51 protein-coding genes and 1 pseudogene (2 of these 52 running past the window's edge) are annotated in these 56389 nt (G+C 65.1%); 26 read left to right on the plus strand and 26 right to left on the minus strand.

Annotated elements, in window-relative coordinates; genetic code table 11:
• Together AAFG16_RS14955 and AAFG16_RS14960 are read right to left on the minus strand one after the other, a co-directional pair.
• Positions 1 to 333, minus strand: the 5' portion of a protein-coding gene (locus AAFG16_RS14955) for a TonB-dependent receptor (RefSeq protein WP_342740906.1). Its footprint begins 1680 nt before the window's first position; the window shows 333 of its 2013 coding nt (coding positions 1-333); the start codon lies at positions 331 to 333; its stop codon lies off the left edge, out of view.
• A 308-nt stretch (positions 334 to 641) separates the two neighbouring features.
• Positions 642 to 809: a hypothetical protein gene (locus tag AAFG16_RS14960; RefSeq protein WP_283085241.1), complete on the minus strand. Its 168-nt coding sequence runs from the start codon at positions 807 to 809 to the stop codon at positions 642 to 644.
• Between the two features lie 68 nt (positions 810 to 877).
• Here AAFG16_RS14960 and AAFG16_RS14965 point away from each other — a divergent pair, with 68 nt between their 5' ends.
• A complete protein-coding gene (locus AAFG16_RS14965; RefSeq protein WP_342739607.1) occupies positions 878 to 1543 on the plus strand; it encodes a hypothetical protein in 666 nt (221 codons plus the stop codon).
• Between the two features lie 49 nt (positions 1544 to 1592).
• Here AAFG16_RS14965 and AAFG16_RS14970 read toward each other — a convergent pair whose 3' ends face one another.
• Entirely contained in the window at positions 1593 to 1943 is a 351-nt protein-coding gene (locus AAFG16_RS14970; protein ID WP_283085243.1) for a RidA family protein, read from the minus strand.
• 320 nt (positions 1944 to 2263) lie between these two features.
• Here AAFG16_RS14970 and AAFG16_RS14975 point away from each other — a divergent pair, with 320 nt between their 5' ends.
• Entirely contained in the window at positions 2264 to 4588 is a 2325-nt protein-coding gene (locus AAFG16_RS14975; protein ID WP_342739608.1) for a molybdopterin guanine dinucleotide-containing S/N-oxide reductase, read from the plus strand.
• Positions 4589 to 4814: 226 nt separating this feature from the next.
• Here AAFG16_RS14975 and AAFG16_RS14980 read toward each other — a convergent pair whose 3' ends face one another.
• From AAFG16_RS14980 to AAFG16_RS14995, 4 genes are all read right to left on the minus strand, one after another.
• A complete protein-coding gene (locus AAFG16_RS14980) occupies positions 4815 to 5801 on the minus strand; it encodes an AraC family transcriptional regulator (RefSeq protein WP_342739609.1) in 987 nt (328 codons plus the stop codon).
• Between the two features lie 181 nt (positions 5802 to 5982).
• Positions 5983 to 6174, minus strand: a complete 192-nt coding sequence (locus AAFG16_RS14985) for a hypothetical protein (RefSeq protein ID WP_342739610.1) — start codon at positions 6172 to 6174, stop codon at positions 5983 to 5985.
• A gap of 10 nt (positions 6175 to 6184) precedes the next feature.
• Entirely contained in the window at positions 6185 to 6892 is a 708-nt protein-coding gene (locus tag AAFG16_RS14990) for a hypothetical protein (RefSeq protein WP_342739611.1), read from the minus strand.
• 118 nt (positions 6893 to 7010) lie between these two features.
• Entirely contained in the window at positions 7011 to 9845 is a 2835-nt protein-coding gene (locus AAFG16_RS14995) for a winged helix-turn-helix domain-containing protein (RefSeq protein ID WP_342739612.1), read from the minus strand.
• 318 nt (positions 9846 to 10163) lie between these two features.
• Here AAFG16_RS14995 and AAFG16_RS15000 point away from each other — a divergent pair, with 318 nt between their 5' ends.
• The 4 genes from AAFG16_RS15000 (at position 10164) to msrA (ending at position 12803) form a co-directional block, all read left to right on the plus strand.
• Positions 10164 to 10829: a sensor histidine kinase gene (locus AAFG16_RS15000; RefSeq protein ID WP_342739613.1), complete on the plus strand. Its 666-nt coding sequence runs from the start codon at positions 10164 to 10166 to the stop codon at positions 10827 to 10829.
• A gap of 48 nt (positions 10830 to 10877) precedes the next feature.
• The gene (locus tag AAFG16_RS15005) at positions 10878 to 11567 is read left to right on the plus strand and encodes a VOC family protein (RefSeq protein ID WP_342739614.1); all 690 of its coding nucleotides are present in this window, start codon (positions 10878 to 10880) and stop codon (positions 11565 to 11567) included.
• A 171-nt stretch (positions 11568 to 11738) separates the two neighbouring features.
• A complete protein-coding gene (locus AAFG16_RS15010; RefSeq protein WP_235544734.1) occupies positions 11739 to 12161 on the plus strand; it encodes an OsmC family protein in 423 nt (140 codons plus the stop codon).
• A 126-nt stretch (positions 12162 to 12287) separates the two neighbouring features.
• On the plus strand, positions 12288 to 12803 hold the full coding sequence (msrA, locus tag AAFG16_RS15015; RefSeq protein ID WP_283085251.1) for a peptide-methionine (S)-S-oxide reductase MsrA: 516 nt from the start codon (positions 12288 to 12290) through the stop codon (positions 12801 to 12803).
• 105 nt (positions 12804 to 12908) lie between these two features.
• On the opposite strand, the gene AAFG16_RS15020 is transcribed toward msrA, so the two are convergent.
• Together AAFG16_RS15020 and AAFG16_RS15025 are read right to left on the minus strand one after the other, a co-directional pair.
• Complete coding sequence (locus tag AAFG16_RS15020) at positions 12909 to 13595, minus strand: L-2-amino-thiazoline-4-carboxylic acid hydrolase (protein ID WP_342739615.1); 687 nt, start codon at positions 13593 to 13595, stop codon at positions 12909 to 12911.
• Between the two features lie 47 nt (positions 13596 to 13642).
• Positions 13643 to 14035 (minus strand): RidA family protein, encoded by a 393-nt coding sequence (locus tag AAFG16_RS15025; protein WP_342739616.1) that lies wholly within the window; start codon positions 14033 to 14035, stop codon positions 13643 to 13645.
• 129 nt (positions 14036 to 14164) lie between these two features.
• Between AAFG16_RS15025 and AAFG16_RS15030 the strand changes: the two genes are divergently transcribed.
• Complete coding sequence (locus AAFG16_RS15030) at positions 14165 to 14791, plus strand: LysR family transcriptional regulator (RefSeq protein WP_342739617.1); 627 nt, start codon at positions 14165 to 14167, stop codon at positions 14789 to 14791.
• Positions 14792 to 14814: 23 nt separating this feature from the next.
• On the opposite strand, the gene AAFG16_RS15035 is transcribed toward AAFG16_RS15030, so the two are convergent.
• Entirely contained in the window at positions 14815 to 17652 is a 2838-nt protein-coding gene (locus AAFG16_RS15035; protein WP_342739618.1) for a winged helix-turn-helix domain-containing protein, read from the minus strand.
• A gap of 296 nt (positions 17653 to 17948) precedes the next feature.
• Between AAFG16_RS15035 and AAFG16_RS15040 the strand changes: the two genes are divergently transcribed.
• Complete coding sequence (locus tag AAFG16_RS15040; RefSeq protein ID WP_342739619.1) at positions 17949 to 18938, plus strand: tripartite tricarboxylate transporter substrate binding protein; 990 nt, start codon at positions 17949 to 17951, stop codon at positions 18936 to 18938.
• A 6-nt stretch (positions 18939 to 18944) separates the two neighbouring features.
• Here AAFG16_RS15040 and AAFG16_RS15045 read toward each other — a convergent pair whose 3' ends face one another.
• Positions 18945 to 20084: an MFS transporter gene (locus tag AAFG16_RS15045; protein ID WP_342739620.1), complete on the minus strand. Its 1140-nt coding sequence runs from the start codon at positions 20082 to 20084 to the stop codon at positions 18945 to 18947.
• Between the two features lie 1562 nt (positions 20085 to 21646).
• On the opposite strand from AAFG16_RS15045, the gene AAFG16_RS15050 reads away from it, so the two are divergent.
• The 4 genes from AAFG16_RS15050 to AAFG16_RS15065 all read left to right on the plus strand — a co-directional run bounded on the left by AAFG16_RS15050 (position 21647) and on the right by AAFG16_RS15065 (position 25164).
• The gene (locus AAFG16_RS15050; RefSeq protein ID WP_342739621.1) at positions 21647 to 21841 is read left to right on the plus strand and encodes a hypothetical protein; all 195 of its coding nucleotides are present in this window, start codon (positions 21647 to 21649) and stop codon (positions 21839 to 21841) included.
• A gap of 175 nt (positions 21842 to 22016) precedes the next feature.
• Complete coding sequence (locus tag AAFG16_RS15055; RefSeq protein ID WP_283085258.1) at positions 22017 to 22190, plus strand: hypothetical protein; 174 nt, start codon at positions 22017 to 22019, stop codon at positions 22188 to 22190.
• A 998-nt stretch (positions 22191 to 23188) separates the two neighbouring features.
• Positions 23189 to 23968, plus strand: coding sequence for a BA14K family protein (locus AAFG16_RS15060; protein ID WP_342739622.1), 780 nt, complete (start codon positions 23189 to 23191; stop codon positions 23966 to 23968).
• 263 nt (positions 23969 to 24231) lie between these two features.
• Positions 24232 to 25164: an AraC family transcriptional regulator gene (locus AAFG16_RS15065; protein WP_342739623.1), complete on the plus strand. Its 933-nt coding sequence runs from the start codon at positions 24232 to 24234 to the stop codon at positions 25162 to 25164.
• 20 nt (positions 25165 to 25184) lie between these two features.
• Here the strand turns inward: AAFG16_RS15065 and AAFG16_RS15070 are convergent, their stop codons facing one another.
• From AAFG16_RS15070 to AAFG16_RS15100, 7 genes are all read right to left on the minus strand, one after another.
• Positions 25185 to 26105 (minus strand): catalase family peroxidase, encoded by a 921-nt coding sequence (locus AAFG16_RS15070; RefSeq protein ID WP_342739624.1) that lies wholly within the window; start codon positions 26103 to 26105, stop codon positions 25185 to 25187.
• 154 nt (positions 26106 to 26259) lie between these two features.
• Positions 26260 to 27492, minus strand: a complete 1233-nt coding sequence (locus AAFG16_RS15075) for a Zn-dependent hydrolase (protein WP_342739625.1) — start codon at positions 27490 to 27492, stop codon at positions 26260 to 26262.
• Positions 27485 to 28270, minus strand: a complete 786-nt coding sequence (locus tag AAFG16_RS15080; protein WP_283085263.1) for an ABC transporter ATP-binding protein — start codon at positions 28268 to 28270, stop codon at positions 27485 to 27487. The genes AAFG16_RS15075 and AAFG16_RS15080 overlap by 8 nt, the downstream gene beginning before the upstream one ends.
• Positions 28267 to 29040 (minus strand): ABC transporter permease, encoded by a 774-nt coding sequence (locus tag AAFG16_RS15085; protein ID WP_342739626.1) that lies wholly within the window; start codon positions 29038 to 29040, stop codon positions 28267 to 28269. Before AAFG16_RS15085 ends, AAFG16_RS15080 begins: the two co-directional genes overlap by 4 nt.
• Positions 29041 to 29111: 71 nt before the next feature.
• Complete coding sequence (locus AAFG16_RS15090; protein WP_283085265.1) at positions 29112 to 30056, minus strand: ABC transporter substrate-binding protein; 945 nt, start codon at positions 30054 to 30056, stop codon at positions 29112 to 29114.
• A gap of 106 nt (positions 30057 to 30162) precedes the next feature.
• Positions 30163 to 30891, minus strand: coding sequence for a histidine utilization repressor (gene hutC / locus AAFG16_RS15095; RefSeq protein WP_342739627.1), 729 nt, complete (start codon positions 30889 to 30891; stop codon positions 30163 to 30165).
• A complete protein-coding gene (locus AAFG16_RS15100; RefSeq protein WP_342739628.1) occupies positions 30888 to 32246 on the minus strand; it encodes a formimidoylglutamate deiminase in 1359 nt (452 codons plus the stop codon). The genes hutC and AAFG16_RS15100 overlap by 4 nt, the downstream gene beginning before the upstream one ends.
• Before the next feature lie 103 nt (positions 32247 to 32349).
• On the opposite strand from AAFG16_RS15100, the gene hutI reads away from it, so the two are divergent.
• From hutI to hutU, 3 genes are read left to right on the plus strand one after another with little or no spacing between them, the layout of a single operon-like run.
• The gene (gene hutI, locus AAFG16_RS15105; protein WP_283085268.1) at positions 32350 to 33564 is read left to right on the plus strand and encodes an imidazolonepropionase; all 1215 of its coding nucleotides are present in this window, start codon (positions 32350 to 32352) and stop codon (positions 33562 to 33564) included.
• Entirely contained in the window at positions 33561 to 35120 is a 1560-nt protein-coding gene (hutH, locus tag AAFG16_RS15110; protein WP_342739629.1) for a histidine ammonia-lyase, read from the plus strand. The genes hutI and hutH overlap by 4 nt, the downstream gene beginning before the upstream one ends.
• Before the next feature lie 27 nt (positions 35121 to 35147).
• Positions 35148 to 36815, plus strand: coding sequence for a urocanate hydratase (gene hutU / locus AAFG16_RS15115; RefSeq protein ID WP_342739630.1), 1668 nt, complete (start codon positions 35148 to 35150; stop codon positions 36813 to 36815).
• 154 nt (positions 36816 to 36969) lie between these two features.
• Here hutU and AAFG16_RS15120 read toward each other — a convergent pair whose 3' ends face one another.
• The gene (locus tag AAFG16_RS15120) at positions 36970 to 37605 is read right to left on the minus strand and encodes a TetR/AcrR family transcriptional regulator (protein ID WP_342739631.1); all 636 of its coding nucleotides are present in this window, start codon (positions 37603 to 37605) and stop codon (positions 36970 to 36972) included.
• Between the two features lie 253 nt (positions 37606 to 37858).
• Here AAFG16_RS15120 and AAFG16_RS15125 point away from each other — a divergent pair, with 253 nt between their 5' ends.
• From AAFG16_RS15125 to AAFG16_RS15160, 8 genes are read left to right on the plus strand one after another with little or no spacing between them, the layout of a single operon-like run.
• The gene (locus AAFG16_RS15125; RefSeq protein ID WP_283085272.1) at positions 37859 to 38719 is read left to right on the plus strand and encodes a xanthine dehydrogenase family protein subunit M; all 861 of its coding nucleotides are present in this window, start codon (positions 37859 to 37861) and stop codon (positions 38717 to 38719) included.
• Positions 38716 to 39240 carry a (2Fe-2S)-binding protein gene (locus AAFG16_RS15130; protein ID WP_342739632.1) on the plus strand — a complete coding sequence of 175 codons (525 nt, stop codon included), beginning with the start codon at positions 38716 to 38718 and terminating at the stop codon, positions 39238 to 39240. Before AAFG16_RS15125 ends, AAFG16_RS15130 begins: the two co-directional genes overlap by 4 nt.
• A complete protein-coding gene (locus AAFG16_RS15135; RefSeq protein ID WP_342739633.1) occupies positions 39237 to 41612 on the plus strand; it encodes a xanthine dehydrogenase family protein molybdopterin-binding subunit in 2376 nt (791 codons plus the stop codon). Before AAFG16_RS15130 ends, AAFG16_RS15135 begins: the two co-directional genes overlap by 4 nt.
• A gap of 23 nt (positions 41613 to 41635) precedes the next feature.
• Positions 41636 to 42877 carry an ABC transporter substrate-binding protein gene (locus AAFG16_RS15140; protein ID WP_342739634.1) on the plus strand — a complete coding sequence of 414 codons (1242 nt, stop codon included), beginning with the start codon at positions 41636 to 41638 and terminating at the stop codon, positions 42875 to 42877.
• 11 nt (positions 42878 to 42888) lie between these two features.
• The gene (locus AAFG16_RS15145; RefSeq protein WP_027564099.1) at positions 42889 to 43764 is read left to right on the plus strand and encodes a branched-chain amino acid ABC transporter permease; all 876 of its coding nucleotides are present in this window, start codon (positions 42889 to 42891) and stop codon (positions 43762 to 43764) included.
• Entirely contained in the window at positions 43761 to 44759 is a 999-nt protein-coding gene (locus AAFG16_RS15150) for a branched-chain amino acid ABC transporter permease (RefSeq protein WP_342739635.1), read from the plus strand. The genes AAFG16_RS15145 and AAFG16_RS15150 overlap by 4 nt, the downstream gene beginning before the upstream one ends.
• Complete coding sequence (locus tag AAFG16_RS15155) at positions 44756 to 45511, plus strand: ABC transporter ATP-binding protein (protein WP_342739636.1); 756 nt, start codon at positions 44756 to 44758, stop codon at positions 45509 to 45511. The genes AAFG16_RS15150 and AAFG16_RS15155 overlap by 4 nt, the downstream gene beginning before the upstream one ends.
• Entirely contained in the window at positions 45504 to 46220 is a 717-nt protein-coding gene (locus AAFG16_RS15160; RefSeq protein ID WP_342739637.1) for an ABC transporter ATP-binding protein, read from the plus strand. The genes AAFG16_RS15155 and AAFG16_RS15160 overlap by 8 nt, the downstream gene beginning before the upstream one ends.
• A gap of 6 nt (positions 46221 to 46226) precedes the next feature.
• Here the strand turns inward: AAFG16_RS15160 and AAFG16_RS15165 are convergent, their stop codons facing one another.
• Positions 46227 to 48236 carry an EAL domain-containing protein gene (locus tag AAFG16_RS15165; protein WP_342739638.1) on the minus strand — a complete coding sequence of 670 codons (2010 nt, stop codon included), beginning with the start codon at positions 48234 to 48236 and terminating at the stop codon, positions 46227 to 46229.
• Between the two features lie 300 nt (positions 48237 to 48536).
• Entirely contained in the window at positions 48537 to 49424 is an 888-nt protein-coding gene (gene blaBJP / locus AAFG16_RS15170) for a BJP family subclass B3 metallo-beta-lactamase (protein WP_342739639.1), read from the minus strand.
• 266 nt (positions 49425 to 49690) lie between these two features.
• Here blaBJP and AAFG16_RS15175 point away from each other — a divergent pair, with 266 nt between their 5' ends.
• Positions 49691 to 51007, plus strand: a complete 1317-nt coding sequence (locus tag AAFG16_RS15175; protein WP_342739640.1) for an alpha/beta hydrolase-fold protein — start codon at positions 49691 to 49693, stop codon at positions 51005 to 51007.
• Between the two features lie 10 nt (positions 51008 to 51017).
• Here AAFG16_RS15175 and AAFG16_RS15180 read toward each other — a convergent pair whose 3' ends face one another.
• Positions 51018 to 51302 carry a TonB-dependent receptor plug domain-containing protein gene (locus AAFG16_RS15180; protein WP_342739641.1) on the minus strand — a complete coding sequence of 95 codons (285 nt, stop codon included), beginning with the start codon at positions 51300 to 51302 and terminating at the stop codon, positions 51018 to 51020.
• A gap of 63 nt (positions 51303 to 51365) precedes the next feature.
• Positions 51366 to 52613: a hypothetical protein gene (locus AAFG16_RS15185; protein ID WP_342739642.1), complete on the minus strand. Its 1248-nt coding sequence runs from the start codon at positions 52611 to 52613 to the stop codon at positions 51366 to 51368.
• Positions 52614 to 52899: 286 nt separating this feature from the next.
• Between AAFG16_RS15185 and AAFG16_RS15190 the strand changes: the two genes are divergently transcribed.
• Complete coding sequence (locus tag AAFG16_RS15190) at positions 52900 to 53709, plus strand: extracellular solute-binding protein (protein WP_342739643.1); 810 nt, start codon at positions 52900 to 52902, stop codon at positions 53707 to 53709.
• On the opposite strand, the gene AAFG16_RS15195 is transcribed toward AAFG16_RS15190, so the two are convergent.
• The 3 genes and pseudogenes from AAFG16_RS15195 to pstS all read right to left on the minus strand — a co-directional run bounded on the left by AAFG16_RS15195 (position 53683) and on the right by pstS (position 55924).
• Positions 53683 to 54381 (minus strand): ABC transporter permease, encoded by a 699-nt coding sequence (locus AAFG16_RS15195; RefSeq protein ID WP_342739644.1) that lies wholly within the window; start codon positions 54379 to 54381, stop codon positions 53683 to 53685. The genes AAFG16_RS15190 and AAFG16_RS15195 overlap by 27 nt on opposite strands.
• Before the next feature lie 166 nt (positions 54382 to 54547).
• Positions 54548 to 54805: pseudogene (locus tag AAFG16_RS15200) on the minus strand (aquaporin family protein); the annotation flags it as partial.
• A gap of 66 nt (positions 54806 to 54871) precedes the next feature.
• Positions 54872 to 55924: a phosphate ABC transporter substrate-binding protein PstS gene (gene pstS, locus AAFG16_RS15205; protein ID WP_342739645.1), complete on the minus strand. Its 1053-nt coding sequence runs from the start codon at positions 55922 to 55924 to the stop codon at positions 54872 to 54874.
• 401 nt (positions 55925 to 56325) lie between these two features.
• On the opposite strand from pstS, the gene AAFG16_RS15210 reads away from it, so the two are divergent.
• A protein-coding gene (locus AAFG16_RS15210) for a 3-hydroxybutyryl-CoA dehydrogenase (protein WP_342739646.1) crosses the window boundary here: on the plus strand, positions 56326 to 56389 show its 5' portion. It continues 788 nt past the right edge of the window; only the first 64 of its 852 coding nucleotides appear in the window; the start codon lies at positions 56326 to 56328; its stop codon lies off the right edge, out of view.

Raw genomic sequence — 56389 nt, forward strand, 5'->3', positions numbered from 1 at the left:
ATCGGCATAGCCTTGCCCATGCCCGTGGGTCGGCATGTTGACGGGCATGCCGTCGACACTGATCGCAAGGTCGGTGCCGTGATCGAGATTGAAGCCGCGCAGAAAATACTGGTTGGCTTTGCCCTCGCCGGAATGCTGCGTGACGATCAGGCCCGGCACCACTTCCAGCGCCTCGCCGGGCCGCGAGAACGGGATAGCGTTCACCTGTGCGCCGCTGATGCGCACTGCGCTGGCGGCAGTGGGTTGCAGGGCGGTCGAGCCGGCCGGCGCAGCGCCGGGCGCACCGCCGCCCTCGGTCTGGCCGTCCGTGCGAACGGCAGCCTGGCCGCGCACACCGGCATTTTTCGGCGGCTTTCTGTGGGTGTGCCGTTTGGGATGCTGATGATCCGCCCCCGCAATGGTGACCGGCGGAAGCTCGGCGGGCGCGGCCGAGCTGATCTCGTGGGCTGGGGCCGGGAACGTGCACAGGGCGGACGATGCGGCAGCGGAAAACACCCGCAACAAGACGCTACGCACCACGATATCTCCGCACCACGACCATTGCAGTCCAACACACCCATACTATGGCAGGTGAGTATGACGATCCAGCAACAATATCATACTAACCTGCGGCTGCGATTGCGAGTAGCGAATTGTTACATTTACAACCGCAAGGGCGCATCGCCGGCGGCTTGGACGCCCAAATTCATCTGCGCGACGTTGCAGTCCGGATAAGCCGTTGAAACATCGGCAAGGTAATCGCCGCTTCGCACGGCTGTCACATCGGTAACCGATAAGCCTTGCTTCCCTCGGCGCTGCTTGTCCTGCATATGCAGGCCGCCAGCTTTCCGTGACTTGAGAATCTTGCACTGCTGGCAATTGGCTGATGACGAGGGACATGCGAGCACATCGGGCGATACGGCGGATCTCGGCATGGCTCGCGCCCATGCTGGCGGCTTCGCTCGCCGTTTCCGCGCCGACCTTTGCGCTGCCGTCTGATTTTTCGGATGCCGACGCGCCGGCCTACGTCGTGCCGGCGCCTGACCGCCCACTTCCGGAAGTTCCCGCAACATCGGCATCGGCCGTCAGCCCTGCGGCGCGAACCGCCTCGCCCGTCAAGCGAGAGGCCATGAAGGGCAATCCGCTCTGGGCGGTCCCGCTCGCAACGCTGTCGGAGACGGGCGAGCGACCGATCTTTTCGGCCTCGCGGCGCCCGCCACCGCCCGTGGCTTCAGTCGCCGCGTCGAGCGCGCCGCCACCGCCGCCGGGCCCGCCGCAGGCCGAGTTGCATCTGGTGCTGGTCGGAACCGTCATCGGCGGCGATCAGAGTGTCGGGATTTTTGTCGACGAGGACAGCAAGACGACACTGCGCCTCAAGCTGGACGGCGACTATCAGGGCTGGAAACTTCTTTCGGTGCATCGGCGGGAGGTCATCATGGCGCGCGGCGAGCTGACCGAGACCTTGGAGCTCACGAAGACGCGCCAGGGCGCGTCCGCAAACGTGTCGGCGGTTGCGGAAAGCACCGCAAAGCGCGGAAGCTCGCACACGGCTCAGTACGACTAGGTGAGCAGCAGGCCTGCTCCGAGCCGGCGTCTGGCGAACTCGCGCGCCGCTATTGCCGGGCCGCGATCGCAGTCATCTCGAGCTTGACGCCCGGACCGAGGTCGGCGACGCCGATTGCGGCGCGCGCCGGCAGATGCGCTTCGGCGAAGCACGCCTTCCAGGCCGCGTTGAACTCGGCCTTCTCCTTGAGGTCGGCCATGTAGATGGTCACCTGCAGGACCTTGCATATGTCGGATCCGAGAGTCTTCAGCAGCTGCGCCAGCTGCCTGAGAACGTCGCTGGCCTGGCCCGACATATCGAGGCTCGTATCCTCGGGGACGATTCCGCCGATATAGAGCACACCATTGTGCTCGACCACTTCGTGGAGAAGTCCTTCGTAGGGCAAGACGCGCTGGATCATGATGAGACCGGTGTTGCTGTGGGGACGGGGGCATATCACACATTCCAATGTCAGTATCCTCGGCAGAAATTTTCGTGTTGTCAGGCGGTCCGATCAGAATGCTCCCGAGGGCTGTGGAACAAGATATTGGAAATAAAGGAACAATCGGGCCGCTGAACTGCTGCGATGGTTCCCTCGAAGTTTACTTACCTGCACTTGCGCACGAGGGCCCGGCATTTCCGCTGGCCTGATCGCGACGACATGCGGGAGCGGATCGGTATACTGCCACCGGAATTGACTCGGAAACGACCCGGACCGCGGGCGGGAACAAGGATCAGGCGATGGACGATACGATTGGCTTCCCCGACCCCGGTCTCGACCTGTCGGACGGCTTCAAGCCGCACACCTCGCATTGGGGCGTGTTTTCCGCGCGTCAGGGCGAGGCTGGGCTCGAGGTCAGGGCCTATGCGGGCGATCCTGATCCGAACGGCATCATCGACAATTTCCCCGGCGCGCTGCGTCACCAGGCGCGCATCGCCCAGCCGGCGATCCGCCGCGGCTGGCTCGAGCGTGGTCCGGGTCCGGACGATCGCCGCGGTCGCGACGAATTCGTCTCCGTCAGCTGGGAGAAGGCGCTCGATCTGCTTGGCGACGAGCTCGGCCGCATCCGTGATACGCGCGGTCCCGGCGCCGTGTTCGGCGGCTCCTATGGTTGGTCGAGCGCGGGCCGCTTTCATCACGCCCAGAGCCAGGTACACCGTTTCCTCAACATCGCGATGGGCGGTTATGTGCGCTCGGTGAACACCTATTCGTCGGGCGCGTCCTCGGTGCTGCTGCCGCAGATCCTGGCGGGCTACGAGGACATTACCAAGCGCAATGTCACCTGGGAGCAGATCGCGGCCGAGACCGACATCGTGCTCGCCTTCGGCGGCATGGCGCTGAAGAACTCCATGGTGGCCGGCGGCTCGATCAGCAAGCATGTCGAGCGCGGTGCGATGCAAGCTGCGCGCCGCCGCGGCTGCGAGTTCGTCCTGATCAGCCCGCTGCGCGACGACCTGCCCGTCGAGGCCGGCGCCGAATGGATGAGCTGCGTGCCCGGCACCGACACCGCGTTGATGCTGGGCATCGTCCACACGCTGGTGAGCGAAGGCCTGCACGACCAAGCTTTCCTCGATCGCTACACCGAAGGATGGCCCGTCTTCCTGCGCTATCTCCTCGGCGAGAGCGATGGGCAGGCGAAGCACGCTGACTGGGCCGCATCGATCTCAGGCGTCGACGCCGACACCATCCGCTCGCTTGCGCGCCGTGCCGCCGCCGGCAAGCGCGCGCTGATCACCGTCTCGCATTCGCTCCAGCGCGCCGAGCATGGTGAGCAGCCGGTGTGGATGGGCATGGTGCTGGCGGCAGCCCTCGGCCAGATCGGTCTTCCCGGCGGCGGCTATGCCTATTCGTTAGGTGCGATCGGCTATTACGGCCGCCGCGTCAACGACGTGCCGGGGCCGACGCTCGGGCAGGGCCGCAATGGCGTGCGCGATTACATCCCCGTCGCGCGTATCGCCGACATGCTGCTCAATCCCGGCACAACCTATCGCTACAATGGCGAGACGCGGACCTATCCGGATATCCGTCTTGTTTATTGGGCCGGCGGCAATCCCTTCCATCATCACCAGGACATCAACCGCCTGCGCAAGGCGTTTGCGCAGCTCGATACGTTCGTCGTGCACGAGCTCGCCTGGACCGCGACCGCGCGCCATGCCGACATCGTGCTGCCGAGCACGATGACACTCGAGCGCGAGGACATCGGCTATTCCACAAACGATCCGCTGATGGTCGCGATGCACCGCATCGCCGAGCCATTCGGCTTTGCGCGCGACGACTATGAAATCTTTGCCGATCTCGCCGAGCGTCTCGGCGCGCGCGAACCCTTCACCGAGGGACGCACATCGCGGCAATGGCTGGAGCATCTTTACGAGCCGACCCGCGCCTCGCTCGCCAAGCGCGGTCTTGAGGCGCCGAGCTTCGAAACATTCTGGCAGCGCGGCAGCCTGGTCGTGCCGCAGCAGCCCGACGATGGCGGCCGGCTGCGCCGCTTCCGCGAGGATCCCGTCAATCATGCGCTGCCGACGCCGAGCGGCCGCATCGAGATCTTTTCGCAAAAGATCGCGGGCCATGGTGATGCAGATTGTCCCGGCCATCCGGTCTGGCTCGACAAGACCGATATGCCGAAGCCTGGCGCACCCTGCTTCCTCGTCGCCAACCAACCGGTGACGCGTCTGCACAGCCAGCTCGATTTCGGCGGCCATTCGCTAGGCGCAAAGCATCGCGGCCGCGAGGTCGCGCGCATGAATCCGGTTGATGCAAATGCCCGCGGCATCAAGGACGGCGACATTATCCGCCTGTCCAACGAACGCGGCGCGTGCCTTGCCGCTGTCCACGTCACCGACGGCATCGCGGCCGGTGTCGTGCAGCTTCCGACCGGCGCCTGGTACGATCCGATGGACCCCGAGGACGAGGCGCCGCTCTGCGTGCACGGCAATCCGAATGTGCTCACGCGCGACATCGGGACGTCGTCGTTTGCGCAAGGCTGCACGGGACAGCTGACGACGGTCGAGGTGGAGAAGTTCACCGGCAATCTGCCGCCGATCCGGGCGTTCGATCCGGTGTAAAGCCTCAATCCGCAAATCCGTAGGATGGGTAGAGCGAAGCGAAACCCATCATGCTTCCGCGTGGCAGAAAGTGCGATGGGTTTCGCTTTGCTCTACCCATCCTACATCATTGCCAGCGCAGCGAGTGTTGGAAGAAAACGGGGCCGTCCTGTGTGGGCGCAGGGACGGCCCCGAGAGGCTCGCAGACCCGGGAGGAGGAGGGCGCAAGCCGGCGCAAGTCGACGAGCTACGCGGCGGCGCTCGTGATCCAATCCCCGTCCGCCGAAGGACGGCGCCGCGGCAGCGCTTCGATCTCGAAGCGTTGGTTCTTGCTTGCAAGGCGCCAGCGTGCCGGAGACTGGCCGCTGATGCGCTTGAACACGGTCGAGAAATGCGCCTGCGTGCTGAAGCCGACGGCGAGTGCGATCTCGGCCAAGGGCCGCCCGGTCGTCGCGAGCAGCGTCTTCGCATGCTCGATCCGGTGGTTGAGCAGATATTCGCGAGGACGGTAGCCGGTCGCGGCACGGAATTGTGCCGCAAAGTGCATCCTGGACAGGCCGGCGACGTTGGCGAGCTCGGACAGGCTGATGCAGCGGTCGAAATGATCGGCGATATATTGCTCGACCCGCCGCAACCGCCATTTCGGTAAGGCATTGACCCGCGCGCGCGGCGATTCCAGCCGGGTCAGATGCATCGCGAGGGTCTGGCCGATGCAGAACGTGAATTGGTGGTCGGCGGCATCGCCACGTTCGATCAGCGCCTTGGCAAGCTCGGCCGCGAGCGGGTCGCGCAGCAGCACCAGATCGTTCAGTCCCTCGGCCGCGGCGAGTTGCGTCGGAAAATGGTCCGCGGAGATGTGGAAGTGCAGGAAGGCGCACGGCGACTGGAATTGCCCGGCGAGCGGTTTTGACGGCGCGGTGACATACAGCGTGCCTTCGGGCATGGCGCCGTCGAAGATGACCTGACGGTCCCGCGTCAATCTCGCCCGCGTGGACTTGAGGGCGATGCCGACGAAATAGCAATCCTCGGGCGTCGTCGTCTGATGCGAGGAGGCGCTTCGCGCGTCTTCCCATCGCGAGATCGTGATGTCCGCGATGTCGGCCTGCGGACTGCGGACGACCTGACGCCATTGGCTTTCCCGGGCGATCGCCTCCGTGGCTCGGGAAATCTGGTGATCCCGTGGGCGGATCGGAAATTCGATCCCGCCATGCGACGCGTGCAAATTGGTCGACATCGTTCGTCCTCTCCTGGCTCTGCCGCTCTTGCAACGATGGGTAAGCGCGCAAACCCAATTCTTTTCATGCTGAGAGGATAGGCGCGACTTGGCCAGGACGCTCGTTAGGTGTGATTAGGATGTGTTAGTTTTTGTGGTGCACACCGGATGCGACAGCCCGCCGCAGGAGCGCTGAGTGCGCTCAATTTTTCGGATATTTACGCAGATCGGCCTCATCGTAGGACAGCGCAGCGACAGCCGCGCGGCGATCGATGCGGCTCGTCGCTGTGGACCTCGCCGCGTGGATCGCTCGATTGCGGCCGCGACGTCCCGGATCGCGTCGGTAAAGGCCTTCGGCGCCTCCAGGCCGTTCGCTGCGCTCCTCGTCGCCCATGTCGACGCCGCTACTCGAACACGGCGTCGAAAATCTCGACGTCCATCAGCACGGGCTTCGCGACCACGGATCCATCAGGCCGCAGCGTCTGTGCGCGGCGAAGCGTCGGCACGACGATGCCGCCAAAACTGTCATGTGCCCAGGAGTAATGGGCGACCTTCGTTCCGAAAAGGTCGTGATCGGTCCGCCGCTGCAGCGCGTTCTCGTCGAAATAGAAGATCTGCTCGGGCGCGAGCGTGATCAGGTGCGGGGGGAATTGCGCCCGCAGCCGCCGCCACGTCTCGGTGTTCTCGCGCCATGGCGCCAGCTCTTCGGTGACGACATCGGGATGGGCGAGCAGGAACGGATTGGTCAGATAATTCCAGATCGCGACGCCGCAGAAGAAGACGAGGTGCAACTCGTCGGCCAGCGTAGGGGAGCCGACCTTGGGAAACGCAAGGCTCGGATTGCGCCAGGTCCGCAGCACGTCGCCCTCCAGGCTTTCGATCGTGATCGCATCGGGCTGAAAGGTGCCGGAATGTTCACCCCCGGTGATGCCGGTGAAGCGGACCGATTGCGTGCGGGTCGAGCCCTCCGCGGTCACGTCCTTGAATTCCCTGGCATGCCCGGCGCTGGCGAACAGCGTTCCGCCGACGGAAAGGTGGAGCGTGAACCGGTCCAGGCTGTTCCAGTGGGCCATGCCGCCGCAGGCATCGATTGCATCGTCAAGAAGCGCCATATCCCGTCATATCCGCCGTGAAGCGCCACCACCATGGCGGGGCGCATGCGGCTTGGCATGTTAGAAGTTGTTAGGAGTTGCGAGCGCGCGGGATGGCGGTATCTCGTTGAAGACGCTCTCAATTCAGGGTGTTCAGCAACCCCCTTGCGGCGGCCAGATCGCGGCTCTGAAGGCCCTCTTGATATTGCGCGACGAGCGGGGCGAGCAGCGCGCGTGCTTCGCCTGCTTTCCCGGCCCGCTGCCAGATTCGGCCGAGGCTGATCGCGCCGCGCAGCTCCCAGCCGAGCGCGCATTGCCGCCGCGCCAGATCGAGCGATCTGCGCAGATAGGTCTCGGCCTCCGCCGCATTGCCCGATCGCGCCAGGATCTCGCCCTTGACCCTGAGCATCTCCGGCATGTCGAAGGATTCGCCATGATCGGGGATCTGACCGATGGCCTCATCGATGGTCTGCAAGGCGAGATCAGGCTGGTCTTGCGCGGCGAGACCCTCGGCGAGCGCGGTCGCAAACACCGTCGTCATGATCCGGTGCCGTGTCGCGTACAGCGTCGCCTGGCTGCGGCGGAGGTGCTCGATTCCCGCAGTGACGTCGCCGCGGCGCAGCAGCAGCTCGCCCTTCTGGCCGATGCCGACCGCGTGATAGGGACCGAGGAAGTGCCGTGCCGAATGGTCAATCAGCCGCTCGATCAGGATCTCGGCATTGGCGAAGTCGCCAACCCAGAGAAACACGTAGATCGTCCAGATCAGGGAGATGCCGAGCGTCAGCGGCTGTTCGAGCAGCTCGGCCTCGCGCACCGCGTATCCGGCCGCCTCGATCGCGCGATCGGGCCGGCCGGTGAGCCACAGTCCGCGTGCCAGCGCCACCAGCGCGACGATGCGATCGTCATAACCGAGATGGCCGATGTTCAGCCGCTGCGAGCCGGGATTCTGCAGCATCGCGCTTTGGCAGAACTGTACGGCCTTGTCCTGGTTGCCGATCAGATGATGCGCGACGCCCAGCATCCATTCGACGTTCAGCGTCGCGGCGGGATCGTTCAGCTTGCGCGCGACGCTCTCGCTCTGTTCGCCGGTCCCGAGCGCGCCGTGAAAATCTCCGAGCCTGGTGAGATAAATGTGCAGGCCGCGCAGCAGCCAGAGCTGCCAGTGCAGATCCTCGAGTTCCCGCGCCAGTTCGAGACTGCGCGTGAACGCCGCCCGGACCGCGTCGGTATTGCCCTGCGTGAACATCACGGAGACGCCCAGCGCGGCCTGCAGCGTCATCTCCTGGCGGCTGTCCGCCGGACCCGCGTCGAGCGCCCGCTGGGTCCAGCGATAGCACTCCGTCAGCAATGTCAGCTCGAGGAAGAACTGGGCTGCGGAGGCCGCCAGGCCCACGCCGATCGTCCGGTCGCCGCCATCCGAAAAGCTCCAGGTCAGCGCGGCCCGGACATTGGGCAAATGGTCGGCATAGGGAAGGAAGCCGCCCGCGCTCTGCATGCCCGTGGATTTGAGCGCGATGTCGCGCAGGAAGTCGCGGAAATATTCGGCGTGGGCGCGCGCGACGCGGCTCGCTTCGCCGTTCTCGACGAGCTTGTCGCCGACGAAGGTGCGGGTGGTGTCGAGCAGGCGATAGCGCAGCCGCCGCTCCGCGGGCGAGGTCGCGATCAGGGATTTGGAGAGCAGGTTCGAGATCGCCTCTGCGGCTTCAGACTCGCTGATGCCCTGGCTGCATGCCACGGCCAGCGCGGCCTCCAGCGTGAAGGGGCCGACGAACACCGACAATCCACGCAACGCCGCGCTTTCGGTCGCGGGCAGCAGATCGTAGCTCCACGCCAGCGCAGCGCTCAAGGTCTGGTGCCGCGGAATCGCGGTGCGGCGTCCGCGCCACAAGAGCGAGAAGCGGTTGTCGAGCAGCGAGGCGGTTCCGGCGATGCCGTAGGCGTTGACTCGCCCGGCCGCGAGCTCGATCGCGAGCGCAATGCCGTCCAGCCGCCGGCAGATATCGGCGACGAGCGGGGCGTCCTCCTCGCTGAGCTCGAAGTCGCCCAGGCTCTCGGCGATGCGTTCCACGAAGAGCTGGCTTGCGGGATAGGCGAGGATGTCGGCGATGCCGAGCCCGGCACGCTCCGGCGGGCAATCCAGCGGAAACAGCCGGTGGACGCGTTCGCCTTCGGCGCGAAACGACTCGCGGCTGGTGGCAAGAACATGCAACTCGTCCGCCTCGCGGACCATACGCTCGGCCAGGGGAGCGAGTTCATCGATGATGTGCTCGCAGCTGTCGAACACCAGCAGCATGCGCCGGCTGCGCAGGAACGTCAGCAGGCCAGGCATCGGGTCGTCGGAATTGATGGTCAGGCCCAGGGTCGCCGCGATCGTCCCGGGAATGAGCCGGGCATCGGTCAGCGCGCCGAAATCGACGAAGCTCACCTGGCCGTCGAAGGCCGCAAGCTCGCCGTGGGCGACGGCGAGCGCGACCGAGGTCTTGCCGATGCCGCCGGGGCCGACGATGGTGACGAAGCGATGCTGGGCCAGCTCGGCGGAAATCCGCTCGACCGCATCGTCCCGCCCGATCATCTTCGCAAGCGGCGCAGGAAGCGCATGAGGGGCCGAGACAGCCGGGCTCGCTCGCCGCTCCGCAGGTTCGGCCCGCAGCAGCGGAGCCGCGAAGCAATAGCCGCGTCCGGGGACGTTGACGACGTAACGCGAGCCTTCGCCGGCATCGCCCAAGGCCTTGCGCAGTGTCGTGATGTGGAAGCGCAGACTGCCTTCGTCGACATTCACGTCGGCCCACACGCGCCTGATCAACTCCCGCTTGTCCACGACCTCGCCGGCGCGCTCGGCGAGAAAAATCAGGATGTCGAGAGCGCGGCCGCCGAGGTGAAGCGGGGCGCCGTCCTTCTCCAGCAGGCGCGACTTGGCGAACAGGCGGAATGGCCCGAAGGCAATGGCCGAATCCTGGTCGCTAATGTTCGGCACGGGCCAATGATTCCAGTGAGAGGGAGCGTTGTCCGCACTTTGGTCTAGCAGAACGAGATCGTCAGTAAACTAACCGAAAGTGGCGAAATCGCGCGGCAATCTGTCTGCCGATCTGTGACAAATTTTGCTTAAACGCGAGCAGCTTACCACGCGACCGGGGCAATTCGTCAGCGTGCTTGGCCGTGCAGAGGACAGCTTCGCTGCCACACTCTGTGCCGCCGATCATAACAGAATCTTGCAACGTCTAACGAGCAATGCGCGCAAAGTGCATCCAGTATAGCGTTCGAGTTCAGCACTACGTCAAACGGGGAGGCTATGATGTCCGGTATTGGCGCTCGGCCGAACGAGCACGTCGTTCGATCTGAATTTGTGGCCAGTCCCGACGATCCGTCGCGTGATTGGGAACTCGTGCTGCGAGAATCCCACCATCGGATGAAGAACACGCTGACTCTGCTGGGTGCGTCAGTCCGCCGCGATTTCACGCGGGCGGGACCGAAAGACGTCTCGGTTGCGGTCGACCGGTTCGAGCGGCGCATCGTCGCCTTCGGCAGGCTCTACCAGCTCTTGTCCGACAATGATGATCCCTTGCCGGTCTCGATCGAAGGCTTCTTCGAGAATTTGTGCGGAGCGCTCTCCGAGGCGGTGCTGGCGCCGGCGGGCATCCGCTGCGAGGCTGCGATCGCGAGCGGCACGCTGCCGGCCTCGCAATGTCATCGGCTCGCGCTGATGCTGACCGAGCTGGTGACGAATGCGGCAAAGCACGCCTTCCCGAACAAGAAGGGAGCACTGATCCGCATCGACATGGCAAGGCGCGACGGCGCCTGGTTCTGCACCGTCGCTGACAACGGCATCGGGGCGACCGGCCCGCTTCAGGGTACGGGCAGCCGCATCCTCGAAGGGCTCGCACGCAGCATCCATGCGCGGCTGCACGGCGAGGCCGGACAGGGCGGCACGCGGGTGACAATCGTGATGCCCGCGGCCTGAAAACCGTCTCTGCTCGCAATCGCTCCACCTCACATCCGGGAGTTCAACATGGCTACAGTCGAAATCAATCGCGACGCCGCGGCGAAGCCCTCGGCATCGCGCGGCCTCGATCTGAAGCTCGAGGTCGTCGTCATCCCCGTGTCCGATGTCGACCGCGCCAAGGCGTTCTACACGCGCCTCGGCTGGCGATTGGACGCGGACTTTACATCGGGCGACGACTGGCGGGTGATCCAGTTCACGCCGCCAGGTTCGGCCTGTTCGGTGATCTTCGGCCGGAACGTCACGCCAGCGGCGCCCGGTTCAGTGCGCGGCCTGTACCTGATCGTCTCCGATCTGGAGGCGGCCCGACAGGATCTGCTCGACCGCGGCATCGCGGTCAGCGCGCCATTCCACGGCGGGGGCGACGTTCATGCCGGGCCGGACGAGCCGTATCTGTTCGGCAGCGTTCGGGTCAGTGGCGCTGACCCGAAGCATGGCAGCTACAGCTCGTTCGCATCGTTCAGCGATCCCGACGGCAATGGCTGGTTGTTCCAGGAAGTCACGACGCGGCTGCCTGGACGCATCGAAGGAGGCAGTACGACATTCGCCTCAACGGTCGAGCTCGCCGCGACGTTGCGCCGTGCCGCGGCGGCGCATGGTGAGCACGAGAAGCGGACCGGCGGGCATGACGAGAACTGGGCGGATTGGTACGCCGACTACATTGTCCGCGAGCAGGCCGGCCAGCCGCTGCCGTCCTAACGAGAACGCAGTTCGTCGCGCGCCGCTTTGCATTCGCGCCCCCGCTCGCGCCGTTCTGCATCGGAACCGTGGCGGCGCTCGACCGGTTGGAACGGCCGCAGGCGGTCACGCCGATGTCGCCTTCCACCGGTACGGAGCGCCGGTGCTTGAAAACAAACAAGGAGAACCGAGATGATCCGCAAGGCAAAAGCAGTTTGGAAGGGCACCGGTCGCGACGGTACCGGCCATCTCTCGAGCGAATCCGGCGTGCTCACTGATACGCCCTATTCGTTCAAGACCCGCTTCGAGAACGAGAAGGGCACCAATCCCGAGGAATTGATCGCGGCGGCCCATGCCGGCTGCTTCACCATGGCGCTGGCCTTCGGCCTCCAGATGGCCGGCTTCACGCCGGACGAGCTCTCGACGGAAGCCGCCGTCACGCTCGAGCCGGAAGGCAAGGGTTTCAAGATCAGCAAATCTGCGCTCACCCTGCGGGCCAAGGTGCCGAATCTGGATGAGGCGGGCTTTGCCAAGATCGCTGGCGAGGCCGAGAAGAACTGTCCGGTATCGAAAGTGCTCAACGCCGCCATCACGCTCGACGCCAAGCTCGGCTAGAGACGAGCTCAATGTCCATCCGATTCTGAGGAACCGGATGGACATTGGTGAAATGCCCGCCTTTCGGACGGGTAGCCGAATGCATATGATAATGCAGATGAAGGGCGATCAATCGGGAGCGGACCGATGACGACGGAGCGCGCAGTTTTGGCCGGGGGCTGTTTCTGGGGCATGCAGGATCTGATCCGCAAGCAGCCGGGCGTGATCTCGACCCGCGTTGGCTACACCGGTGGGCACGTCAGGAACGCCACCTATCGCAATCACGAAGGCCACGCCGAAGCGATCGAGATCATCTTCGATCCCGCCAAGACCAGCTTCCGGACCATGCTGGAGTTCTTCTTCCAGATCCACGATCCCACCACGCTCAACCGTCAGGGCAACGATCTCGGCACGAGCTACCGCTCGGCGATCTTCTACACCAGCGACGAGCAGAAGCGGGTCGCCGAAGACACCATCGCCGACGTCGAGGCGTCGGGCCTGTGGCCTGGCAAGGTGGTCACCGAGGTCGCGCCGGCGCGCGAGTTCTGGGAGGCCGAGCCGGAGCACCAGGATTATCTCGAACGTTATCCCGACGGCTACACCTGCCACTTCATCCGGCCCAACTGGAAGCTGCCGCGGCGCGCGGCTGCCGTGGGCGGCTAGATCTAGAAAGCATGATCCGGAAAAGTGTGTAACGGTTTTCCGAAAAGATCATGCGCAAATAAAGAGCTAAAGCGCGATGATGATGCATCCTGATCTCATCGCGCTTTAGTCCGGCAGGCGCGAGAAGCGGAAATTGCAGCGGCTCGCGCCGCCGGCCAGGGTTTGCGTCCGTTCCAGGCGGATGCCTCGCGTGGCATAGGCATCGAAATCAAGCCCGCAAATGTTCGGCAGGATGTCCTTGTCGCCATGGCGAGCGGCAAATTTGCAGAAGCCGCAGGCCTTGTAGTTGATGCCGAACTCGAAGTCGTCACCCGGGCCCGGTTCGACGAAATCGTAGACGAAATCTTCCGGAAACGCGTCCTGGTGGCTTGCGCTCGCGCTTCTTGCAGCCTGGTCGCGCAGCAAGGCCTGGTTCTCTGACGACATGAATTGGCGCCCCGAAGCGAGACGTTCCGCTTCAGGCACGGTGAGCAATTGCGCCTTGTAGGATTCCCGCTCGATCTCGCCGATCACGGGCAGCGGCACGCCATGCCGCCGCAGCACCCGGCTGATCGCCATGAAACCCATGAGGCGCATGAAGAAGTCGCTCATGCGGCTCGCCGTGCCGCCGACATAGGGCATCTGGGTGAGCACGATCTCGAATTCGTTCATCACCTCCTGCCTGATCGCGTGGATATCGGAGACATGCGCGCGTTCGCGCAGCATCGCTTCGGCAAGGTCGAGTCGATCGCGCATGGCGGCCTCCATGGCATCGCGATGCTGCGCGTAAAAGGGATGGATGGTCTCAGTCATTGGACACCTGACAAAATTGGCTTATCGCAAAGTCGGCGAACCCGGTTTCATTCCGCCGCGATCGCCTCGATCTCCAGCAGCCATTTGCTGTTGACGGTCTGGGCGACCATGACCGTCAGCGCGGGCTGATGGTCGCCGAGCATCGCGCGGCGAATGGTCCGGTTGCTCACGAGCTGAGCCCGGTCGGTCAGGAACGTGGTGACCTTGACCAGATGATCGACACCAAGGCCGGCGGCGGCGAGCACCGCCTTGACGTTGCGCCAGGCCTGCTCGCATTGCGCCTCGAATCCCTCAGGCACGGAGCCGTCGGGTCTCTCGGGCACCTGGCCGCTGATGAACAGCAGGCGGCGATGCTGCGTCAGTTCAAGTCCCATGCAGTAGCCGCCGGCGGGAGAATGGACCGTTGCGGGATTGTGGTTGACGATATGAGGTAGGGGCATTGGGCTTCTCCAGATTGCGACCCGACCGTATCCAGCGACATCGCCGCGGCGCAAAGCATCATTGCTGCGGTTCAGCGCAAGAAAATCTGTTGCAAGAGTGCGGCTCATCAGTGTCAAACTTGCTGTGCGATGACCTACGCCCTTCCACCACTCAACGCGCTCCGCGCTTTCGAAGCCGCCGCGCGGCATCTCAGCTTCAAGCTGGCCGCCCATGAGCTGCATGTGACGCCTGCCGCCGTGGGGCAGCAGGTAAAAGCGCTGGAGGCACGCCTCGGCGTGCAGCTGTTCGAGCGGCTGCACAAGCAGCTCATCCTCACCGCCGCAGGCCAGGCCTATCTGCCAGGGGTGTCCGAAGGCTTTCGCCACATCGCGGACGCAACCGCGCAATTGAAGCCGTCAGGTGCAGTGCTGCTGCAATTGGGCGTCCATGCCAGCTTCGACCTGCGCCGGCTCGATCTGGCGGCGTTCCGCAGCGCGCATGCCGACATCGGCCTGCGCGTGCTGCAGCCCGCCGGCCTGCACGAGCTGGTTGAGGGCAAGGTTGACCTCTTGATCGCCCGCGGTGTCGGTCACCATCCGGGCTATCGCTGCGATCGCGTCAATGAGGGATCCGGGCTGGGTGACTGGCTGATCGCGCCCGAAGGCACCGAGGATTGTCCTGAAATCGTCAGTTTTCGCGCGTGGCTGCGCGCTGCGATCGCGGAGAACCCGCACACGGACCGCCGTCCTCGACTGGTCGGCGGCGTCGGAAGTTGAGGCGGCCGTCGCCTGAGGCGCCGTCAGCTCTGCAATTGCGCGATCAGGTCGCGCGCGATGCGCATGTCGGCGATCTCCAGGCCTTCGGCAAACGCGGCGCAGACGTTCTCCAGAGCCGGCAGGGCTTCGGTGGATCGGCCTGCGCCGATCATGAATCGCGCGAGGCTGGTTGCACAGCGCAGCTCCCAGAACCGCGCGCCCTGTCGCCCTGCAATGTCGATGGCTTCGCGAAAGCGCGCCTCGGCGTCGCCCGCGTGCCGCGGGCTCCTCAGCATCAATTCGCCCTCGATGCGGATCAGCTCCGGCTGATACCAGAGCTCCTGCCGGTCGTTGCAGCGGGCCAGAGCGTCCTCGATCACGTCGAGGCCGCGGTCGATCTGGTCGGCCTCCAGAAAGCACGCGGCGAGCTCGCCGAGCAGCGGGAGAAAGCGCGGCAGAAAGCGCGCATCGCCGGCGCGATTGAGTTCTTCGCGCAAGAGCGGCAGGCCCGTCGCGATATCGCCGCGCCTCGCCAGCACCGCCGCGTTGAAGGCCCGCGCCCACAGCCCCCACAGCCGGATGGCGTGGCGCTCGGTGTGTTCGACGAGCTCGGCGCCGTGGCGCTCCGCGGCCTCGAAATCGCCGGCCCAGAAAGCGATCGGGCAGGTGGCTTGCCCCAGCACGCTGCAGAAGGTCAGCGCGTGGCCGTTGGCACGACCCTCCTCGATGTTTCTGGCGGCGAGCGCCTGGGCCTGATCGGCGAGGCCCTGCAGCCACAGGATGCGGGCGCGGAAATATTGCGTGGATATTCGCAGGTCGAGCGGGAAGATCTTTGGCTTCTCCGCCAGCACATGCAGTGATGCGTTCACGCGGTCGATGCAGGCGCGCGCCTCGTTCTGGTCGCCGAGATAGTGCAGCGCCACGGCCATCAGCCGGTCACCCAGCATCACATCGGTCCTGTCGGGCGAGTTCGCTGCGGCATTCGCAAACCGATCGGCCAGCGCGCGGGCCTTGCCGAACTGTCCGTTGTTGAACTGGTCGATGCACAAGCCCCACAGCGCGCGCAGGCGAAAGTCCTTGTCGTCGAGCCGGTCGGCGAGCTCCAGCGTCGTCTCCAGGATCGGACGCGCCTCGCGGGCGCGGCCCTCGCCATACATCAGCGACCAGCCGAGCGCGGACAGAAGCTGCATGCGGATACGCTCGTCGCCGGCATCTCCGAGCGCCGTGAGCGCCGTTCGCGCGCGCTCGCGGCATTCGGCGAACAGCGACAGGCGCACCCACATCGTGACGGCGGCTGCGGTCAACGCGATTCCCAGCGCAACGTCACCGTCGGGCGCGAAGGCCCAGTCCAGCGCCGCGCGCACATTGTCCAGCTCGGCGCCATAGATACCAAGCCATTCCGGCAACGGCGTCGACGAGTCGGCCTCGGCGCGCTGGAAGAAATCGCGAAAGTGCTCGGCATGGCGCCGCGCGAACTGCTTGGTTTCGCCGAGCTCGGCGAGCTTTCCCTGCGCGTAGGTGCGCGTGGTGTCGAGCAGGCGATAGCGCAGCAACCGTGAGCCGGATGGCGAGATCAGCGATTTGGTGACGAGACTGTCGATCGCCTCCAACGTCTCCGAGGCGCTGAGGCCGTCGCCGGATGCGACCGCCGCGGCTGCTTCCGGCGCGAAGGGGCCGGTGAAGACCGAGAGTCGGCGCAAGGTGGCGCTCTCGGCGGGAGGCAGCAGGTCGTAGCTCCAGTCGAGCGCTGCGGCGAGGGTCTGGTGTCGCGGCACGGCGGTGCGCCGCCCACGCCATTGCAGCGAAAAGCGGCTGTCGAGCAGCGATGCTGTGCCGGCGATGCCATAGGCGTTGACGCGGCCCGCCGCGAGCTCGATCGCGAGCGCAATGCCGTCGAGGCGCCGGCAGATGCTGGCCACAAGCGGCGCCTCTTCCGCGCTGAGCTGGAACGGACCCGAGCTCTGCGCAATGCGCTCGACGAAGAGCTGCGCCGCGGGATAGGCGAGTACCTCGTCAACGCCGAGGCCCTCGCGCTCGGGTGGGCAATCCAGCGGGAACAGCCGGAAGATGCGCTCGCCTTCGCTGCGGAACGATTCGCGGCTGGTGGCGAGCACGCGAAGCTGCGGCACATCGCGAACGATGCGCTCGACCACCGGGGCGAGCGCATCCAGCACATGCTCGCAGCTGTCGAAGATCAGCAAGGCGGGGCCGGTCTTCAGGAAGGTCAGCAGGGCCGGCGTCGGATCCTCCGCGCTGATGGTGAGGCCAAGCGCGGAGGCGATGGTGGTCGCGACGTGGCTGGCATCACGCAGCGGACCGAAATCGACGAAGAAGACGCGCCCGCCGAAATCCGCCGAGCGGCGGTGCCCGACAGTGACGGCGACGGCGGTCTTGCCGATGCCGCCGGGGCCGACCACGGTCATGAAGCGGTGGAGCGAAAGGCCGTTCGATATCTTCTCGACGATCTCCTCCCGCCCCACCATCTTCGAGAGCGGCGCGGGGAGGGAGCGGGGCGGCAGGATGTCGACGGTGGGCTGCGCGGCCGGCGCCGTGGCCTGGGCGAACGAGGCGACGAAGCAATAGCCGCGCCCGGGCACGTTGACGACGTAACGGGCCGACTTGCCGGTGTCGCCCAGCGCCTTGCGCAGTGCTGCGACATGGAATCGCAGGCTGCCCTCGTCGACATTGACGTCGGCCCAGATCCGCTTGACCAGCTCGCGCTTGTCGATGACCTCGCCGGGGCGCTCGGCCAGAAAAATGAGAATATCGAGCGCGCGGCCGCCGACATGCAGAGGCGAGCCCTCTTTTTCCAAGAGCCGGGACTTCGGAAACAGTCGAAATGGCCCGAAGGAAATGGCCGAGTCTTCGCTACGATCTGGCACGCGCCATGGCCCCCGCAACGGGAGTCAAAAGGTATGACTTTCTGCTCTATCAGAACGAGACGTACAGTAAACTGGCCGAAAGCAGTGGGGTAGGGCTGGCAGCCCTGCGTGCACCGCTTGGGTCAGCCGGCACCGGGAATCTTGCTTGAAAAGGAATGGGTTAAGCGAATACGGCACGGCGATGAGGCCGCCGACTAATCCAGAGGGAGCATTGACGGCGGTGATTCGTTGCTGCGATGGAATGGTTCGGGAGCCGGCCCCGCCTCGACAGTGACAACCGACGTCCGGATTCGAACATGCTCTCCTTCTCGCGGCGACAGGTCGTCCATGCATTGCCGGGCGCAGCGGCGCTTGCGGCGATTCCGCGCAGTGGACGAACCGCCGACTATCCGTCGCGTCCGATTCGCCTGGTGATCCCGTACGGGGCAGGCGGATCGGGCGACCAGATCGGGCGTCCCTGGGCGGAGAAGATGTCCTCGCTGCTCGGACCCGTCTTCATCGAGAACATCACCGGTGCGGGCGGCGCGATCGGGACAACGGCGGTCGCGCGCGAGAAGCCCGACGGCTACTCGTTGCTGCTCGGAAACGACAGCACGCAGGCGGCTATTCCGCTGCTCGCGCAAAATCCGTCCTATGCAATGGACGATTTCCGCGCCATCTACCGCCTCATCACCAGTGCGCTGGTTTTTGCCGTCCATCCGTCGTTGCCCGTCAAAGACCTGCCCGAACTGGTTGCCTACGCGAAAGCCAATCCGGGAAAGCTGTCCTACGGGACGCCCGGCATCGGCAGTGGAAATCACCTCGTCGGCGAAGCCTTCAAGCTGCAGGCGGGCGGACTAGACATCGTCCATGTCCCGTATCGGGGCATCGCGCAGGCCAGCAACGACCTCCTCGCCGGCCAGATCCCTCTCATCATTGCCGTGATGTCGGTGCAACTGCAGCAGTGGAGCGAGGCCGGCAAGCTCCGGATGCTCGCGGTCGCCACCGAAAAGCGGCTGAGCGTGGCCCCCGATATCCCGACCGCCATCGAATCCGGCATGCCGGGCCTGCGCTATGACGGCTGGTTCGGCCTGTTCGCGCCCCGGCAGACCGACGATGCGATCATCGACCGGATTGCGCAGGCGACGCGCCTTGCCATGGCCGACAGGGCGATGCAGGCCAATTACCGTGCCGAGGGCATGGAGCCGGACAGCGCCTCGAACCCGGTCGAATTCCAGCGCCTCGTCGAGGCGACTGCGGCGAGCCTGGCGTCCATGATCAAATCGATCGGACTGCAGAGATTTTGAGCGGGCTCACGCCGCGGCGCGCGTGACGATGCGCGCCGACAGCGTGACGAGACCCATCAGCGCGGCGAGCAGCCAGAACGCCAGAGGCAATCCCCCGACACGCGCGAGGAAGCCGACGCCGGCCGGGCCGACGAGGATGCCGGCATAGCCCGCGGTGGTGATCGCCGCCACCGCAAGCCCCGTCGGCATCACCGTCTGCCGCGCCGCCCGGCGGAACAGCACCGGCACGAGGTTCGACGCGCCGAGGCCGATCAGCAGGAAGCCGGCGATCGCAATCGCCGCAAGCGGCGCCGTGAGCAGGACGACGAAACCGGCGATTGCAATGAGGCTGCCCCAGAGCAATGTCGCGCGATCTCCGACGCGCGCGACGACGGCGTCGCCGCCGAGCCGCCCCATCGTCATCGCGATCGAGAACACGATATAGCCGATCCCGCCTTGCGCTTCGGAGACGAGGCCCGCGCCGATCACGAGCAGCGCGCCCCAGTCGAGCATCGCGCCTTCGACCAGGAAGGTGATGGCGCCGAGCAGCGCCAGCAGCAGCACCGAGCCGTGCGGCAGCACGAACAGCGGTCCCTCCTGCACCTGCAAGGAGCGAAGCAAACGCGGCCAGGCGACCAGCATCGCGATCAGCATCAGGGCGGAGCAGACCAGCGTGCATGCAAGCGCGGAGAGTTGCAGCGAGAGCAGCGCGGTCATCAGAGCCGATCCGGCAAAGCCGCCGATGCTGAACAGCGCGTGGAAGCCGGACATCAGCGGCCGGCCCGCGTCGCGCTCCACCTCGACCGCGTGGATGTTCATGGCGACGTCGATGGAGCCGAGCGCGGCGCCGAAGGCGAACAGCGCCAGAGCCAGCGTTGCCGGTGCGCTCGCAATCGCCAGCAGCGGCAGCACCAGCGCAAGGCCCAGTCCGCCCGCGATGATGATCGGCCGGCTGCCGTAGCGCGCGCTCATGACGCCGGTCAGCAGCATGGCGAGCACCGAGCCGATGCCGAGGCTGAGCAGCAGCAGTCCGAGCACGCCGTCGTCGACGGCGAGCCGCGCCTTCGCGAACGGCACCAGCGGGGCCCAGCAGGCGATGCCGAAGCCGGCGACGAGAAAGGCGAGCCGCGTCGCAAGACGGGTCGCCGGCCGATCGGCAGAATGCATGGGAACTCCGGAAGAAGAAAGCAGGCGGGAGGAGGGTGCACTCGACAAGCCTGATGATTGCCGCGACTTTATGTCGGGGAGAGCGGTGGAATTGTCGCGACCGGACAGTTGTTGTCGGCTGTCTCTGCGCGGGTCTGGGCCAGACCGCCGGGTCATTGTCCTGATCGCTGCGTCGCCGCCCGCCAACCCCCTCTCCTAATAATATTCTGCTTTATCGAAATTCGGATTTGTCGTATGTGTCGCCCATCCCGGCTCATCCTTGAGGGGCGATCATGTGGCCGTCATGGTCGCGCGCCTGGCTTGCGGTGGACGCGGCAGCGCCGGGCGCGAGAGGTGCGGGCAGGGCGGATTGCTCTCCGTGAGCCCGAGGCTTCGTACGGACGGACGGCGCTGTCAGGTTCGTCTCGCCTCTAAGTTTCTACTGCAACACCGGAGGCAGCCGCGCGCAAGCTGATCGAACTCGCTGCCAGCATTCCGCCGGTCCAAGACGGTCGCATCCACATCGAGAGAAGCTCAACGCGCCGTTCCTCTACACGCTCAAGGCCACCGGGCCGGAGTTAGGCGCGGGCATCGAGTACGCCATCGAGCAGGGCTGGCTCGAATGCACGAGAGCGGCACCTATGTCCGGCTGCTGTCTCCTGGCCAAGACCTGCTCGAATAACGAGCTAGTCGACCGATCCACCCGCCCGGTCGATCACGCGTCTCACCAACACACGTTCACTGGCCTGAGCCTCCAACCCCAGCCAGTCCAGACGCGACGCCATCGCGTGCAACCGCCATACGCTGCGTAACTCCAACCTGGCGCTCCCCAGCCGGGTCCCCAAACGGGTCCTCCCCACCCCCAGCCAGGTCCCCAAGCTGCCGCGCTGGCGAGCCCAAGGCCGAGACCTATGCCCACAGCTGGTGCTCCCCATCCGCCGCCGCGCCAACCGCCTCCCCAACCGCCGCCATGCCAACCGCCGCCGTGCCATCCTCCATGAAAGCCGCGTTGGGCGGACGCTGCACTAGGCGCCAGGGCAAGCGCCGCTGCGACACTGAGAGCGAAAAATGCGTTCTTGACCATGACAACCTCCGGTTTGAGTTGTGCGGCATAAACGCTTCGCGATCACCTTTGTTCTGATCGCGCCCAACTTGCTTCAAATGATTAGGTCTCACGACTGCCCACGGACCAGCGGGAACAACACAGCGGCGGTGAAATTTGATTGCTCGTTGGCCCTTCACGCGGGCTGGCCTGAAGGGTTGGCGGGACGGCTTCGGGTTCCCCCCCGGGTCAACCGGAGCCGTCTTTCCTCGAAGCCGGTCGCCTCGAATTTAATCTGCAATCCGGTTCATTTCGTACAGACGAAGAGAAGTCCCATGGCCGAGATTATTGCAGCGCATGCGTTAGCGTGCGCTGGCGGCCCCGGCTCGTCACCTGCCAGCCCTGGAGATGGGCTTGGGGCCGTTCGACCCATGCTCTAGCCGTGTGAACTGTTCACTTTGGCACGGACCCTTGCTCAGTGCATGTCCTCTATGCGCACGCAAAGGACGACCCAAGTTACAATCCAGTGCACACCGTCAGCATGACCGATCCTTCCAATCCCCACGCGCAGACTGCCGTGCAGCTCTTGGTGTGGGCCCTGGAAGAAATTGAAAAAGCCGCCAACATGGAAGCTGCACAACACGCGCGAAGCGCATTAGATGCGATCCGTAAGAGCATGCAGCCGGACAAATTAGCCACGCGCAGCATCACTGAACCTGACGCAAAACCAAAGTAGGCCACTGCGTTTCGACAATTCATTTTGGCGGATGTAGCTCTGAGGATCGTAGCCACTCGCTCACGTGCGAGCCGGTCTCGGCCTGTCGCCTCGAAAAGAACGCAAGAGAGGCTGGGAACGCAAGCCAAGCTTGCCCTGTTGCCGCTTTTTCCCGATCTACGTGGAGTAAGGGCGCATGGACGTCATGGAGCGTGTTGACATCGAGGCGGCAGCGGATACTCCTCAAAAAGCGACCGAAGACATCGCCATTAACGTGGCTTTCGGCGCAAGCGTTCTGGTTGCGATGGCTGGCTGGCTCTACATTTTAGGCCGGGGTGCGCTCCTCGCAATAAGCTGGATCATTGGTTGATCATCCGCGCGTCCGATTTGCCAGAGTTTCCCGTTGGGCCGCGTAAGGTAACGAATTTGAGGTTTAGCCCACGTAAGATGGAGCTTCACTCCGCGATGACGCTCGGCGGGATCATGGTCTGCTTGAACGGGGCTATTGGCCTTCTGGGCTTTGCTAGACGGCGCGAAAGGACGCGCTCGCGCAGCGCTGCGCGGATGGCCGGTGCTCAATGACGAAGGCCGCAGCGAACTCAATCGCTGCGGCCCGCGCCGTGGTCAAAAAATCCGGGTGAAACAAACTACGTGAACTATGAGCCAGCCCCGGTTTGCCGAGCTTTCCCGCTGCTTCCAGTTCCCGCTATAACAAACGTGAATGCGGGTGCGCAGCGCGGGGACCGTTGTTCCTGCCGGGAACGGTGCGAAAACGAACAGAGCGGCCCTTCGGTCGGGGAGTAGCCTCAGTATCGCTTGGTGCAACCGACCAAGCACCTCCAGTCGCGGCCCCGGTCTACCACCTTCAGCAGCATGTCCCCTGCCAGGCCGGGGCCGTCGTCGCGACAGGGTGCGTGAGTTCAAGTTGCGACGCAGCGATGTAAGCGCGGGTGCCAAGTCGATCCCAGCTCACATGTTGGCGTCGCGACACAAAGATGAAGGCGCGGGTGCAATGTCGCTCCTTCAGCGCAGGTCGGCGTCGTGACGCAGAGATTGAGCCGTGGATGCATAGTGTATCCGGCTAGGCATGTTGCAGTAATCGGCGCGGCGTGGGCGCCGAACCTAACCAACGATGCTAACGCGGCGGCGGGCGGCGGAAGCACGCATGCAAGCCGACCGGCTGGCTGCGAGGCATGGACCGTGCGCATGCTCGGTTTCAAGGGGCCGGCACAGCCGTCTCGTAGCCCTAGCGAGTAGCGTGCATGCAGCCGGAACTATCACCAAAAAGAGTAGCTTGAGGCTCACAACGGGTGGGATTAGGCTTCTGGCGAAGTGAAGCAATGGCCTGATGACCCTGCGGTGGTTTACATGCGCCATACGATTGAGACCGCACCGAACGTCGTCATCCTCGAGGCGTCACGCGCGCGGCGGGGATTTGCAATTTCCTGGATCCCCCCAACCCTCGTCACGGCGACGCTCATCGGGTTCTGTCTCAACGCCGAAGTCGTCGCCTATCTGGCGCGATACGCCACTCAGCAGGAGTTATCCAAGCTCATCACGATCATCCCGCCGGCCATGGCGGAACAGACGCCATTGCCGAAGGACGACGAGGCGGCGCAACTCAAGCAGGCGGTCGACAGCGCGACAGCCGAACTGCGGCAGTCTCTGCAGCAAGAGCACGACAGGGCCGAGGCGCTCGAAAAAGAACTGGTGAAGGCGTGGCGGTACGTCGGGAAGCTGTTGTCGATGCGCAACGGCGAGGCGGACCAGTTCAGCCAAGCGGTCGACAACGCGACGGCAGTACTGTGGCAGTCTCTCCAGCAGGAGCACGACAGGGCCGAAGCGCTTGCAACCGAACTGGCGGACGCGCGGCGCTCCATGAAGCAGAAACCTGCCGCTGTGGAAGAGATGCCCGGTGTCTCCTTGCCCGCCTGGGCAAACAGCTATGCCGCCTTCATGAAGCCCGCCCAGACCGCAGTGCAACCGGACGTGTCCGCGGAGAACAGCAAATCGGCAATTATACCAGGCGAACCAGCTCGCGTTGAGCACAAACCGCGCGGGGGCTCCGGCTGCCAGCACTTTCAGAGCTACGATCCGGTATCAGGAACTTACATGGGCTATGACGGACGGCGGCATTCCTGCCCATAAGTTCGGGCGGTGTTTCGGAAACAAGTCTAGCTGACCCGCCGCTATCGGCAGCGAGATGCAGCCGCCCTCACTCGGCTGCGCCTCGTTCTAGGACGCGGCGGTGCGGCGGGACGCCCCCCGGCAGGCGCCGTGCATTTGTGAAAATCCGTGATGAGCTTGCTGCGTGCGAGCGTGGACAGCTATTGGCGAATGTCGGATAATGCACATTGCAAATTGCGGGGCTCTGAGGCCTGCATTTGAGCTTCCATAGAAGGACGATCCCGATGACTCAGGCAGGCGCCTACGGGCAGAGGCTTGGGCAATTCCTGCGTTTGAAGGATGCGCCGCCCTCGCTGGTCACGCGCTCGCTGCGCAGCGCTGCGCTCGCGGTCACCGAAACCCGCAATGACCGCCCGGTGCGTGGCCTATCCGGCTCGCTGACTGCCGAAGATGCCTTTCTCGTCAGCCTGAAGCTGCACGATTATCCGGACTGCGAGCTCTGGGAACGCGGAAAATGCATCATGCGGGCGGATGTCCGCGCCGGGACGACCTATCTCTACGATCTCAAGCGCGATCCGCGCTACGTGATCGACAAGCCGTTCCACTCGCTGTTTTTCTACATTCCACGCTCGGCGCTCGACAGCATCGCCGAGCAGTGCAATGCGCCGCGCGTCGACGAGCTCGACTGTCAGATCGGCGTCGGCCATGACGACGGAATCATCCGCCACATCGGCGCCTCGCTCCAGGAGGGCCTGCGCAGACCGGACGAGGCCAACCAGCTCTTCGTCGATCACATGATGCTGGGCCTGACCGCCCATGTCGCCCAGACCTATGGCGGGCTTCAGCGCCCGTCTGCATCCGCGCGTGGCGGCCTCGCGCCGTGGCAGGCGAAGCGCGCCTGCGAGCGGCTCGAAGCCGACCTCGGCGGCAAGCTCTCGTTGCAGAAGATCGCGACCGAGCTCGACCTTTCGGTCAGCCATTTCTCACGTGCGTTCCGGATTTCGATCGGCCTGCCGCCGCACCAATGGCTGCTGCAGCAGCGCGTCAAGGCCGCCAAGCAACTGATGAGCGTACGCGACCTGCCGCTGTCGGAGATCGCGATCTCGGCCGGCTTTGCCAACCAGAGCCACTTCACGCGGGTGTTCTCCTCAATCGTCGGCGTCAGCCCGGCGGTGTGGCGCCGCGAGGCGCTTGGTGCCTCGCGCGGCGGCGCTTGAAATCGGTGATGCCGGGCGCCTCAGCGGCGCTTCGCAAGTGAGATGGTGTAGGCGGGGCGCCGCGCGGCAAAGATCTCGTCCGGCGGGTGACCGATGCCATCGGCGAGATTGGCCGGATTGAAGATAGAGGCGTCGCAGGCCTCGTTCGGCTCGAATCCGGTGATCACGATCGTGCCGAGGCGTACCTCTTCGCGATGATCCTCTTCAGGCCAGCGTATCGTGACGTCCTCGGTGGGATCGCCGGGGCGATCGAGCAGCGCCATCACGTTGAAGCGGGCATCGCCTGCCGCGATCCGCGTGCCGAGATCGTCGCGCAGGAAATCGGCCGGCTTCGCCCGCGCTTCGTCCTCGCTCAGGGTGATGTCGCCGCCGGCCGGGGCAACCTTGAACTTGATGAAGCGGGTCTCGCCTTGCTCGTTCGTTGCCGGAAAGGCGTGCACGCCCCAATAGGTCGTGCCGGCAAGGCTCCCGGGCAGCCGACGCGCGGCGATGTAGTTCGCCTGGTTGAGCGTCTCAGGGTTGGCCGCCGAGAACGCCTTGACCTTCGCCATATCAGGCTTGCCGTCGGCACCCGGAATGCGCGCCTCGAGGAAGGCCAGCATCTGGTCGAGCGTTCGCGCAAAATGCACCGGCGCGCTCTCGGCGAGAATGTCGGATCGATGCTTCTCGTCGCCGAGCTTGAAGCTGAAGCCGCGCAGCACGAGGTTGTTGGTATCGGCCACATTGGGATTGCCGCCCCCGACCGAGAAGCGCGCCAGCACGCGCGATGGCCGCGTGAAGCTCTGCGATCGCGTGACCTCTCCCGCGTGGTCCGACGGGGCATAGGTGCCGCGAACGCACCAGCCCTTGGCGAAGCTTGCCCGCACCTTCGGCGGATTGCCGGCGACCGCCTTCAGGGCATCGACGATGGCAGCGGGCGTTGCGGCGGGGATCTCGGGCATGATGGGGCCTTCTTGCGTGGGCGCGCGCAGATTAGGCCTCGTGCGAAACCAGAGTCTTTCCCAAACCGATCGCGCTTGGCACGATCCTGCTCAAGGCACCTGCATGGCTGAGCGCGCGGAGTTCGTTGCCGCGCATCGGCTGGACGGTGCTCGGCTAACCGCCGAGGATCCGCCGGCAGGAATCGACGAACACCTGCGCGCCGGTGACGATATCGGCGTCGGCGGTATTCTCGGTCCAGTGATGACTGATGCCACCGATCGACGGCACGAACAGCATGCCTGCGGGCATCACGGTCGCCAGCATCTGTGCATCGTGGCCGGCGCCGCTGGGCATGCGGATGGAGCGTCCGTCAGCAAGAGCCTTGCTCGCGGTCTCGATCGCGTCCTGAATGCCCGGGTTCATCATCGCGGGCGCACCGGTGCGGATTTTCTCCACGGTGACGGTGCAGGGGCCTTTCTCGCTGGCCTCGTCGGCCATGGTCCGCAGCAGGTCCTCCAGCCGCGCGATCACGGCAGGGCTGTCGTCGCGGATCTGGAACAACATCTCGGCGCCGCCCGGGATGATGCTCGGCGCACCGGGATCGAGCGTGATGCGGCCGGTGGTCCAGACCGTGCGGGGACCGCATGCGCCCGGAAAGCGCTCGTCGATCGCGAGGCAGAATTTGGCGAGCGCCAGTCCCGCATCCTTGCGCACGGCCATGCGCGTGGTGCCGGCGTGGTTCTGCTCGCCGATGAAATTGATCTTGTACTGCCAGATGCCGACGATGGACGTGACGACGCCGATCGCGAGCTTGCCGCTTTCGAGCGTGTCGCCCTGCTCGATATGCGCCTCCAGATATCCGACGTGCCGGCCCGGCTCGGCCGCGACGCGTGCCCGCCCGGCGAGACCCATGTCGGCGAGGGCATCGCGCATGGGGCGGCCGCTGGTGCGGTCGCGCGCGGCATCGATCTCGGCCTCGGTCACTTGTCCCACATAGGACCGCGAGCCGAGAAAGCTGCCGAAATGGCCTTCTTCGTCGCACCACGCTGCGACCTCGACCGCGCCCCTGAGCGCGGGATCGGCGTTGAGCACGCGCGCGGCTTCGAGCGCATAGACGACGCCGAGCGGGCCATCGAGCCAGCCGGCATAGTTCTGGCTCTCTAGATGCGAGCCCGCCAGCAGCTTCGGTCCAGCCTTGGCGCTGGTGCCGAATACGTTGCCGATGCCGTCGATCGCTGCGGCAAGACCGGCGTCGGGCAGCTTCTGCATAAGCCACTCCAGCGATTGCCTGTGCGGCTCCGAGAAGGTCGGCTTGTGCACGCCGGTCTTGTAGGCGCCGATGGCGCGGAGCGCATTGAGGTCGGCGAGGACGCGCTCGCCATTGGCGCGCGGCTTGGTGTCAGGCATGTTCGGCAACCTTCAATGCCTCGGTGCGGATCTCCTCGACCAGCCGCTCCTTGAGCTGGACGAATTCCGGCGTGGTCTTGATCTTGTAGGAGCGCGGATGCGGCAGGTCCACACTGATCTCGGCCTTGATACGGCCGGGGCGCGCGCTCATCACGATGACGCGGCTGCCGAGGAAGATCGCCTCCTCGATGTCGTGGGTCACGAACAGCACGGTCTTCTGGTCGCGCTCCCAGATGCCGAGCAGCATCTCCTGCATCAAGGCGCGGGTCTGGTTGTCGAGTGCACCGAAGGGCTCGTCGAGCAAGAGAATCTTGGGATCATTCGCAAGCGCACGCGCGATCGCGGTGCGCTGCTGCATGCCGCCCGAGAGCTGTTTCGGCCAGTGGTTCTCGAAGCCGGTGAGGCCGACTTGGCGGATGAAGGCATCCGCGATCTTGTTTCGTTCCGCCTCGGGCACGCCGCGCTCGCGCAGGCCGAAGGCGATGTTCTCGCGCACGGTCAGCCAGGGAAATAGCGTGTAGGACTGGAACACCATGCCGCGATCGGCGCCGGGTCCGGTGACCTCGCGGCCGTCAAGCGTGACGCGGCCGCTGGTCGGGCGATCGAGTCCGGCGACGATGCGCAGCAGCGTGGACTTGCCGCAGCCGGAGGGGCCGAGGATGGTGACGAAATCGTTGTTGGCGATGGTGAGATCGGTCGGTTCCAGTGCCCTGGTCGGCGCATTGCCGTGGCGTGCGGGGAAGGTGCGCGAGACCTGCTCGATTCTGAGTGTGGTCATGCGAGCCTCCACGGAAACAGCCAGGCGTTGAACGCCTTGAACATGAAGTCCGAGAGGAGGCCGATCAGTCCGATCACGATGATGCCGAAGATGATCTGCCCGGTGTTGAGCAGCGCCTGGCTGTCGGTGATCATGTGGCCGATGCCGGAGGACGATCCGATCAGCTCAGCGACGATGACGTAGGTCCAGGCCCAGCCTAGCACCAGGCGCAGGATCTCCGCGATCTCGGGCGCGGAGGAGGGCAGCAGCACGCGGCGGATGATGCCGCGATCGCTGGCGCCCAGCGTATAGGCCGCCTCGACCAGATCGCGCCGCGTTGCGCCGACGGTCACGGCGACCATCAGGATGACCTGGAACACCGAGCCGATGAAGATGACGAGCAGCTTTTGCAATTCGCCGATGCCTGCCCACAGGATTAGAAGCGGGATGAAGGCGGAGGCGGGCAGATAGCGCGCAAAGGAGACGAAAGGCTCGAGGAACGCCTCGACCGGCTTGTAGGCGCCCATCAGCACGCCGAGCGGCACCGCGATGATCGCCGCGAGCGCGAAGCCACCGACGACGCGCCAGATCGTCATGCCGATGTCGTAGATGAATCCCTGCTTGGCCAGGAGGTCATAGCCTTCCTGCACCATGGTCATCGGGTTGGCGAGGAAGGTCTTCGACACATGGCCGCCGAGCGTCGCCCACGACCAGAGAGCAACGAACAGCACGAAGAACGCGAGGCCATAGGTCACACGCTGCTTCGATGTAACAGGGTCCAGGGGACGCATCGACGATCTATCCGGGGGTGAACAGATTTGCCGGCCCCGCAGCGAGACGGGGCCGGCAGCTCCAAAGTGACTTACTTGATGTAGCTGGCGTCGAAGAGATCCTCGACCTTCGGCGCGGCCTTGATGATGCCGATCTCGAGCAGCAGGTCGGCGGCCTCCTTGTTGAAGGTCAGGAAGTCACCGGCAAAGAATTTCTGGTTCGCAGCTTTGTCCTGCCAGCGCAGATACTTTGCCGAGTTGCCGAACTGTTCGCCGGTCTGCTTCACGTCGGCGCCCATGATCTCGTAGGCCTTGGCCTGGTCCTTGGCGATCATGTCGAGCGCCTCGAAATAGCTGTCGGCAAGCGCCTTGGCGGCCTTGGGATTCTCCGTCAGGAACTTCGGCGTGCAGCCAAAAGTGTCCATGACCATCGGGTAGTCGAGCGTGGTGGCGATGATCTTGCCCTTGTCGGGCGCGGCGCGAACCGTCGACAGATACGGCTCATAGGTCATGGCGGCGTCGTTCTGGCCGGAGACGAAGGCCTGCGCGGCCGCGGCCGGCTCGAGGTTCACGACGGTGACGTCCTTCACCGTGAGGCCATTTTTCTTGAGCATCCAGGCCAGCGCGAAATAGGGCGAGGTGCCGGGCGCAGAAGCTGCGACCGTCTTGCCCTTCAGATCCTTGATCGCGCTGACGTCGTTCCGCACGGCCATGCCGTCGGCGCCATAGCTCTTGTCGAGCTGGAAGATTTGCTTGGTGGCAACGCCGTTGGCGTTCCAGGAGATCCAGGTCTCGACTGTCGTCGCCGCGCACTGCACGTCGCCGGAGGCGATCGCGAGGTGGCGATCCTTCTGGGGAATCTTCTTGATGGTGACGTCAAGGCCGTTCTTCTTGAAGATGCCAGCCTCCTTCGCCAGCGTCAGCGGCGCGAAGCCGGTCCATCCGGAGATGCCGATGCCGACCTTGACGTCGTCGGCGAGCACGGGAGTGGAGGCCGCAAGGGCAATGATTGTCGCAAAAATCGTCGAACTACGCATGATTGTCGTCCTCTTGCAGATCGATGGATTGACGTCCTGTTGATCTCTGTCGGCCGCTATGGACCGTTGCCCGAAGCATTGCACGAATTGTGCCGACATTGTTCTCTCAGCCTCCCTTGAATCGGGCGACAAGGCGGTGAGAGTCACCGGGATAGAGCAGGCGCACCGCGGTGATCGTGCGCGCGCTGCGCCAGGTATAGCGGTCGATCACGAGACAGGGCGCGCCGATTGCGATGTCGAGCGCTTCCGCCGTGCGATCATCCGCAACGATGGCGCTGATCGTATGCTCGGCCTCTGTCCATGGGACATGATGAAGCAGCCACGAGCCCGGCGGCTCGCGCGAGAAATCCGCGGTCGCGGCACTGGGCACGGAGGCGAGATCGATCAGCCTGTCCTCGACCGCGAATGGCACCTTGTCGGCGCTGTGGCGGCAGGTGATGGCAACGACCTTGCCGGCTTTCTTGATGCCAAGACGCTCGCGGTCGGCGGCGGTCGCCGCCCGCAGTTTGCGGCCGGTCAGCTCGTATCCGTAGGCACGGCCGAGTGCGGTGATCTCGGCGCGGATGTCGGCGATCTTGAGCACGGCTGACTGATGCTGCGGGCGGCGCACGAAGGAGCCGGCGCGCCGCCGCCGCTCGATCAAATCGGCCTGCGCCAGTTCCGATAGCGCCTTGTTCACGGTCATGCGTGAGCAGCCGTAGCGCGCGACGAGCTCGTGCTCGAATGGAATGCGATGACCGGGCGGCCATTCGCCGGTGAGGATCCGCTTCTCGATGTCGGCGCGGATACGCTTGTAGAGCGTCGGCTTGTCGGCCGCATCGGTGGCAAGACTCATGCGACGAGCCTCCGCACCGCCGCGTTGAAGCGCTCGCGCGCGGCCTGGCGCAGCCGGTGCCGACCGCCTTCGACGACTTTGTGGCCGCCAGCCCAGACGCAATCGATTGCGCCGCTGCCGGCCGCAAAGATCCAGCCGTCGATGACTGCGTCGTGCGTACGGCCGGCCAGCGACGGATGCGCTGTATCGAGCGTGACGATGTCGGCGCGCGCGCCGGGCGTGAGGCCGACCATCGCCTGCGCCATCGCCTGCGCGCCACCTGCGAGCGCGTGATCGAACAGCGTGCGCCCCGTCGAGCGTCCTGCGCCGCTGGAGAGCACGTTGCGCTGGCGATGCTTCAGGCGCTGGCCGTATTCGAGCTGGCGCAATTCGTCGGCGGCGCCGACCAGTACGTTGGAGTCGGTGCCCACACCGAACGCGCCGCCGGCCGCGAGGAATTCGCGTACGGGAAAGATGCCGTCGCCGAGGCTCGCTTCGGTGATGGGGCAGAGACCGGCAACTGCGCCCGTCTTCGCGAATGCCGTGATTTCCGCATCCGTCATGTGGGTCGCGTGAATGAGGCACCAGCGCTGATCGAGCGGCGCGTGCTCCAGCAGCCATTGCACCGGGCGCCGGCCGGACCAGGCGAGGCAATCCTCGACCTCCTTGATCTGCTCGGCGGCGTGAATGTGCACCGGCCCGCCGTTCGCAAGCGGAATGATCGCCGCGAGCTCGTCCGGGGCGACCGCGCGCAGACTGTGCGGCGCAATGCCGATATTGGCGCCCGGCAATGTTGCGATCACCTTGCGCGAGGCGGTCACGAGCTCTGCGAACTCATCGACCGAGCAGATGAAGCGGCGCTGGCCGTCATGCGGCGGCGCGCCGCCGAAGGAGCCGTGCGCATAAAAACTCGGCAGCAGCGTCAGGCCAATGCCCGAGGCCTCGGCAGCCTGCGCAATACGCCCGGCCATTTCGCCGATATCGGCGTAATGCGAGCCGTCGCGATCGTGATGCAGATAATGGAATTCGCCGACGCGGGTAAAACCCTGCTCCAGCATTTCGACATAAAGCAGCGTGGCAACGGCGGTAACGTCATCCGGCGTCATCGCCAGCGCGAAGCGATACATCGTCTCGCGCCAGGTCCAGAACGTATCGGTGGAATCGCCGCGCAGTTCCGCAAGTCCGGCCATGCCGCGCTGGAAGGCGTGGCTGTGCAGGCTCGCAAGTCCGGGCAGCGCGATGGCGTGGCATTCGGCGCCGGCGGCAGGCTGCACGCCTGGCGTCACCTCCGCGATCGCGCCGGCGGTGATCACCACCTGTACGTCATTGGCCCAGCCCGAGGGCAGGAGCGCGGAGGCGAAATGCAGTCGGGTCATGATTGATTGCACGCCGGCTGGACAGAACCGCCTTACGATTATATGTCTAGACATATAAGTCAAGCATCCCAGGATGCAGAGATATCCGCGAAGGGAGACCTTCATGGCAGAGCGCTTCGACCGGATCTGGCACAATGCCCGGCTCGCCACGCTGCGGGCCGACCGTCCCGATCTCGGCGAGATCGAGCATGGCGTGATCGCCGCGCGCGGCGGCCACATCGTCTATGCCGGCGCTGCGGCGGATTTCCCTGGCGATGTCGACGCGATCGAGCGGATCGATTGCGAGGGACGCTGGATTACGCCAGGCCTCATCGACTGCCATACGCATCTCGTCTATGGCGGCAACCGCGCGCACGAATTCGAGTTGCGCCTGAAGGGTGCGAGCTACGAAGAGATCGCGCGGGCCGGCGGCGGCATCGTCTCGACGGTCGCAGCGACGCGCAAGGCGAGCGAGGCCGAGCTTGTCGCAACCGCGCTGCCGCGGCTCGATGCGCTGATCGGCGAGGGCGCCACCACGGTCGAGATCAAGTCCGGCTACGGCCTCGATACCGAGACCGAGATGCGGCAGCTGTCCGCCGCGCGCAGCCTCGGCGCTCAGCGGCCGGTTGCGATCCGCACATCCTTCCTCGGCGCGCACGCCCTGCCGGTCGAAGCCGACGGCGACAAGGATCGCTACATCGATCTCGTGTGCAAGGAGATGCTGCCCGCCGTCGCAAAGGCTGGCCTCGCCGATGCCGTCGATGCCTTCATGGAAGGTATCGCGTTCTCGGCCGAACAGACGGCGCGGGTGTTCGAGACGGCGCGGGGGCTGGGCTTGCCGGTCAAGCTTCATGCCGATCAGCTCTCGAATCTCGGCGGCGCTGCGCTCGCGGCAAGATTCTCGGCGCTCTCCGCCGATCATTTGGAGCATACCGACGAGGCCGGCGCCGCCGCGATGGCGAAGACGGGTACGGTTGCCGTGCTGCTGCCCGGCGCCTTCTACTTCATCCGCGAGACGCAAAAGCCTCCGGTCGAAGTGTTCCGCAAGCACGGTGTGCACATGGCGCTCGCGACCGACTGCAATCCCGGCAGCTCGCCGCTGACCTCGCTGCTGCTCGCCATGAACATGGGCGCGACGTTGTTCCGGATGAATGTCGCCGAATGCCTCGCAGGCGTCACCCGCGAAGGCGCGCGTGCGCTCGGCGTGCTCGCTGAGACCGGCACGCTTGAGGCCGGCAAATGGTGCGACCTCGCGATCTGGGACATCGAGCGGCCCGCCGAGCTGGTCTACCGCATCGGCTTCAATCCGCTGCACCGCCGGGTATGGAGGGGGCAGTGACGGAGCAGGGCGCAGCCATCGTCGTCAAGCCGGGAACGGTCAGCCTCGACGATCTCGCGCGCGTGCTTGCGGGCGCGTCCGTCGTGCTCGATCCTTCTTTTTGGCCCCGCGTGGATGCTGCGGCGGAGATCGTCGCGAAGGCAGCGCACGCCGCGGCGCCCGTCTATGGCATCAACACCGGCTTTGGAAAGCTGGCCTCGAAGCGCATTCCGCCCGATCAGACCACGCTGCTCCAGCGCAATCTCATCGTCTCGCATTGCTGCGGTGTCGGCCCGGCGACGCCCGAGCCGATCGTCCGGCTGATGATGGCGCTGAAGATCATCTCGCTCGGGCGCGGCGCCTCCGGCGTCCGCCGCGCGGTGATCGAGCAATTGCAGGCCATGCTGGCGCGCGGCGTCTACCCGCTGGTGCCGCAGCAGGGCTCGGTCGGCGCCTCCGGCGATCTTGCGCCGCTAGCGCATATGACTGCCGTGATGATCGGCGAGGGGCAGGCGATTGTTGACGGGGAGACTGTATCCGGCAGCGAAGCGCTCGCCGCTGCCAGCCTTACGCCACTGACGCTCGGCCCCAAGGAGGGCTTGGCGCTGATCAACGGCACGCAGTTCTCGACTGCCTACGCCATCGCCGGCGTGCTGCGTGCATTCCGCCTGATCCGCGCCGCGCTTGTCACCGGCGCACTGTCGGTTGATGCGGCAATGGCCTCCACGGCGCCGTTCCGTTCCGAAATCCAGGCGCTGCGCGGCCATGTCGGGCAAACCGCCGCGGCCGCGACGCTGACCGCACTGCTCGACGGCAGCGATATCCGCCTGTCGCATCTCGAAGGCGACGAGCGCGTGCAGGATCCTTATTGCCTGCGTTGCCAGCCGCAGGTCGGGGGTGCGGCGCTCGACATGATCACGCAGGCCGCACGCACGCTGATCGTCGAGGCCAATGCCGTCACCGACAATCCGCTGGTGCTGGTCGAGACCGGTGAGATCGTCTCCGGCGGCAATTTCCACGCCGAGCCGGTGGCGTTTGCCGCCGACGCCATCGCGCTTGCACTGTCGGAGATCGGCGCGATCAGCGAGCGGCGCATCGCGACGCTGGTCGATCCCGCGCTCAATTTCGGCTTGCCGCCGTTCCTGACACCCGATCCCGGCCTCAACTCCGGCTTCATGATCGCCGAGGTGACGGCGGCGGCGCTCTATGCCGAGAACAAGCAGCGGGCGCTCGCCTGCTCGATCGACTCGACGCCGACCAGCGCGAACCAGGAAGACCACGTCTCGATGGCCGCGCATGCCGCGCGGCGCCTCTCCGATATGGCCGACAATCTCGCCGCCATCTTGGGGATCGAGCTGCTGGTCGCAGCCCAAGGCATCACGCTGCGAGCGCCGCATGCGACCAGCGCGCCGCTCGTTGCCGTCATTGCAAAGCTTCGCGAGCAGGTGCCCGCGCTCGGCGCTGATCGCTACATGGCCGGCGATCTCGCCAAGGCCGCTGCGCTGATCGAAGCCGATGCGTTGCCGGCCGCGGCGATCGCCAGGCTTTCAACCGATCCGTTTCCGAAACTTGACTGAACAAGACTTGACTAAGGGGTGTTCCGCATGAACCGCCGACTGGACAATGACCGCACCATCCGTGCTCCCCTCGGCAGCGAGATCAGCGCCAAGAGCTGGTTGACCGAAGCGCCGCTGCGCATGCTCATGAACAACCTCGATCCTGATGTTGCGGAGCGCCCAAGCGAGCTGGTCGTCTATGGCGGCATCGGCCGTGCCGCGCGCGACTGGGAGAGCTTTGACCGGATCACCGCGGCCTTGCGCAAGCTCGAAGCCGACCAGACGCTGCTGGTGCAGTCCGGCAAGCCGGTCGGCGTGTTCCGCACCCATGCCGATGCGCCGCGCGTGCTGATCGCCAACTCCAACATCGTGCCGCACTGGGCAACGCTGGATCATTTCAACGAGCTCGACCGCCAGGGGCTGATGATGTACGGCCAGATGACCGCGGGCTCCTGGATCTATATCGGCAGCCAGGGCATCGTGCAGGGCACTTACGAGACCTTTGTCGAGGTTGGTCGTCGCCATTACGGCGGCAGCCTCGCCGGCAAATGGATCCTCACCGCCGGTCTCGGCGGCATGGGCGGGGCGCAGCCGCTGGCCGCGACCATGGCCGGCGCCTCGATGCTCGCGGTCGAGTGCCAACCGAGCCGCATCGAGATGCGCTTGCGCACCGGCTATCTCGATCGCCAGGCCGCTACGCTCGACGAAGCGCTGGCGATCATGGAAGAGGCCAAGAAGACGAAGAAGGCGGTCTCGGTCGGCCTGCTCGGCAATGCCGCCGAGATTTTCCCGGAGCTGGTCCGTCGCGGCGTCAAGCCCGACATCGTCACCGACCAGACCAGCGCGCATGATCCGATCAACGGCTATCTGCCCAAGGGCTGGACGCTCGCCGATTGGGAGACCAAGCGCGCGTCCGATCCGAAGGCGGTCGAGCGCGCCTCAAAGACCTCGATGGTCGAGCATGTCCAGGCCATGCTGGATTTCCACGCTCAGGGCATTCCGACGCTCGACTACGGCAACAACATTCGCCAGATGGCGCAGGACATGGGCCTGAAGAACGCCTTCGATTTTCCCGGCTTCGTGCCGGCCTATATCCGCCCGCTGTTCTGCCGCGGCGTCGGACCGTTCCGCTGGGCCGCGCTGTCGGGCGATCCCGAGGACATCTTCAAGACCGACGCCAAGGTCAAGGAGCTGATGCCTGACGACAAGCATCTGCATAATTGGCTCGACATGGCCAAGGAGCGAATCAAGTTCCAGGGCCTGCCGGCGCGGATCTGCTGGGTCGGCCTCGGCGATCGCCATCGCCTCGGCCTCGCCTTCAACGAGATGGTGGCGCGCGGCGAGTTGAAAGCGCCGATCGTGATCGGCCGCGATCATCTCGACAGCGGCTCGGTGGCAAGCCCGAACCGCGAGACCGAGGCGATGAAGGATGGTTCGGACGCGGTGTCCGACTGGCCCTTGCTCAATGCGCTGCTCAATTGCGCCAGCGGCGCGACCTGGGTCTCGCTGCATCATGGCGGTGGCGTCGGCATCGGCTATTCCCAGCACGCCGGCATGGTGATCGTGGCCGACGGCACGCCGGAAGCGGCGAGGCGCATCGAGCGCGTGCTGTGGAACGATCCCGCGAGCGGCGTCATGCGCCACGCTGACGCAGGTTACGACATCGCGATCGATTGCGCCCGCGACAAGGGGCTCGACCTGCCGAGCCTGGCGTAGTAGCTGCGGCTCTCTCTTTTACCTCTCCCGTAGGGAGAGGTCGGATCGCATCGTGAGATGCGGTCCGGGTGAGGGGTTTCGGTCCCTCTGAACACCGCGGCCCCTCACCCCGATTGCTGCGCAATCAGACCTCTCCCGCTGGGGAGAGGTGAAGTCAGGCGCCGTGCCACGACGTATTACCCAGCAGCTTCGGCATCGTCGTCTTGGCGCCGTCCATGAAGGTCTGGACGGCGTCGCGGACGATCGCGTCGAGATCGGGCGGGATCGGCGTCTCGTAGATGAACTTGCGGAGCGCGAGATAGAAGATTCGGCCGTGCAGGCCCCAGAACAGCTCGGTCTCACGCTCGCTCAGCGGTCGGGCCTTTGCATCCGGCAGTTTCAGATCGTGGCGCAGCTCGGCTGCAGCCGGCTCGATGATCTCGCGCCTGACGATGTCGAGATAGCGGCCGGTGATGCCGAACGACTTCATGCCGGAGAAGACGAAAATCCGCACCCAATTGTACTCGAACACGCGTTCGACATAGTCGAGATAGAAGCGCGTCAGCCGCGCCTCGAGCGACAGCGTGCGGTCGCGGATCATCGGCCCCCAATCGGGCGACCAGCGGCTGAGATAGACCTCCTGGTAGACGCGTTCGATCAGCGCTTCCTTGCTGGGGAAGTGGCGATAGATCGCCGAATGCGTGATGCCCATGCGCTTGGCGAGTTCGCGGGTCTGGCCTTCAAAACCATGTTCGGCGAAGAAGCGGATCGCCTCCTCGACGATCGCGCGCTCGCGGTCGGCCGCACGCATGTTGCGGCGCTTTGGCGCGGACTTTTCGGTCTCGGCCCGCTTGCGGACTGGTCGTTTCGCTGACTTCTGCGCTTTTCTGGCCATTTCGTCGCTGAATCGGACTCTCCATCGCTTTCTTAGCCTAAAGCTGCATTTGTGACCAAATGGTCATTTCCTGTTGACCGCCTTCCAGCGGCGTGTCAGGATTTTGAGACCAGATGGTTACAAATCTGGCATCCCGGCTGATGAGCCGACGGATCTCGAGGAAACGGCGGTGAAGGCGAGGGCTTTCAGCTATTTTCGTGCTGCGACGATCGACCAGGCGCTGGATGCTCATGCGCGCGCTGGCGATGATGCGCGCTTCATCGCCGGGGGGCAGAGCCTCGTGCCGGCGCTGTCACTGCGGCTCCAGGCGCCGCGGCTGCTGATCGACATTACCCATATCGACGCGCTGCGCGGCGTCAGGCGCGACGGCGGCTATTTGCGCATCGGCGCGCTGACGCGGCATTGCGAGATGCTGAGCGAGCCGCTGATAGCCGAGTTCGCCCCGCTGCTGCATGCGGCGGCGCCCTTCGTCGCCCATCCCGCGATCCGCAATCGCGGCACTTTCGGCGGTAGCGTTGCGCTGGCCGATCCCGCGTCCGAATTTCCTGCGATGACGCTGGCGCTCGATGCGGAGATTGAGATTGCTGGCGCTTCGGGCGGCCGACGCATCAAGGCCGACGACTTCTTCCTCGACCTGTTCGAGACCGCTTTGCAGCCCGGCGAGCTGATCACTGCTGTCTTCGTCCCGCTGTTCAAGGCCGACCAGCGCTTTGCGTTCGACGAACTGGCGCGGCGGCGCGGCGACTATGCGCTGGTCGGCTGCGGCATGCTTGCGACTTTCACCGGCGAACGCGTTGACGACATCCGTATCTCCTTCTTCTCGGTCGGCAATACGCCAACGCGGGTGAAGGGCGCCGAGGCGACCCTGATCGGATCGAGCCTGGATGCGGAGCGTATCGCCGCTGCCCAGGCCGCGCTTGAAGGCGACCTCGCGCCGCCCGACAGCGACGAGGTGCCGCCCGCGATGCGGCTGCATCTCGCCCGCGTGCTGCTCGGCCGCCTGCTCGGACGTCTGGGCGAGGGCGCATGAATCATTCTGACGAGACCCTGCTGGATGACGCGGACGAGACCGTGCGTGTCCGCCTCGTCGTCAACGGTCGGAAGGTCGCCTGTGAGGTCGCGCCGCGTGAGACGCTGGTGGATTGTCTGCGCAATTCGCTCGAGCTGACCGGCACGCATGCCGGCTGCGAGATGGGGGCCTGCGGCGCCTGCCTCGTGCAGCTCGACGGCCGCGCCGTGCATTCCTGCCTGATGTTCGCGGTCCAGGCCGACGGTGCGGCCATCAACACCATCGAGGGCCTCTCCGACAGCGGCCTGATCGCCGACCTCCAGGCCGAATTTCATCGCCGCAACGCGCTGCAATGCGGCTTCTGCACGCCGGGCATGCTGATCAATGCCCACGAGCTGCTGTCGCAGGTGGCGCAGCCGAGCCGGGACGAGATCCGCGACGCGCTGTCGGGCAATTACTGCCGCTGCACAGGCTATGAAGCGATCGTCGACGCCATCGACGCCGTAGCGAAAGCACGCAGCGCTGGCGGAGGCGCCACATGATCGCGCCTCTGACCTCGCTTGATCGCCCCAATTCCTATATCGGCCGTTCGGTGCCGCGGCCGAACGCCAAACGGCTTCTGGCGGGGCGGGGCCGCTATATCAGCGACCTCAAACTGCCGCGCATGCTCCATGCCGCGTTCCTTCGGAGCCCGCATGCGCACGCGAAGATCGCTGCGATCAATGCCGATGAGGCCCGCGCGCTCGAAGGCGTGCATCTCGTGGCCACCGGTGAGGATCTCGCAAAAATTTGCATGCCCTGGACCGGCACGCTCGACCATTTCAGGGGCATGACCTCGGCGCCGCAATTGCCGCTGCCGGTCGATCGCGTGGTCTGGGCAGGGCAGGCGGTCGTCGCGGTCGTTGCGGAGAGCCGCGCGATTGCCGAGGATGCGCTGGAGTTGATCGAGGTCGATTACGAGGATCTTCCGCTCGTCGTCGACATCGACGGTGCGCGCGAGGTTGGTGGTCCGGTGATCAATCCCGGCAGCGCCAACAATACCTGCTTCCGCGCCCAGCTGGATAACGGCACCGTCGACGTCGCCTTCGCGAGTGCGGCGCACGTCGTGGAAGAGGAATTCACCTTCGGCCGCCATACCGCGGTGACCCTGGAGCCGCGGGCCATCGTCGCGGACTACGATCCAGCCGCCGGTACGCTCACTGTGCATCACGCGACGCAGACGCCGTATCAGTTTCAGGACCTCTACTCGCGGCATTACGGCATCCCCGAGGCCCGCGTTCGCGTGATCGCGACCGACATCGGCGGCTCCTTCGGGATGAAGCTGCATGTCTATCACGAGGACATGGCCGTGGTCGGCCTGTCGATCCTGCTCGGCCGCCCCGTCAAATACGTCGCCGATCGCATCGAGTCTTTTGTCTCCGACATTCACGCCCGTGACCACCGCGTCCACGCCAGGATGGCGCTCGATGCCAAAGGCGAGATCCTGGCGATGGACGTGCTGGACTTGACCGCGATCGGGGCGTTCTCGACCTATCCGCGCACCAGTGTGGTCGAGGGCAATCAGGTGATCCGACTGATCGGCGCGCCCTATCGCTTCAAGAACTATCGCGCCACGCTCGAGGTGATCTTCCAGAACAAGGTGCAGACCAGCCAGTACCGCGCCGTCGGTCACCCCATCGCCTGCGCCGTCACCGAGCGGCTTGTGGACATCGCCGCGGCGAAACTCGGCCTCGACCCCTTCGCAATCCGCGCGCAGAACGTCATCGCCGACGACGCCTATCCGCAGACCTCGCCGACCGGCTACCGCTTCGAGGCGCTGTCGCATCAGGCCTGTTTGAAGCGCCTGCATGACATCATGGATTACGACGGCTTACGCGCCGAGCAGGCTGACTTGCGCAAGCGCGGCATCTATCGCGGCATCGGGATTGCGACCTTCGTCGAGATCACCAACCCGAGTCCGGCCTTCTACGGCGTCGGCGGTGCGCGGATCTCTTCGCAGGACGGCGCCATTCTCAGCTTGACCCCGTCGGGCGAGGTGCGCTGCCTGATCTCGGTTACCGAGCAAGGGCAGGGCACCGAGGCGATCATCAGCCAGATCGTCGCTGATCAGCTCGGCCTCGCGCAGGAGCACGTCAAGGTGATCACCGGCGATACCGAGGTGACACCGCATGGCGGCGCCACCTGGGCCTGCCGCGGCGCCGGCATCGGCGGCGAGACCGCACTCCAGGCGACGCGCGCGCTCAAGCGCAACATTCTGGAGATCGCCGCACTCATTCTCCAGGAGCAGTCCTCGGCGCTCGACATCATCGACGGGCACGTGGTTGACGCGGCGACCCGGAACCAGCGCATGCCGATCGCCGAGATCGCGCGCATCGCCTATTTCCGCTCCGACACGCTGCCGCCGGGCACCCAGGCGCAGCTCACCGTGAGCCATCACTTCGCGCCGCAGGGCTATCCCTTCGCCTTCACCAACGGCATCCAGGGCTGCTCGCTGGAGATCGATGTCGAGACCGGCTTCATCAGGGTGCTGAAGCATTTCATCGTCGAGGATTGCGGCCGCGTCATCAACCCGATGCTGGTGGACGAGCAGCTCCGCGGCGGTATCGTGCAGGGGCTGGGCGCCGCGCTGTTCGAGGAATGCCGCTACAGTGACACCGGCCAGCTCATGAACGGCTCGCTCGCCGACTACCTCGTCCCGATGCCGATGGAGATGCCCGACATCGTCATCGCCCACGTCGAGACGCCGACTGCGGACACGGTGCTCGGCGCAAAGGGGGTCGGCGAGGCCGGCACGGCGGCGGCGTCCGCCTGCGTGCTCAACGCCGTCAACGATGCGCTCGCGCCATTCGATGCCACGATCAACTCGGTGCCGATCACGCCCACCAAAGTCCTGAAAGCCCTGAAGCGATTCTAGAAAAAAGACAGTTGGAGGAAATCATGCCCAAATCCGGTTCGACGTCGAAGATAACCCGCCGCACTGCGCTCGCCGGTCTCTCGGCCGGCGCGGCACTCCTCGCCATGCCCCGGCTCGGCCGCGCGGCGGACGAGACGATCCGCATCGGCTTCCCGACGCCGCTCACGGGCCCGTTCGCCGCCGAAGCGCGCGATCAGGTCAAGTGCGCCGAGCTCGCCGTCAAGCTCGTCAACGACAAGGGCGGCATCGCCGGCCGCAAGGTCGAGCTCCTGGTCCGTGACGACAAGCTCAACGCCGGCGAAGCCGCGACCCGGACGCTGGAGCTGATCGAGAAGGACAAGGTTCACGCCGTGGTCGGCGCACTCTCCAGCGCGGTGCAGCTCGCGGTCAACGAGGTCACCCGCGCTCGCGGCGTGATCTACGTCTCGATCAGCCAGTCCGACACCATCAACGAAGCCAAGGATTTCAGCAAATACACGTTCCATGAAGCGCTGAACCCGCACATGACGACGGCGGCGGTGGCGCGGCAGACGCTGAAGAAGGGCATGAAGGTCGCGCATCTTGTGGCGGATTATGCCTACGGCCATGAGATGCTGCGCGGCTTCAAGCGCGCGCAGGCGGCGATCGGGGCGGACAATGTCGGCGAGATCCTGCATCCGTTCGGCGCGGCCGACTATTCCACCTTCATGCCGCGCCTGATGTCGATGCGGCCGGACGTGCTCTGCATCTCCAATTTCGGCCGCGACCAGGCCAATGCGATCAAGCAGGCCGTGGATTTCGGCGTGAAGCAGCAGATGAAGATCGTCGTCCCCGTGATCCTGCACAATCAGCGCCTCGCCGTTGGTCCCGACGTGTTCGAGGGCGTGGTCGGCGGCGCCAATTACTATTGGGGCCTTGAGGGGCAGAGCAAGTCGGCAGCCGCTTTCAACGCGGCGTTCAAGGCCGCCAATGGCGGTGCGATTCCGACCGATTACGGCGCCTATGGCTATTCCGGCGTCGGATCGCTGCTCGCGGCCATGCAGGCCGCCGGTGGCACCGACACCGACAAGGTGGTCGATGCCCTCGAGAAACTGCAATACGATCTGACCAAAGGCCCGCAGCACTATCGCAAATGCGACCATCAATCGGTGCAGTCGGTGCTGGTGCTGGAGTCCAAGAAGAAATCGGCCATGACGGGCGACAACGACCTGTTCGCCATTCTCGCCAACGACGCCGGCTCCGACGACATGCTGCGCAGCTGCAGCGAGCTCGGCCACGCGACCTAAGTCTTGTGACGATGGACCTGTCGCTGATCATCATGCAGCTTCTCTCCGGGATCGCCCTTGGGGCGGTCCTGGTGATCACTGCGCTTGGACTGACGATCGTGTTCGGCATGCTCGGGGTGGTGAACTTCGCGCACGGCGCGCTGTTCATGATCGGAGCCTATGCGGGCCTCTATCTGGCGTCGCTGACTGGAAGTTTCTGGTGGGGATTGCTGCTTGCGCCCATCCTGATCGGCGCCTTCGGCATGCTGATCGAGTTCGTCCTGATCCGCAGGCTCTATGGACGCTCGATCGACGATCCGCTGCTGTTGACCTTCGGCCTCAGCTACATCCTCGTCGAGGGCGTGCGCATCGTGTTCGGCAGCGACGGCATTCCGTTCCCGACCCCGCCGCAATTGATCGGCGTGGTCGATCTCGGCATCGGCTTCTTCCCGCGTTACCGCCTGTTCGTGATCGCGCTGGTGGCGGTGGTGCTGCTGGTGCTCTGGCTGACGCTGGAGAAGACCCGCGTCGGCCTGATCGTGCGCGCCGGCGCCCGCGATCCCACCATCATGCAGGTGCTCGGCGTCGATATCGGCCGGGTATGGCTTGCGATCTTCGGCCTCGGCGTCGGCCTCGCCGCGCTCGGCGGCGTGCTGGCCGGGCCCATGCGCAGCGTCAATCCGGAGATGGGCTCGCTGGTGCTGGCGGAAGCTTTTGTGGTTACCGTGATCGGTGGTCTCGGCTCGATCGTCGGAGCCGTCGTTGCCGGCCTCATGGTCGGCATCTCCATCAGCATGGTCGCGCTGTTCGCCCCTGAGATGGCGACCATCGTCATGTTCGCGCTGATGGCGGTGGTGCTGCTGATCCGCCCGCAAGGCCTGTTCGGCGTGAGGGGGAGGACCGCGTGACGGGACCATCGAGCGGCGAAGCGACCGCCACATCCTCGTCCGGCGCGATGGGCTGGCTCCTCGAGCAGCGTGTGCTGCTATCCATCGCCGTGCTGGCCGTGCTGCCTTGGCTGCTGCCGTCCCAGGCGCTGGCCGTCAACGTCCTGATCTACGGCGTCGTGGTGATGGGCTACAATTTGCTGTTCGGCTACACCGGGCTGCTGTCATTCGGCCAGGCGGCGTTCTTCGGTGCCGGGGCTTACTTCACGGGCATCGCGATCGGCCGCTACGGTGTGCCGTGGTTCGCCGCGGTGCCGATTGCCGTGCTGCTGAGCACCTGCCTTGCCGCCGCGATCGGTATCGTCTCGACGCGCACGCGGGGCATCTATTTCTCGATGGTGACGCTCGCGCTCGCCCAGCTGGTCTATTACGTCGCGCTGCAGGCCTCGTTCTTCACTGGGGGCGAGAACGGCCTGCGCGGCTTCACGGTCGACCGGATCAGCCTGTTCCGCCTTCAGGTCAATTTCCTCGATCCCATCAACAAATACTACGTGCTGATGGCCTTCGCGGCGCTGGCGATGTGGTTCCAGTCGCGCATTCTCAACTCGCCGTTCGGGGCCGTGATCGAGGCCATCCGCGAGAACGAGCAGCGGGCTCGGGCCTGCGGCTATGACGTCGAGCGCAGCAAGCTGATCGTGTTCATGCTGTCGGGCGCGATCTCCTCGCTCGGCGGCTGTATGCTGGCGCTGCACCTGTCGATCGTGCCGCTGGACATCCTGCACTACCAGACCTCCGGGATGATCGTGATGATGGTGCTGCTCGGCGGCGCTCGCAGCTTCTTCGGGCCCTTCGTCGGCGCGGCGAGCTTCCTGATCCTGGAGGACGTCATCTCGCTCTGGACGCCGCATTGGCAGATCTTCGTCGGCGCGATCTTCGTGCTGTTCGTGCTGTTCCTGCCCAAGGGTATCTGGGGCACGCTGCTCGATACGCTTCGTATCGGAAAGGCGCGGCCATGACCGGCGAACTGCTCCGCGCCGAGGGCATCGGCAAGCATTTTGGCGGCTTCGTCGCGCTTGAGGGCATCACTGTGTCCTTTGCAGCGGGACAGCTCACCTCGATCATCGGGCCGAACGGAGCGGGCAAGAGTACCTTCTTCAACATTCTCTCGGGTGCCCTGGCCCCGACCTCGGGCAAGCTGCACTTCAGAGGAATTGAGCTCAACGGCCTGCCGCAGCACCGCTTCGTGCACCAGGGCATCTCGCGCTCCTACCAGATCACCAACATCTTCCCTGACCTGTCCGTGCACGAGAACGTCCGCGTCGCGGCGCAGGCGCTCACCGTAAGCTACGATATCTGGCGGAGCCGCGCCCGGCTGACTGAGCTGAATGCGCAGGCCGATGCCGCGCTGGAAGCCGTCGGGCTCCTCGGCAAGCGCGGCGAGCTGGCAAAATTCCTCTCCCACGGTCAGCAGCGCGCGCTGGAGATCGCGATCGCGCTGGTTTCCGAACCGGAATTACTGCTGCTCGACGAGCCGACCGCCGGCATGGGGCCGGAGGAAACCAAGGACATGGTCGCGCTGCTCGAACGGCTCGCCGACAAGCGCACCGTGCTGCTGGTCGAGCACAAGATGAAGATGGTGCTGGGTCTGTCCAAGCGCGTCGTGGTGCTGCACCACGGCCGCCTGCTTGCGGACGGCGCGCCCGACGAGATCAGGAGCAATCCGGAAGTCCGCCGGGTTTATCTCGGACAGAGTGAAGGCTATGGCTGAGACCGCGCTGCTCGAAATCAACGACCTCCACGCCTGGTACGGCACGAGCCATATCCTTCACGGCATCTCATTGCAGGTGAATCCGGGCGAGGTGGTCGCACTCGTTGGGCGCAACGGTGCGGGCAAGACCACGACCTTGCGGGCGATGATGGGGCTTATGCCAAAGGCGGCAGGGCGCGTGCGCTTTGCGGGCACGGACCTCCTGCCGCTGCGTGCCCATCAGCGGTTTCATCTAGGCTTGGCATACGTGCCTGAGGAGCGCCGTATCGTCCCGGGCCTGTCCGTGCGCGAGAATCTCCGGCTTGGCCTCGTCGCCGGCGGCGATATCGATGAACGCGCCGCCATCGACGAAATCGCGGAGACCTTTCCACGCTTGAAGGAGCGCCTCGAGCAGGAAGGCGTGACGCTCTCGGGCGGCGAGCAGCAGATGCTGGCGATCGCACGCGCCCTGATCGCGAAGCCGAAGATGATTCTGCTCGACGAGCCCTCTGAAGGGATCATGCCCGTCCTGGTCGAAGAGATGGGCGTGCTGTTCCGCCGCTTGCGCGACGAGGGCAAGACGCTGCTGCTGGTCGAGCAGAACGTCGAATGGGCCCTGCGCCTCGCCGATCGCGCCGTCATCATCGATCAGGGCGAGGTGGTGCATCAGAGCAGCGCCGCGGCGCTGCTGGCGGACAAGGACATTCAGGAGCGCTACTGCGCGGTCTGATGAGCCTCAGGCCACGACCTTGGCCGCTCCACCGTCGAGCCGTTGCCGTTCGGTCGCCAGGTAGTCGCCGATCGCATCGCCCGGCATCGGTTTTGCGAAGTAATAGCCCTGGATGTAATCGCAGCCGAGGCGGCGCAGGGTGTCGAGCTGCGCACGGGTCTCGACGCCTTCGACGACGCAGGCGATCTCCATGTCGTCGCACAGACCCGTGAGCGACTTGATGATCTTGTGGCTGACGGGATTCTCGTTGATGTCGGCGACGAAGCTGCGATCGACCTTGATCTTGTCGAGCGGCAGCCGGTGCACATGGCTCAGCGAGGAATAGCCGGTGCCGAAATCGTCCAGCGAGATGCCGCAGCCCATCGCCTTCAGCGTCGCGATCGACCGCTGCGCGCGCACGAAGTCGAAAGTGACGGCGGTCTCGGTGATCTCGAAATCGATCCGGTGCGGCGGCAGCCCGCTCGTCTCGATGATCGAGATCAGCGGCAGGATGCCCTCGACCGCGCAGACATCGTGGGCGGAGAGGTTGAACGACAGACGGACGTGGTCTGGCCAGGTCTTCGCCGTCGCGAGCGCGCGCGCCAGCAGCGCCTGCGTCAGCGGGCGGATCAGGCCGATGCGCTCGGCGGCCGGAATGAAATCGGCCGGCGAGACCAGGCCGAGGCGGGCGCTGTGCCAGCGCGCCAGGACCTCGAAGCCGGCGGTGTGCTCGCTCATGGCGTCCACGATCGGCTGGAACACCAGGTCCATCTCGGTGCTGAAATCGGCGGTGCGCAGCAGGGTCTCGATGACGCCGCGGCTGCGGATCTCGGCCTCGAGCTCGCTCGAGAAGATCACGGTGCGGCCGCGCACATGGCGTTTGGCGTGATAGAGCGAATAGTCGGCGCATTCATACAGCGCTTCTGACGTTGTCGCGGAATCCGGGAACAGCGCAAAGCCGATCGAGCAGGACAGGCCGGTATGGGCCGTGTCGAGCTGGTAAGGCAGCTTGACCTGCTCGCCGATGCGTTCGCCGAGCCGCGTCAGGTCCGCATCGTCAGGGTCGCCGCATACGACGAGGCCGAACTCGTCGCCGCCGAGCCTTGCGAATTCGACACGCTGCGGACCAAAGCCTTCGCAGACCTCGCGGATACGCCGGCCAGCCTCGATCAGGACGCGGTCGCCGACCGAATGGCCGTAATTGTCGTTGATTGGCTTGAAGCCGTCGAGGTCGATGATGCCGACCGCGACGCGAACCTTCCTGCGCCCAGCGTCGATGAAAGCACTCGACAGCTCGGCGAAGAAGCGGCGGCGGTTCGGCAGCTCGGTGAGCGAATCCAGATTGGCGAGACGGAAATTCTCGTCCGAGAGCGCCTGCGTCGCCGCCTGCTGTGCGAGTAGCGATTTGCGGCTGGCGACGAGATCGGCGAAGTCGCGATAGTAGATGACCAGCACGGTCACCATCGCGCCGGAAACCAGAAGGTTGTTGACGGCGATCGCCTTCAGGGTTGGCTCGCCGGTGGCCCAGAAGAACAGCACATAGGGCACGTCGACGACCAGCGTGACGATCAGCGCCGCCGAACGCAGATGCATCAGCGAGAAGATGCAGCCGATCACGGTGACGGCCATGTAGAAGGCGACCTGGCTCTTGGCGAAGGGGTCGCCGTAAGGATAGAGCGCGAACGACCACGCGGTGAAGCCCGCGCCGATCGGCAGCGTCATCCAGTTGGTGGCGCGCAGATTGCGCAGGATGTCGGCATCGCTGCGCACGAGATGACGCTGGCGCAGCCACCAGATGGTCCGGAGCGCCGCAAGCACGGTCAGCACCGAGGGCACGACCATCGTCAGCCAGTCCGGCGCCACGTTAACATAGGTATAGGCGACGGCGATCGTGTTGCTCATGAGGATGAAGTAGAGCAGCGGGATCTGCTTGGAGAAGGCGTCGAACTGCGCGCGCGTCAGGTCCGGATTGTCGGCCGGCACGCGAAACAGCCGCATCGCGGCGGCGAGGTGAGACTTCAAATCGGCGACAGGCATTGCAATACGGCCCCGGATCCCTTCAAAATGCAGGCGATCTTGCACGGCTCGGGTAAAGAGCGCGTTAGATGGGAACCGGACCAAAAGCCCGCGCAAGTTGCGCGCTACCGCGGCGATCTTCCGGCCGCGTGTATTGGTGAGACGGCGTTAAGGATAGGTGGCGGAGGGGCGCGTCCGGATGACGAAACCCCCGCGAGAACCGCAGCTACGTTCTGCTAACCATAGGCATCGGTGCGACGCGCGGCCGCGCATCGCGGGATGCCGGTCCACCTCTCCAGGAGGGAGAGGTGGAGGCTGCTGTCACTTCGCAGTTTGAAGCGCCGCCGTCTGCTTGGCGAGCTGTTTGTCGAAATCCTCCGACAGCGTCGTCGCGTAGGTCGTGAGCTCGCCCGGCTTGACGAACGGGTTTGGCGCGCCGTCCTTCATTTCCGCACGCTTGGCCTGCATGCCGTAGACTTCCGGATGCGGTCCGAGCAGCACGTCGATCTTCATCGCCTTCACCTTGGCATAGGTCGCGCGGTAATCGTCGACGATGCCGGGATAGGTTGGCTGGCCGACCAGCCGGTTCAGCGCCACCGTTCCGCTACAGAAGAACAGCACATCGCGATCCTGGCTGCCGTCCTTGACAGTCATCTCCCAGCTCGTGCAGCCCGGCGAGTGGCCGGGTGTCGCATGCGCCGTCAGCGTGGTGTCGCCGAGCGTGACCTTGTCGCCTTCTTTGACGGTCCGGTCGACCTTCACCGCGGGGAAGGTGAGGTCCGCGTTCTGCTCGTCGCCGGGGTAGTAGCCGCCTTCGAGCAGCGGCTTGTCGCTTTCGCCGGCGATGAGCTGCGCGCCGGTTTCCTTCTTGATCTCGGCGAAGCCGCCGGTGTGGTCGAGATGGGCGTGCGTGTTGAGGATGATCTTGATGTCGGCGACCTTGAAGCCGAGCTTGGCGATGTTGTCCTTGATCATGCCGGTCGACTGCGACATCGCCGTATCCATCAGGATCAGGCCCTGCGAGGTCTTGATGACGTAGACGGCGATGCCGTCGGTGCCGACATAGTAGATGTTGCCGATGAGCTGGAACGGCTCGAACGGCGCCGTCCACTTCTGCATGACCGTTGCCAGAAAGTCCTTGATGGTCTGCGCCTGCGCGCCGGTTGTGAGGAACGCCAGCGCACACAGCGCGGCCGTAAGCTTTCTCATGGTTGCCTCCCGAGTGTTCTTGTCGTTTCGGCCAGACGCGGCATCTGCGCGGCGCGGCCGGTGCGCAAGCTACGTCGTGCGGAGGACGGCAGCAACGGCATCACGCTCTCAAATTTTCGCTGCATGCGCGGAATAAGGGGCGCCGCCCGGTTTGAGCATGGGGCCATCGCTGCAATGCGGCCGCTTGCTGTTTGACCCGGCATCGGCGGCCCGGCATACTTTGCTTCAAGACGGGCCAGCAAGACTCGTCGGCACGGGGAGCTGAAATGACCAATCCATTGTTCGTCCTTGCGGGGATGCTGATTTCCGTCGTCTCATTCTTGTCGATCGCGTCGGCCCAGCCGGTCTGCGTCACACAGAACATGGCCGTGCCGCCTGGTGCCAACACCACCGACAAGGCCGCGCCCTTCTTCATCGACACGACAGGCCTCGATTTCAAGACGGCGCCGCCGACGCGGGATCCCTTCAGCGCCAACTACCCGCGCGCGACCGAGCTGCCGGACGGGACGCTGCCGCCGCCAGGCGCCGAAGGCAATTTCATCATCGGCCCCACCCACAATCCCGCGCCGGAGACGATCGCAAAGGAAGGCGTGCCGCGCGGCACGACGAAATCCTTCACGCTGTCATCGAAAGAGAGCACGGTCTACAATCCCGGCCTGATCCGCGACGACGTCGCGGGCTGCACCAACTCCTCGATCATGACGACGGTCACCGCGCCGGACGACAAGTCGCACATGATCGTCACCACCAGCCATCCCGGTGTCTGGTCGCGCACGATCGACGTCTACGTGCCGGCGCAATATGTGCGCGGCTCCGAGGCGCCGTTCATCGTGGTCGGCGACGGCGGCTCCAACGCCTACAAGGATCTCGCCACCACGCTCGACAATCTGATCGCGCAACGCCGCGTGCCGCCGATGATCGCGATCCAGATTGGCAATGGCGGGCAGGACGCGCAGGGCAGCCAGCGCGGCCGCGAATATGACGCGGTGTCGGGCACCTATGCGCAGTTCGTCGAGCGCGAGGTGCTGCCGCTGGTCGAGAAGAACGCCGACGTCAAGCTGACGAGGAATCCCGACGGACGTGCGACGATGGGATTGAGCTCGAGTGGCGCGGCCGCCTTCACCATGGCCTGGTTCTTTCCCGATCTCTATCACCGCGTGCTGGCCTTCTCGCCGACGATGGTCAACCAGCAATGGCCGCATGACCCGTCCCTGCGCGGCGGCGCCTGGGAGTATCACAGCGCATGGACGGGGCCGGTTGGTCCCAATTTGATCTCCAAGGCAGGTGTGCTGACGCCGGCCGAGCCGCCCGGCGTGCCCCTGATCGTCGCCGCGCCGGCCAAACCGATCCGCTTCTGGTTCTTCGGCGGCGACCAGGACCTGTTCTATCCGAACCCCACCATTCCCGACGGCATGCACGACTGGACCTTGTCGAACGCGCTGATGGCCAAGGTGCTGGCGGAGAAGGGCTATCAGTACCAGTTCCTGTTCGTGCGCAACGCCAAGCACGTCGATCGCCCGACGATCGCGCAGACGCTGCCGTCGGCGCTGGAGTGGGTCTGGAAGGGTTATCCGATCCCCTGAGTGCAGACGCTTAACGCCCGATCGTCACGCCGGCGGTCGAGCGCATGGCGTCGCGGAGGCTGGTGGCGTTCATGTCGTCGAGCCTTTGACGCGTCAGCACGGTGGTCTGGCCGGGCGTGTTGAGGAAGGTCTCGCCGCGCGAGGAGGACAGCCGGTCGGCCTTGTAGGGCGCTGCGGGATCGATCGCGGCCGCCGTTGTCGGCACATGGCGCGGCCGTTTGCCGGACGCCGCAAAAGCTCCTTGCGAGACGCAGAGAGCAGCGATCACGACCAGTCGCAATGATGTTGCGAACATGCGGTGTCCCATATCCAGGGTGTCAGCCTGGCATATGGCGAGCGCGATCGCAGATGAAAAGGGTCAGGCGAGGGCGGCCTGGCGTTCCCGCACCGCCTCACGGACGGTCTTCACGGGTTCTGCGAGCCGGGTGAAGCTACGCTTGTCCACCTGCGCGGGCGCTTCGACGATGACGCCCTCACAGACAATCTGCCCGCCGAGCATCTTGAATTCCAGCTTGTCGTAGCGCGGCATCGTCTCGCCGGGCGCGGGCGGCAGCAGTCCGATCCGGCCCTGGATGTTCAGCGTCGCATCGCCGGTGCCGTGAAGCCGCGGATTCCACATCCTGATCCCGGTCTCCGCCCAGCGCTGTCGGATCAGCGCGGCACGGTCGGCGGGTTCCGTGACCCTTGTGCGGGTCTTCGGTGCGCGGAGAATTTCCGGAACGGGAGACTCGAGGACCGGCTCCGGCGCGCTCTCGGCGACGCCGCTGGTTGCGTCGGCGGAAGAGTCCTCCGCCGCGACCACCATGACGGGGGCAGGATCGTTGACGGCGACCGGCTCGATCTCCGCCGCGACGCTGGGAGCGGGATCGCTGTCGATGTTGCTCTCGGAGACATCCAATGCCTTGTCATCGGCGCACGCGACACACGAGCCGTCGTTAGCGGCCGGCGCGTCAACCACGAGAAGGTCGGGGGTGGGATCGTCGGCGACGAGAAGAACGGGAGCATCAACCACGTCGATCGCGACATCGACCGACGCGACCAGAGTCTCGTCCGCGGCTGCATGCTCGAACTCGGTCGCGAGTTCGTACGATGGAACGCTGCTGATGTCAGCTTCGGGAGCATCGGCCGGTTCGCTCGCAACCTCGATAGACGAGACCGGCGTCTCTTGTGCGATGACGGGCTCAATGCTCGCCAGCAGTTCCCCGGTAGAATCGCCGCTGACGACTTCGGGAGACTCATCCTGCTCGCTGGCGGCATCGATCGGCAGGACCGAAGCCTGCTCGACCACAACCGGATCGGCCTCAGTGGGCATATCCCGGGAGGGTTCGTCGTTGATGCTGATGTCAGCTGGCGTGGCTGACGGGCTCTTCGCGATCACGGCGATCGCGGGCTCGTCTTCGGCTACGGGAGTCGTGGCCGTGATGTCGGCCTGGCCATGTAATGGTTCGGCGCTGCTCGCGTCGAGCGTCGGAGCGGCTTCCGCTACGTCGGCAAGGATGGCTGGCGAGTCGCTTGCTACGTTCGCCGCGACGTCGATGCTGCCGCCGTGCGGCAAGGGCCGAAGCCGGGTGAACGCCCATTTCACCGCTGGAATGCGGCGCAGCAACGATATCAGTCTCGAAAGCACTGGGAGTTGTCCAAGAGGTACTCGGCGTGAGGCAATCGCTGATTCGTCAGCAATATGAAAAACTGCCCCGCCTGTCACGCCTATGTCAATCTGACCGGGACCAATTGCAGAACATCCACATGTGCCGTGCAGGTGAGATGCCGTCGGCACTTGCAGCGACGGCCGGCCGGATCGCGCGCCCGGGTTGGGCCGATCGTCGGGGTTCCCTGTGCAGTTCGCCTGACATAGTTTGGAGCACCCGAAATCCAGGTCCGAGGACGACGCAATGAGGAAGCTTGCCGCCATCGCAGCGGTTCTGTTCTGGTCGACATGCTCATTCGCGCAGGATCGCAGCATCACCGTGGCCTCCACGACCTCGACGGAGCAGTCTGGCCTGTTCGGTTATTTGCTGCCGCTGTTCTCGAAGGCCGAGGGCATCGAGGTGAAGGTCGTCGCCGTCGGCACAGGTCAGGCGCTCGACATCGGACGGCGCGGCGATGCCGATGTGGTGTTCGTCCATGACAAGCCGGCCGAAGACAAGTTCATGTCCGAAGGGCAGGGCGTGAAGCGCTTCGACGTCATGTACAACGACTTCGTCATCGTCGGCCCGAAGAGCGATCCGGCGAAGATCGCCGGCGGCAAGGACGTCGCGGATGCCTTGCGCAAGATCGCGGCGGCGAAAGCGCCGTTCATCTCGCGCGGCGACAAGTCCGGCACGCATGCGGCCGAGCTGAGATTGTGGAAAGAGGCGGGCATCGACATCGCCGCCGGCAAGGACAGCTGGTATCGCGAGATCGGGCAGGGCATGGGCCCGGCGCTGAACATGGCCTCGTCGTCGAATGCCTATCTGCTGTCGGATCGCGGCACCTGGCTGTCGTTCAAGAATCGCGGCGAGCTTGCGATCCTGACCGAGGGCGACAAGCGGCTATTCAATCAATACGGCGTCATGCTGGTGAATCCGGAAAAGCATCCGAACGTGAAGGCGAAGGACGGGCAGGCCTTCATCGATTGGCTCGTCTCGCCGAAGGGGCAGGATGCGATCGCCGGCTACAAGGTCGGTGGCGAGCAACTATTTTTTCCCAACGCGTCCCACTAGCAGGAAGGCGACGGTCGACACCGCGACGCTGAGCGCGAGCAGGATCAGCCCGAGCCCGAGCGCCAGCGGCAGGTCGCCCTTGCTGGTCTCCAGCGCGATCGCCGTCGTCATCGTGCGCGTGAAGCCGCGGATGTTGCCGCCGACGATGATGATGGCGCCGACCTCGGCGATGGCGCGCCCGAACGCGGCGAGAAAGGCGGTCAGCAGCGAGGTCCGTCCCAGCGCGAACAAAAGCGCCATGCTGCGCAGGGCCGACAATCCGTCGATCCGCGCGAGGTCGCCATACTCCGCCCACAGCAGGCTCGCCGGCCGGTGCACCAGAGCCACCACGATCGGTGTGGCGAGCAGGGTCTGCGCGATCACCATGGCGGTCGGCGTGAACAAGAGGCCGGCAGCCCCGAGCGGACCGGACCGCGACAGCAACAGATAGAGCGCGAGCCCGACCACGACCGGCGGAAGGCCGAGCAGCGCATTGGTCAGCACGATGATGACCTGCCGCCCGCGGAAGCGGGTGATGGCAAGCAGGGCCCCGAACGGCGCGCCGATCAGCAGCGCGACGATGCTGGCAGTCAGGCTGACACGCACGGACAACGCGACGATGCCGAGTAGTTCGGCATCGGCTTCGCCGATCAGCGCGAAGGCTGCGGCAACGGATCGCGCGAAGTCGTTCATTCGGCCGGGCGCTTCGCCGGCGGGCCGAACGCCTCGGGATCATCGATGTCGAAGCTGCATGATCGCGTCACGGATAGGTCTCTGCTGGTCTCGTCGACATGCACAGAATACCCGGGAAAGCGATTTGGAAACGCGATTCATTTCAGGAAATGAATTTGAGGCCCGGTTATACAGGCCCATCGGACGGAAGCGGAGAAGCGCTCCACGTCTTAGAGGCTGCGGCCCAGAGCCAGCGCGCCGGCAGAACGGCAAGGCCGGCCCCGATGAGTTGACCGGTGATGAACGCCGGAACGCCCCAAGGGCCGATCCCTGCGAACGTATCGGATAGCGAGCGGGCGATGGTGACGGCGGGATTGGCGAACGACGTCGAGGACGTGAACCAAGACGCCGATGTGATGTAAAGGCCGACGGAGTAAGGAACGGCATGTCTGTCAATCGAGATCGGGGCGAGCTGCCCCGATCTCGATCTGACGGCCGGCCCTTTGGGGCCTCAACGTTTCACGCTGGCCGCTGCGGAGACCGTCTGCGCTTCGAAGTTCTGCTGCCAGTAGCGCTCGATCTGATCGATCAGGGCGGCGGGCAGGGGGACGTAGTTGAGCGTCTGGGCTTCCGACTTGCCGTTCTCCAGAGACCAGCGGACGAAGTCGATCGCCGCTGCGGCACGCTCCTGTGATTTCGGCATCTTCGGCATCAGCACGAAGGTCGTCGCCGTGATGGGATATGCGTCTTCGCCCGGCGCATTGGTCAGCACGAGATGGAAATCCTTCTCCGCCTTCCAGTCCGCGCTCGAGGCCGCCGCCTGGAACGAGGCGGCGTCGGGAACGACGAAATTGCCGGCTGTGTTCTGCACCACACCGAATGAGATTCGATCGAGCCGTTGCAGCGCGTAGGTGTATTCGAGATAGCCGATCGCGCCCGGAACGAGGCTGACCAGCGAGGCGACGCCGTCATTGCCCTTGCCGCCGAGGCCGAGTGGCCATTCGACCGAGGTGCCTTCGCCGACGCTCGTCTTCCATTGCGGGCTGACCTTCGCGAGATAGTTCGACCAGTTGAACGTCGTGCCGGATCCGTCGACGCGATGGACCACGGTGATCGCCGTGTTCGGCAGGTTGATGTCGGGATTGATGGCGCGAATGGCCCGGTCGTTCCAGGATCTGAGCTTGCCGAGATAGATGTCGGCGAGCACCGGCCCGGTGAAGCGGATCTGGCCGGGCTTGACGCCGTCGATATTCACCACCGGCACGACGCCCCCGATCACGATCGGGAATTGCATCATGCCGAGCCTGTCCAGCTCCTTGGGATCGAGCGGCATGTCGCTGGCGCCGAAATCGACGGCTTCCTTCTTGATCAGGCCGACGCCGATGCTCGAGCCGACGGCTTGGTAGCTGACAATGTTTCCGGTCTTCGACCTGTACGCGTCGATCCATTTCGCCATCACGGGCGAAACGAAGGTTGAGCCGGCTCCCTTGGTCTCGGCCGCCGGGCCCTGCGTGGCGACGAGCAGAGCGGCGAGGAAGATGGGAAGTGCAATATGTTTTGTCATGTGCGCGACGCTAACAGGTGGGGCACCAGGCTGATGTGGGCTATGTCACAATGGCGTCGCGAAGCATTCGCACTGGCCATTGCGCATCGATTACAGCACACCGTCAGCGGGCACCGCATCGTCCGATTGATGTAGATCAAGGTGGTCCGAACGGGTCGGGCTCAGCCGTCCCCCACTGCAAGGCGCCGGGGGCGAGCACGCGCAAATTCGGAAAAACAACCTGCCAGGCCGCCAAATCTTGCCGTTTCGCGGCCGAATGGCGGCTTTATTCCCGCTTCGGATGCTTTAAGGAAGGGGCATGATCAGGTCGCCCCCGCCCGGCGGCGGTGCTAGACCCTGATACGGGAACAATGGGGCCGGGCCGTACCGGCGCGCCCCGCAAGGATGAAGGATGTGAGGCAATGATCCAGACCGTTGGCATCATCGGGGCAGGGACCATGGGGAACGGCATCGCGCAGGTTTGCG

It is taken from the genome of Bradyrhizobium sp. B117, from assembly GCF_038969555.1.
GTDB lineage: Bacteria > Pseudomonadota > Alphaproteobacteria > Rhizobiales > Xanthobacteraceae > Bradyrhizobium.

Excerpts from the sequence above, each read along its gene's own strand:
- AAFG16_RS14960 (WP_283085241.1), bottom strand. The coding sequence starts at position 809 with ATGCAGGACAAGCAGCGCCGAGGGAAGCAAGGCTTATCGGTTACCGAT.
- AAFG16_RS14965 (WP_342739607.1), top strand. The coding sequence starts at position 878 with ATGCGAGCACATCGGGCGATACGGCGGATCTCGGCATGGCTCGCGCCC.
- AAFG16_RS14970 (WP_283085243.1), bottom strand. The coding sequence starts at position 1,943 with ATGATCCAGCGCGTCTTGCCCTACGAAGGACTTCTCCACGAAGTGGTC.
- AAFG16_RS14975 (WP_342739608.1), top strand. The coding sequence starts at position 2,264 with ATGGACGATACGATTGGCTTCCCCGACCCCGGTCTCGACCTGTCGGAC.
- AAFG16_RS14980 (WP_342739609.1), bottom strand. The coding sequence starts at position 5,801 with ATGTCGACCAATTTGCACGCGTCGCATGGCGGGATCGAATTTCCGATC.
- AAFG16_RS14985 (WP_342739610.1), bottom strand. The coding sequence starts at position 6,174 with ATGGGCGACGAGGAGCGCAGCGAACGGCCTGGAGGCGCCGAAGGCCTT.
- AAFG16_RS14990 (WP_342739611.1), bottom strand. The coding sequence starts at position 6,892 with ATGGCGCTTCTTGACGATGCAATCGATGCCTGCGGCGGCATGGCCCAC.
- AAFG16_RS15000 (WP_342739613.1), top strand. The coding sequence starts at position 10,164 with ATGTCCGGTATTGGCGCTCGGCCGAACGAGCACGTCGTTCGATCTGAA.
- AAFG16_RS15005 (WP_342739614.1), top strand. The coding sequence starts at position 10,878 with ATGGCTACAGTCGAAATCAATCGCGACGCCGCGGCGAAGCCCTCGGCA.
- AAFG16_RS15010 (WP_235544734.1), top strand. The coding sequence starts at position 11,739 with ATGATCCGCAAGGCAAAAGCAGTTTGGAAGGGCACCGGTCGCGACGGT.
- msrA (WP_283085251.1), top strand. The coding sequence starts at position 12,288 with ATGACGACGGAGCGCGCAGTTTTGGCCGGGGGCTGTTTCTGGGGCATG.
- AAFG16_RS15020 (WP_342739615.1), bottom strand. The coding sequence starts at position 13,595 with ATGACTGAGACCATCCATCCCTTTTACGCGCAGCATCGCGATGCCATG.
- AAFG16_RS15025 (WP_342739616.1), bottom strand. The coding sequence starts at position 14,035 with ATGCCCCTACCTCATATCGTCAACCACAATCCCGCAACGGTCCATTCT.
- AAFG16_RS15030 (WP_342739617.1), top strand. The coding sequence starts at position 14,165 with ATGACCTACGCCCTTCCACCACTCAACGCGCTCCGCGCTTTCGAAGCC.
- AAFG16_RS15040 (WP_342739619.1), top strand. The coding sequence starts at position 17,949 with ATGCTCTCCTTCTCGCGGCGACAGGTCGTCCATGCATTGCCGGGCGCA.
- AAFG16_RS15045 (WP_342739620.1), bottom strand. The coding sequence starts at position 20,084 with ATGCATTCTGCCGATCGGCCGGCGACCCGTCTTGCGACGCGGCTCGCC.
- AAFG16_RS15050 (WP_342739621.1), top strand. The coding sequence starts at position 21,647 with ATGACCGATCCTTCCAATCCCCACGCGCAGACTGCCGTGCAGCTCTTG.
- AAFG16_RS15055 (WP_283085258.1), top strand. The coding sequence starts at position 22,017 with ATGGACGTCATGGAGCGTGTTGACATCGAGGCGGCAGCGGATACTCCT.
- AAFG16_RS15060 (WP_342739622.1), top strand. The coding sequence starts at position 23,189 with ATGCGCCATACGATTGAGACCGCACCGAACGTCGTCATCCTCGAGGCG.
- AAFG16_RS15065 (WP_342739623.1), top strand. The coding sequence starts at position 24,232 with ATGACTCAGGCAGGCGCCTACGGGCAGAGGCTTGGGCAATTCCTGCGT.
- AAFG16_RS15070 (WP_342739624.1), bottom strand. The coding sequence starts at position 26,105 with ATGCCCGAGATCCCCGCCGCAACGCCCGCTGCCATCGTCGATGCCCTG.
- AAFG16_RS15075 (WP_342739625.1), bottom strand. The coding sequence starts at position 27,492 with ATGCCTGACACCAAGCCGCGCGCCAATGGCGAGCGCGTCCTCGCCGAC.
- AAFG16_RS15080 (WP_283085263.1), bottom strand. The coding sequence starts at position 28,270 with ATGACCACACTCAGAATCGAGCAGGTCTCGCGCACCTTCCCCGCACGC.
- AAFG16_RS15085 (WP_342739626.1), bottom strand. The coding sequence starts at position 29,040 with ATGCGTCCCCTGGACCCTGTTACATCGAAGCAGCGTGTGACCTATGGC.
- AAFG16_RS15090 (WP_283085265.1), bottom strand. The coding sequence starts at position 30,056 with ATGCGTAGTTCGACGATTTTTGCGACAATCATTGCCCTTGCGGCCTCC.
- hutC (WP_342739627.1), bottom strand. The coding sequence starts at position 30,891 with ATGAGTCTTGCCACCGATGCGGCCGACAAGCCGACGCTCTACAAGCGT.
- AAFG16_RS15100 (WP_342739628.1), bottom strand. The coding sequence starts at position 32,246 with ATGACCCGACTGCATTTCGCCTCCGCGCTCCTGCCCTCGGGCTGGGCC.
- hutI (WP_283085268.1), top strand. The coding sequence starts at position 32,350 with ATGGCAGAGCGCTTCGACCGGATCTGGCACAATGCCCGGCTCGCCACG.
- hutU (WP_342739630.1), top strand. The coding sequence starts at position 35,148 with ATGAACCGCCGACTGGACAATGACCGCACCATCCGTGCTCCCCTCGGC.
- AAFG16_RS15120 (WP_342739631.1), bottom strand. The coding sequence starts at position 37,605 with ATGCGTGCGGCCGACCGCGAGCGCGCGATCGTCGAGGAGGCGATCCGC.
- AAFG16_RS15130 (WP_342739632.1), top strand. The coding sequence starts at position 38,716 with ATGAATCATTCTGACGAGACCCTGCTGGATGACGCGGACGAGACCGTG.
- AAFG16_RS15135 (WP_342739633.1), top strand. The coding sequence starts at position 39,237 with ATGATCGCGCCTCTGACCTCGCTTGATCGCCCCAATTCCTATATCGGC.
- AAFG16_RS15140 (WP_342739634.1), top strand. The coding sequence starts at position 41,636 with ATGCCCAAATCCGGTTCGACGTCGAAGATAACCCGCCGCACTGCGCTC.
- AAFG16_RS15145 (WP_027564099.1), top strand. The coding sequence starts at position 42,889 with ATGGACCTGTCGCTGATCATCATGCAGCTTCTCTCCGGGATCGCCCTT.
- AAFG16_RS15155 (WP_342739636.1), top strand. The coding sequence starts at position 44,756 with ATGACCGGCGAACTGCTCCGCGCCGAGGGCATCGGCAAGCATTTTGGC.
- AAFG16_RS15160 (WP_342739637.1), top strand. The coding sequence starts at position 45,504 with ATGGCTGAGACCGCGCTGCTCGAAATCAACGACCTCCACGCCTGGTAC.
- AAFG16_RS15165 (WP_342739638.1), bottom strand. The coding sequence starts at position 48,236 with ATGCCTGTCGCCGATTTGAAGTCTCACCTCGCCGCCGCGATGCGGCTG.
- blaBJP (WP_342739639.1), bottom strand. The coding sequence starts at position 49,424 with ATGAGAAAGCTTACGGCCGCGCTGTGTGCGCTGGCGTTCCTCACAACC.
- AAFG16_RS15175 (WP_342739640.1), top strand. The coding sequence starts at position 49,691 with ATGACCAATCCATTGTTCGTCCTTGCGGGGATGCTGATTTCCGTCGTC.
- AAFG16_RS15180 (WP_342739641.1), bottom strand. The coding sequence starts at position 51,302 with ATGTTCGCAACATCATTGCGACTGGTCGTGATCGCTGCTCTCTGCGTC.
- AAFG16_RS15190 (WP_342739643.1), top strand. The coding sequence starts at position 52,900 with ATGAGGAAGCTTGCCGCCATCGCAGCGGTTCTGTTCTGGTCGACATGC.
- AAFG16_RS15195 (WP_342739644.1), bottom strand. The coding sequence starts at position 54,381 with ATGAACGACTTCGCGCGATCCGTTGCCGCAGCCTTCGCGCTGATCGGC.
- pstS (WP_342739645.1), bottom strand. The coding sequence starts at position 55,924 with ATGACAAAACATATTGCACTTCCCATCTTCCTCGCCGCTCTGCTCGTC.